The following is a 57671-nucleotide window of genomic DNA, read 5'->3' on the forward strand; positions in this document are numbered from 1 at the left end:
TATTTTAAAGTCTTGAAGAGCTTTATGAATTTTAGCGGGAGATCCAGGCGGAAAGAATTCTGGTTATTTCTTCTGATTAATTTTATCTAAAAAATGGCGAGAAAACTCCCTCTTCAAGCGTGTGAAGGGCATAGCCCAACGGTAAGGGGGAGATGAATCGCCTGCCTTTGGTCTCTACTAAAAAAACTTTGAAAGAAACATACGTTCCCAAGGTACCATCTTTCTTGGTATAATTACTACAAGGAGGTGAAACCATTTGAATGTTAAAAAAACCTTTAAATTCAGGATCTATCCAAATCACCAACAAATTGAATTAATCAATAAAACGTTCGGTTGTTGCCGGTTCATCTACAACTATTTTGTTGGGAAACAAAAGAACAAAGACGCTTATTGGTCTATCGCAAATGAAATGGTACAGAATGGACAGCTTTCACAGAACAATTGGAAAGGTGAATTTTTCAAAAAGAACCAATCCATCAAAGCTGTTCGAGAGCTCAAGAAGACCTATTCATTTTTAAAAGAAGTCGATAGTATTGCCCTTCAGAAATCAGTTGAAATCGTTCATGATTCCTACACACGATACTACAAGAAACAAAATCGTTTACCTCGCTTCAAATCGAAGAAGAATCCTGTTCAATCCTATACCACAAAGTTTGTGAACGGGAATATACAAGTGAAAGATCAACACATCAAATTGCCAAAACTCGGCCTAGTTCGCTTTGCCAAGAGTCGTGAGGTAGAAGGACGTATAATGAACGCCACCATTCGAAGAAGCTCTTCGGGTAAGTTCTTCATTTCAATTTTGGCTGAATCAGCAGTTCAACCCTATAAGAAAACTGGCACCTCTGTCGGAATCGACGTAGGTTTGAAGGATTTCGCAACTCTTTCAGATGGCACAACCTATAAAAACCCCCGCTTTTTCCGTACACTAGAAAAGAAAATAATGAATGCCCAACGCATTCTTTCTAGGAGGCAATTGGGTTCTTCGAATTGGACTAAACAAAAAAAGAAAGTTGCCTGGCTGCACGAAAAAATCGCTAATGCAAGAAAAGATATGCTGGATAAAATCTCTACCGAAATAGTCAAAAACCACGACATTATCGGCATTGAAGATTTGTCTGTCAAAATTATGTTAAAAAACAAAAACCTTTCTAAAGGGATCAGCGAAGTAAGCTGGGCCCAATTCAGGTCTATGTTGGAATACAAATCATTATGGTACGGTAAAAAGGTGATAGCCGCAGCGAAAAATTTCCCTTCCATCCAGCTATGTTCTGTATGTAATCATAAGTATAAAGCCGTTAAAGATCTTGCGTTGCGTGAATGGACGTGTCCAACTTGTAAAAGCAACCATCAAAGGGATCTTAATGCAAGTATAAATCTTCGCAATGAAGCATTGCGATTAACCGCAGGGACTGCGGAGATAGCCTAACCAAAAACGAACCAACAAGGTTTGTGTTCTTAGGAATCCCCCACTTCTAGCGACCTGTAAGGGCGGTAAGTGGTGGGTAGTTCAAACAGCAGGCTTCATTACTGGATTGTTTTGCCTCTGATTGCTTAGAATATAGGGTAGGGTAATGGTTAATCAAACGTTTGATTAATAAGTCGATTCCCTTAAAGGACCGCTCTCTTTGCAGTATTAGAGAGAGGGTGCGCATTGCAGCCACAAACTACAGGCTCTATCAAGCCCTGACTATATTTATGAATAAAGGAGTTTCAACAATCATGAAAACAGTTTTACCAAAACCATTTACGTTCCAAGCTGGAAAACGTGCGGTTCTGCTGCTGCACGGTTTTACAGGGAATTCCGCTGATGTCCGCATGCTCGGCCGCTTTCTGGAGAAAAAAGGCTACTCATCGCATGCCCCTCACTATAAAGGCCATGGAGTTCCGCCCGAAGAACTGGTCCATACAGGTCCGGAAGACTGGTGGAAGGATGTCATGGACGGCTATACCCATTTGAAGAGCCTAGGGTATGAGGAAATAGCTGTTGCGGGTCTCTCGCTCGGAGGGGTATTTTCACTAAAATTAGGTTACACTGTTCCTGTAAAGGGTATTGTACCGATGTGTGCGCCTATGTACATAAAGAGTGAAGACGTCATGTATGACGGTGTTGTTGAATACGCAAGGGAATTTAAGAAGTTTGAAGGAAAAGACCCTGCGCAAATTGAAGAAGAAATAACAGAGTTCAAGAAAACACCAATGAATACATTGAAGGCACTCCAGGAACTGATTGCAGATGTCCGGGGAAATGTAGATATGATCTACAGTCCGACTTTTGTCATCCAGGCGCGGAATGACCACATGATAAACACAGATTCGGCCAATATTATTTATGATGCGGTTGAATCTGATAATAAAAAAATTAAATGGTACGAAGAGTCCGGCCATGTCATCACGCTCGATAAAGAGAAAGAGCAGCTGCATGAAGATGTTTATGCCTTTCTCGAAGGGCTGGACTGGACTGTTTAAACGACGACTTAGGAGGTTTAAGAAATGGATGATTCTATTCGCGGAAAGATAGACAAGCTTCTTTCATACATGAAAGATGAAGCTTATAAACCATTGACGGTGCAGGAACTGGAAGAAGCTTTTGGGATTGAAGGTTCTTCCAATTTTAAAGATTTTGTAAAAGCTCTTGTCATCATGGAGGAAAAAGGACTTGTTGTCCGCACGCGCAGCAACCGCTACGGCCTGCCGGAGAAAATGAATCTTATCCGGGGGAAATTATCGGGTCATGCGAAAGGCTTCGCTTTTGTTCTTCCTGACGAACCGGGATTAGATGACATTTTTATTCCGCCAAATGAAACCAATAATGCCATGAATGGCGATATCGTGCTGGCAAGGGTCTCCTCGGAAACTTCCGGAAGCAGAAGAGAGGGTTCCATTGTCCGGATTTTGGAAAGAGGCGTGACACAGGTAGTCGGGACCTATACGGAAAGCAAGCATTTTGGATTTGTGATCCCGGATGACAAGAAATTCTCCAGTGATATTTTCATCCCGAAATCTGCCAATATGGGAGCTGTCGAAGGACACAAAGTGGTCGTCAAACTGACCTCCTATCCTGAAGGCCGTAAAAGCGCGGAAGGAGAAGTCACTGAAATCCTCGGGCATAAAAATGACCCTGGTGTGGATATCCTGTCTGTTATCCACAAACACGGAATAACCGTTGAATTTCCTGATGAAGTGATGGAGCAGGCTAACAATGTGCCGGATGAAATTGATCCTTCCGAACTGGAAAACCGCCGCGATTTGCGTGAAGAAACCATCGTGACCATTGATGGTGCAGATGCGAAGGACCTTGATGATGCGGTGACAGTAAAACAACTCAGCAACGGAAACTACAAGCTGGGCGTCTATATCGCGGATGTCAGCTACTATGTGACGGAAGGCTCCCCGATCGATCAGGAGGCATTTGAAAGGGGAACAAGTGTGTACTTGGTAGACAGGGTAATTCCAATGATCCCGCACCGCCTTTCAAACGGAATCTGTTCCTTGAACCCAAAAGTCGATCGCTTGACTCTTGGCTGTGAGATGGAAATCAACGCACAGGGCGAAGTCGTCAAACACGAAATCTTCCAAAGTGTTATCAAAACGACAGAACGGATGACTTACTCAGACGTGAACAAGATCCTTGTGGATAAGGACGAACAGACACGTGAACGGTACGAGCCGATTGTCCCGATGTTCGAGCAAATGGAAGACCTTGCGCAGATTCTGAGAGAAAAGCGTATGACCCGCGGCGCGATCGATTTTGATTTTAAAGAATCAAAGGTGCTGGTGGATGACGAAGGCAAGCCGACTGATGTGGTGTTAAGGACCCGCTCGGTGGCAGAGCGCCTTATCGAGGAATTTATGCTTGTTGCGAATGAAACCGTGGCAGAGCACTTCCATTGGATGGATGTTCCTTTCATCTACCGTATCCATGAAGATCCTAAAGAAGAAAAGCTGCAAAAATTCTTTGAGTTTATCACGAATTTTGGTTTATTCGTAAGAGGAACAGCCAATTCCGTTCATCCTCGTGCCCTTCAGGAAATCGTTGAGGCGGTAGAAGGGAAGCCGGAGGAAGTGGTTGTATCAACCATGATGCTGCGTTCCATGCAGCAGGCGAAATACTATGCTGAAAGCCTTGGGCACTTTGGGCTGTCAACACAGTACTACACCCATTTCACATCGCCGATCCGCCGTTATCCTGACTTGATTGTTCACCGCCTCATCAGGACGTACCTGATTGAAGGCAAGCTGGATGAGAGTACAAGAGCGAAATGGGCAGCACTAATGGATGAAATCGCTGATCATACTTCAAGCCGTGAACGCCGTGCGGTTGACGCAGAGCGTGAAACGGATGAGCTGAAGAAAGCAGAATACATGCTTGATAAGGTCGGAGAAGAATATGAAGGAATCATTTCTTCTGTCACTAACTTTGGTATGTTCGTCGAGCTTTCCAATACAATTGAAGGCCTTGTCCATGTGAGCTACATGACGGATGACTATTACCGCTTTGATGAAAGATCCATGGCGATGATTGGTGAGAGAACGGCCAATGTTTTCAGAATCGGAGACGAAATCACCATCCGCGTTGTGAATGTCAACAAAGATGAGCGTGCCATCGATTTTGAAATCGTCGGAATGATTAGCAACCAGAGACCGCGTGACGAACGTCCGACTGTTGTCAGAACGAGCCAAAAAGACCGAAACGGCGGCGAAAAGCCGAAGAAAGATTCAGGCGAATGGTCAACGCGCCCTCCGCAGAACAAGAAGAAAAAAGGCAGCAAGAAGTTTGAGAATGCACCAAGAAGCAAAAGAAAGCCGAAGAAACGCAAATAAGCTGTTTAAGGAGAAAAGAGTCCTTCTTTTCTCCTTAAATTATCATCAATAAGTGTCAGACTGATTGAAAATGTTTGCTTTCAAGGCGCGAGACTTTCGAGGAGCGGATTTACCTAGGGGGTAATGAGCACCGGAGAAAGTTGAGCAACGAAGAAAGCGAGCGTTTGCCAACAGTCTGGAGGAGAAAAGAGTCCTTCTTTTCTCCTTTGCTTTCAGCTAGTATAATGGTCTATACTATTATAAAATGAGGGCCGGATACTACAGAGAGAACTTCCGGCCGATATAGAAAGAGGGGGAAGCTCCAATGCCAAAGGGTGAAGGAAAGTTAATTGCACAGAATAAAAAAGCGCGCCATGATTTTGCCGTTGAAGAAACATATGAAGCAGGACTTGTTCTGCAAGGAACTGAAATCAAGGCAATCCGAGCCGGACGGGTGAACCTGAAAGATTCGTTTGCCAGAATCCAGCAGGGTGAAGTTTTTGTGCACAATATGCACATCAGTCCATACGAGCAGGGTAACCGGTATAATCACGAACCGCTCAGGACGAGAAAGCTGCTGCTTCACAAAAAGCAGATATCCCAGCTGATCGGACAAACAAAAGAAGCGGGATATTCACTGGTACCGTTGAAGCTCTATATTAAAAATGGAGTGGCCAAGCTTTTGATCGGCCTTGCTAAAGGTAAAAAGAAATTCGATAAACGTGAAGACCTGAAACGAAAAGATGCGAATCGTACTATCCAGCGTGAACTTGCTCAAAGGCAGAAAGGGAATTACTGATTAACGTAATTTACCATAAGCCTATTCATTGCAAATTAGCGCAGATTTGTTATAATAAGAATTGTCGCAAGGTAATCAAGCGGCAGCAAGGACAACTGAATAAGTAACCGAGCACAACTTATTCTGCCCGTTCTTCCCTTAAGGTTCTTTCGCTAAAGCGAAAATAACCAACTAACATGGGGACGTTACGGATTCGACAGGGATAGTTCGAGCTTGAGTTGCGAGCCGTGGGGATCGTCCACGATAAAACGTCAACGCCAATAATAACTGGCAAATCTAACAACAACTTCGCTTTAGCAGCGTAAGCTAGCTTAGCGGTTCCTCCCTCCATCGCCCATGTGGTAGGGTAAGGGACTCACTTTCAGTGGGCTACGCCGGATTCCACCGTCTGAGGATGAAGGAAGAGATTAATCAGACTAGCTGCACGGACGCCCGTCGATAGGCAGATGTTGCAGCGAACTCGCGAATGTATCGACTACGCTCGTAGACGCTTAAGTGGCGATATGTCTGGACGTGGGTTCGATTAATTATTAGTCGCCTTGTATGGCAACATACAAGTGAAAATTTGGCTTTATCGGTGAAACCTAAGTCACTTTAGTGATAAGGCAATGCCGAGCGGTATGTGGAGCAATCCAACAGCCGTGTATCGACTCATAGGCTGCCCAAGCGGTAGTACTAGGATGCGGATTCCTGCCTGATGTTCAGGTAAAATTACAATTCGCATAATACGCCAAAGGACCTTATCCTTAAGGTTCAAGATATAGTCAGTGCCATGACGAAAGCATGGAACAGCGCGTCCCACCGTCTCCACCAAATACATATTTGGTGGTTTTTATTTTGCTTAAAACCCATTTTATTTTAGATTTAGAAATGTAAATACCTATTGCGATAAAAAATCCCTCTTAGATTTTAAAGAATTCAACCTCGAATTGTATCTTTTCTTTTAAAGCTTGACTGCTGTATTTCCCGTTTCTTAGAGTCACTCTATCGTATTGTTCCAGTATCCATAACGCTCTGCTTTTCTTCTTATTAACTCTCAAGTACGGATGAATTTTATGAAGAATATAAAAAACCTCTTTTTTTGTTTTAATAATAAGAGTGTAGGAATTCTTATGGCGTTCTGGATTATAATTTTTCTTATTATTTATTGTACCGCCTGACAATTGTTTCAGATATAGGAAAAGTTCTATATCGGTAGAGGCAATGCTTATGCAAGGCCGCCGATGTTCACTTTCATGCATCCTGGTAAGTGTAATTGAACCCTCGCCATCGATTATTCCGGCGAAATAAGCTGCTTCCCATGGTTCCATTCAGATCTTCCTTTCTATAATTATCCTGTTTTTATATGGCTCTTTTCTAAAAGATTGTTGCTTTAGCTTACTATCTCACCTACCTCCCTTTACCGTAAGGGGATTGGAACGGAAGGCGTGCGATCTCCTGCGGGACTAGCGGGACAGGTGAGACCCCGCAGGCGAAGCCGAGGAGGCTCACCGCCCGCCCCGCGGAGTCGTGCGGCTGGAGTGGAAATCCATTACTTTTTGATAGCCAGAATCTTTGCGTAAACAGCCTTTTATAATAACCTATTAATCTGATTATTTAAAATTAAGATAAGACCTCACTTCACCAAAAAATTCTTCAATCAATCGCCCACCTGTATGGTATTATTTATTTAACGTTATCAGGAGGCCGATACATGTACATCAAAATTTTTAATTCCTTAATGACAACGAGAAGGACAAGGAATGAAATCCCTTCATGTAACTTAGAGGGTCATATTGCCCGGATGACTTCCCATTGGCAGGAAAAAGGGGGAAATCATCTTACGCATTTAACCTTTTTAAAAGATAAAGAAGTATTTTGGAATGAAGAACAAACTGTTTTTATACTATATAAGCGTATTGCCAATAAATTAATTGTGCTGGGTGATCCGGTGGGGGAAGAGGCTCATATTTACCAAGCCATTAAGGAGTTTTCCGACTATGGCAGGGATAAAGGGATGAAGCCGGTTTTTTATCAAATCAGTTCTAAATTTATGCAGCATTACCATGATTCAGGGTACAGGTTTGTTAAGCTGGGAGAAGAAGGGATTGTAAATCTTCAGCTCTTCAGCACAGAAGGAAAAAAGAATGGCAAGCTGCGGACAAGTTTGAATAAGTTAAGCAGAAATGGCTACTCCTTCGATGTCATGCTGCCCCCTTTTTCGGAGGAAGTGCTTTCAGAAATTACTGCGGTTTCAAGCATGTGGCTTGGTGATCAAAAGGAAAAAGGTTTTTCGGTTGCTGCATTCAGTGAGGAATACGTTTCCCGCTTTCCTGTTGCTATGATAAGAGATTCCCAAGGCAAGTTAATTGCCTTTGCGACTTTGCCGACGAATTATAAAGGGAAGATCAGCATTGATTTGATGAGAAAAGTGGCCGACAGTCCCAATGGCACAATGGATGCGTTGTTTGTCCATATCTTCAATTGGGCAAAAAACAATGGCTATAAAGCCTGCAGTTTGGGAATGTCCCCGCTTTCCAATGTGGGAAACTGCCACCATTCCTTCATGACTGAGAAACTTATACATTTAGCTTACCTGCATGGAAATTCCCTCTACAATTTCAGGGGCCTCAGGGAGTTTAAAGATAAGTTCTCCACGAATTGGGAGCCTAAGTATCTGGCTTACAAGAAGACCGCTCTTCCTATTGCATTCGTTCAATTGCTGCTGCTGATCAACCAGAATCAGAAAGCGAAGAACACCTTTTAAGAAAGGATGTTTCTGTGACACCTTTTACAGAAGACGTGATAAAAATCATTAGAAGCATCCCTGCAGGAAAAGTCATGACCTATGGACAGATTGCGGGACTGGCTGGAAGTCCGCGTGCTGCCCGCCAGGTTGTCCGGATTCTCCATTCCATGAGCCGTAAACACAAGCTTCCCTGGCACAGGGTCATCAATGCCCAGGGTAAAATTGCTCTTCGTGATGAAGAGTCTTTTGAAGAACAGCGGCTGAACCTGGAAATAGAGGGTGTAAATGTCGGCCTGCAAGGGAAAATAGATCTAGAGAGATTTCAATGGAATCCTGAAATAGCTGAAACATAATGGACACTTCCAAAAAGGAGTGTCCATTATGTTTGTTTTGCAAAATTGTGTCCGCTTTACACAAAATGGATTTCCGCTCCAGGTGGACGACTCCGCGGGACGGGCGGTGAAGTAAAAGCGGAAGCGGCCGTTCAGCGACGTACAGATTTTAGGGCTCTCGTATGAGATAAAGGAATCACGAAGAGCGTAAGCGATTCGATGATGACTTATCGCAAGGAGAGAGACCGAAATCTGCTAGTCGCTGGCCGCTGGAGCTGGATGAGCCTCCTCGGCTTTGCCTGTATAAAAAGTGGAAGCGCCTTGGTCAGCCCCGACAGGCAAATGTTCTCAAGAGAATAAAAGGCGGTCTTTCCTTTTCTTCTCTTGAGGTTATTTGATCCCGAGGGGCTAGGCGCAGGAACTAGATAGGGGGTCTCACCTGTCCCGCTAGTCCCGCAGGAGATCGTCCGCCTGCAGCGAAGATCCTCCTACGTAAATAGAAACGGGGTAAAATCACATTCTAAATCAGCAATTAAACAAAATACCTTTTAAATAGACTGTTGGCGCATTATTAATGCTTTCGGAAGTATACCCTTTCAGGTACTAAGATTTTTATCTCTAAATGGGGAGCAGTTCTTTTCTTTAGGCTTACCAGAATATAAAGCCGTTATCTTACGAAGTTCATATAAAAAAGCAACAACCTTTACCCACTCTAACGCTTTTGCTGTGGCAGAAAAATTTGCTGCATAGTCCTCGCTCTAAGAAATGATGTGTTAAAATATTCTAAAAACTATATTACCAAGAATTGGGGAGCAGGGATGGATGCGTTAGGAATTTCGGTAGCTGTGTTGATGGTTGTCATTGTGATTTTCTCGAGTAAAAAGGAATATAACAAAATGAGTCCCGCTGAAAAGGAAAAGCTGAAGGAGGAGTTGAGAAACCCGCTGATCCTCGTAGCAGGATTGATACCGGCAGGGTTCCTCTTAGTATTTATTTCGATTGCTTTGCAGTCAGCCACTCTCAGGTATATTGCTTTTGCTTTAATGGGCCTTGGCATGATCATTGAAGGCGCGATGCTGTCCAAGGAGTCATCGAGAGGTACTTTACTCGTGGTTCTTGGATCTTCTGCCATTCTTGTGCTTGGTTTACTGGCCACTCGGCCGTTCTGGTAAGGAGGCATAACATGATTGTTCATCTACTCATTATAGGTTTGTTTGTTATCCTGGGCATATTTCTGATCAATGGAAAAGGAGCCTTTTTGATTGCAGGATATAATACAATGCCTAAGGAAGAGAAAGAAAAGTATGATACGGAAGCACTGTGCAAGTTCATGGGCAAGATGATGTTTGCTCTATCGTTCAGTATCTCGCTCTGGGCATTAAGTGAGGCACTCGATATGCAGTGGCTGTTCATAGCGGGAATGGTTTTATTTATGGCTTTAATCTTTTTCATGCTTGTTTATATTAATACCGGCAGTAGATTTAAGAAAGGCGATGGCTGAAAGAGGGTTGGCGAAGTGACAAGATGTTCAAGTAGGTATCTGCCTGAATTTTCCTCAGGGCATTAGATTAACGTGAATAGTCTGGGTTAGGTGTTTGTCCATTTGGTTTCAATTCTTTTTGATTTGGACCAGGAAAAGCTATAATGAAGACAAGCACTTATGAAAGGAAGATGAGAATGTCCGAGTTCTTAAACCTGGTCTTTGGGTATGTTATATTGGCGATTCCAGCCTTGATCATTGTTCTGTTATTCATGCGAAAGTCAAAAAAGGACCTGAAGGATTTTGATGAAAGTAAATATCATATTCTTGATCATGATGGAGATAAAGATAAAGAAAGAGAAAAATAAAATACTCAAGAAAAATCCACCTGCGGCAAGTTGTCCCTGGTGGTTTTTTTTTTATAAAAACTATTGAAGTTAACGTTAACGTCAATGGTAAAATAATATTATCTAAAAATTCAGACACACAGGAGACCTCATGAATTATTCCATTTCACAACTTGCAGAAGAGTTTAGCCTCACTACCAGGACAATCAGATACTATGAAGAACTGGACCTTTTGACACCTGCCCGGGATGATGGCGGCAGGAGGGTGTATTCAAGAAAAGAATATGCCCGCCTGAAGCTGATTCTGCGCGGAAAGCGTTTCGGCTTTTCGTTAGAAGAAATTAAAGAAATGATCCATCTGTTTGACAGTGACCGCAGCGGAAGAGCTCAGCTGGAAAGGACGATTGAGTATGGCAATCAGCGAATTGAGGAGGTGAGCGGCCGGATCAGGGAACTCCAAAGTATGAAGCATGACTTAGAGATGCTGCGTGATGATTTTGTAAAAAGACTTGAACAATTGGGGAGCGATGAATGATGAATATTTCAAATTTGCTGGAAAGAAATGCCCGTAAATACCCATATCAAGAAGCCATCATCTCAGGTGAACAGCGTGTGAATTATTTCGAGCTGGATCAGCAAGTGAATAAGTTTGCCTCGGCTCTAAAACAGCAGGGAATATCGGCAGGGGACAAAGTAGTTCTGTTCATGCCGAATACACCTGAGTTCGTGATCGCCTATTTTGCTGTGCTTCGGCTCGGTGGGATCATTGTCCCGGTCAATGCCAAGCTGACAGGAAAAGAAGTTCACTATATTCTGGAGCATAGTGATGCACGTGCCTTCATTGCCCATGAACTGCTGTTTGATGCAGTTTCAGGGGTGCAAGGTGAAGACCTCCTGCTTATTAAAACCGGCAAAGGAAGAGACTCATGGAAAAGCTTTGAGCAGCTGCTGGCAAACGGAGAGTCGGAATCGATTGCCTGCACCCTCTCTGAAGATGATGAAGCCACGATTTTATACACTTCGGGAACGACCGGAAAGCCAAAGGGTGTCCTGTTTACTTACCGCAACATATTGAGTGCGGCAATCATGATGTGTGTGGAGATGGAAATGAAACCGGAGAGCCGGATCCTCCATATGATGCCTTTGAGTCATTCAGCCCCTCTTCACTTATTTCTGGTGGCCGGAACCTATGTGGGAGCTTCCCATGTTCTGTCCCCAACGTTCACCCCGGAAGCCCTGTTGAGACTAGTGGAAGGCGAAAAGGTGACTCACTTCTTCGGCGCGCCTGTTGCGTATCTTTTTACCGCTAAAATGCCAACGATCGAATCCTATGACCTTTCCTTTATGAAATTCTGGGTGTATGGCGGAGCACCGCTTTCCCAGCCAGAAGTGGCGCTTATCAAAGAGAAATTTAATACAGACAGGTTGTGCTGTGTCTATGGACTGACGGAAGCAGGGCCGACGGGAACGCTGCTGCTCGCGAATGAGCATAGTGGTCATGCGGGCAGCATCGGGAAAAGAGGCGCATTGGGGACGGAAATCATGATTGCCGATGACGAAGGAAAGGAACTCCCGCCAGGTGAAGTGGGAGAAATCCTGCTCTATGGAGAAGGAAATATGAAAGGGTACTATAAAGACTCTGAAAAAACCAACGAAGCCTATCACAATGGCTGGTTACGGACCGGTGATCTTGCCAGGAGAGATGAAGAAGGATACATCTGGATTGTCGACCGGAAAAAGGATTTAATTATCTCCGGAGGGGTCAATATTTATCCGAAAGAGGTAGAAGAAGCCTTAATAGCCCATCCTGCGATCTCAGAGGCGGCAGTCATCGGGGTCCCTCATCCAGAATGGGGAGAAACTGTGAAAGCCTATATTGTTTCAAACGAAAAATTTGAAGATGTAAAAGAAACCTGCCAGACGTTTTTATCTGGGAAACTTGCCTTCTATAAAATTCCGAAGCTGTATGAGGCGGTAACGGAGCTTCCGCGCAACGCGACAGGAAAGATTTTGAAGCAGGTATTAAGAGATGGTAATAAGAGCGGTGTTGCAAAATGAAGTACATTGAAAACTTTTACAAAGAGGATCCCCATTTTATCAGCGTCCTGAAGCGATATCTCGATGAAGAAATGGGAGAATGGGCCGATCGCGAGCTCACAGATTTCGGCGGTATGTGTGCAGGCGAAATCGATGAACGTGCGGCCCATACAGACCGGGAAGGCCAGCCGAGGCTCATTAAATATGACCGGATGGGCGAGGATATCTCTGAGGTTTGGGTCAATGAAGGCTACAAGCAAACGGTAAAGGATACGTATAACAGAGGGATTGTGGGCTATATCCATAAACAAATCCCGGAACTCGGCCGAAAAGGCAATTATATTTATTCCTACGCTCAAGGGTATCTGCTGTCACAGTCCGAACCGGGTTTCTATTGTCCTGTCACGCTGACAATGGCAACAGCCTATCTCTTGGAACACTATGCGAGTGATGAAATCAAAGAGCGCTTCCTTCCTCACGTGCTTTCTACCGGCGAAACCGAGCTATACGAAGGAGCCACTTTTCTTACTGAGCGGCAGGGCGGGTCAGATGTAGGTGCGAACGAAACCAAAGCGGTAAAAGATGGTGACAGCTACCGTCTTTACGGGGAGAAATATTTCGCCTCCAATTCAGGAATGTGCGGAGTAGCAATGGTACTGGCAAGGATAGATGGAGCACCGCCTGGCACAAAAGGACTGAGCCTGTTTGCCGTACCTTGGCGAAAGGAAAACGGCATGCTGAACGGAATCAAAATCAGAAGGTTGAAAGACAAATTGGGTGTCCGCGCCGTTCCTTCTGCTGAAGTCGAATTTGAAGAAGCCGAAGCCTATCTGGTTGGGGAAGCTTCAAAAGGCATCCATTATATGATGGAGGCACTCAACCTTTCCAGGGTCTGCAATGCGATTGCCTCCATTGGGATCATGAGGCGTGCCTATATAGAAGCAAGAAATTATGCCTTCCACAGAGAGGCCTTCGGAAAGAAACTGGCAGACTATCCGATGATTAAGGAAACCCTGACGCATTTGGCGGTGAAGCAGGAAATCGAAACAAGCGCTGTATTTTCTCTTATCGATCTCTTCGATAAAGTCATGTCACATGAGCATCCGGTTTCGGAAAAAGAAATGGTCTTGAACAGGCTGCTCATTGCTCTTTTAAAAAAAGAAACAGCCGAACAGGCCATCCACTTCTCTCACGAGGCAATTGAAATGCATGGAGGAAACGGTTTTATCGAAGACTTCGTTCTTCCCCGTCTCCTGCGAGATGCGCAAGTTTTGACCGTGTGGGAAGGAACAGCGAATATCCTCGGGCTTGAAATTCTGCGGTTAATGAATAAGCATAATGCCCATCAGCTGTTTATCGAGGAAATGAAGGGAAATCTGGAGGGCATCCCCGCTTCTTTGGAAGGATTAAAAGGGCTTGTAGAAAAAGGCTTGAAGGAGCTCTCGGAACTGACGGAGTATGTGGCCGGTGCGGAGCAAGATGTACAGACCTATCATGCCAAAAAAATTGGTAATCTCATGACAAGCATTTATGAAAGCTGGATCAGTTTAGAAGAAGCAGCGAGCGGCGGTGAACGGGAACGGGCAAAAGCGGAAATTTTCATTGAAAAAACATGGTGCAATCATCTGCTCGATAAAGAGATGAAGCCGGTAGCCCACTTTGATTTGATATGCAATCCCCAGCTTACCCCTGTAAAATGAGCAAAAACCACACTGAATTTCAGTGTGGTTTTTGCTGTCAGCCTGCCTTCTCAGCCAGAACAGTTCCTTTTAATTGACAGTACTTAGAGTAAAAGAGTGCCGTAGCCGCAAGGGAAACAATTCCGAACATGAGCGTCATATATTGCAATCCCATTATATCCAGGAACAATCCGGTCATCAGGAGGACCACCTGGAAGATCAGTCTGTCCAGCATATTCCGGAATGAAAAGAACCTTCCATGAAAGTCTTTTGGGATCCGCGTCTGGAAAATGGTTGCGGCTGTCGGAAAGAAGCAGCCGACTGCAAATCCAAAAATTGCGAAGGCAATCACGGAAATCACCGGCTGGTCAGCGAAAAACAACAGCATTTGCGCAGCACCAATCACAAATGAGAACAAGAACAAAATTGAGTAAGGAGAGCGCTTGCCGCTGATCTGCTTTACAAAAAAGGCTCCTAGCATGAAGGCAATCCCTTCCGCTGTATAAATCCAGCCTTTAATAGCCGAGCTGTCCTGCAGGTCACTGATGTTGATGACCATCAAATTGAACCCGCCGATAAATAAAAGAGGAATGAGTGTCATAACCAAGGTCATCATGACAATCGGAAGCCCTTTGATAATCGGAAAGACTTCTTTGAAACTGCCAGCTTTGGCTTTCCCTTTTTGAATGGTGCCGGCATTCGGTTCCTCCAGCTTTAAGAAGAACGTTATGAAAAATAGAAGCAAATAAGCAATCATTGATAGGAAATACAGCATGGATAGAGACATGACGACGAGGAAGATTCCTGCAAGAGCCGTTCCCAATATCCTTGAAAGTGTCGCCACATTCATATGGACTCCGTTCAGCTGAAGCAGGTCTTTCTCCTTGACCACCAGGGGGATTGCCGCCTGTAAAGCAGGAAAATAGAAAGCGGCTGAAACCTGGATGAAAATCATGAACACAACCATCCATAGAACGGATCCTGTATAGATAGCAGCAAACATGAACAGCACGCTGACTGAGCGTCCGAAACCGGAGAAAAGCATGACTTTCTTTTTATCCACCTGGTCCGTAATCCTGCCAGCAAGCGGACCAAGAAGCAGACCGGCCAGCAAACCGATGGCGAGGATGACGGCTTTCAAAAAGTCGGAGGGCACCTTGTCCTGCATAAATTCAAGATTTCCAATGATTCCGAGCCAGAGCCCCAAGCCGGCAACGAACTCGCCCATTAAGATGATCCATACATTTTTATTTTTCCACATAAGAGTACCTCGCACAGTGTGTAATATATTTCGTTTCTCTAAATATACTACAGCTCAAAGGTCTTAGGTATCTTTTTCTTTGAATCTAGGAGCTTGGGTAATCTTACCTTTTTTTATAAAAAGCACAATGAATCATGGCCCCTCACGATAGTGTATCTTCGGGAACCGATACGCTCAAAGCACTTAGAATGGCACCGACTGCCTGGATCCAGCTTCCGACTGAATCGAGGGTGCTGCGTTGCTGCCCCCGCAATGAGAGGATGCCTGATAGGGCTTGCATGCTATTGCCGATCACTTGAAGCAGGTTGCCATAAAGAGAAAGAGCGGCTTCCCGCGATGGGGAAGAATCCAAATCATCTGCAAAAGCTGAAGCTCCTCCGACTGCTTGAAATAGATCCCCTTTAATCTGCAGCTGCGTTTGAAGATTTCCTTCCGTCAGCAGGAAGGCCCCTACCTCAATTGAATTTCCGATCGCCTGTATCTCATTGCCGATTTTAGAAAGTGTCACTTTGTCCGTGCTGTCTGCTGCTAAAGCATTCCCGGTACCCTGCAGCAGATTTCCGATAATATTAAGATCTTCTGCCTGCTGTTCATTGACAAACTTCGGCGGTGTGCTGCTTATGGCAGATAGAACCGTACCTATGGCTTGAATCCATCCCCCGGTAAAACTCTTCCATTGATTTTCCACTGCACACACCTGCCCTCTGAATTACCGGTTATACATTAGTATATGAAGACAGGGATTAGCTTGGAACAAAAGTGTGAAATGGGATGGAGAATGCAGGAATCCAAAGGAAAATGTCGAATTGTCATAATATGGAGGTGGTGAGAGTGGAGCAGGTTAAGAAAAAATGGATTTGCTCTAAATGCAATAAGGATATTATGGATGAAGTAGAATTCATAGACAACGGCGGCATCTGTGACGACTGTTACAGCATCCCGGTCAAGAAGAGAATTGGAAGGATCAGAAGATAAAACCTTAGACACGGAAGGAAAATGGCAGTGGCTTTTCAAAAACATATAAAAAGAAAAATGAGTATGACAATCCCGGAAACCTGGATGTCATGCTCTTTTTTTGGCTCTTTTCTAAAGGAGTTGCTTATTAGGGTTCTCTCTCTAATCGGAGAGAGTAGCTCTTTTCTTTCTTGCTTACCAGGGGGTGAATTATGGCGTTATCTTACTAAATTCATATTTAAAAGCAACAAAGTTTCAGAAAGGCTCTTTTCTAAGAGATTGCTGCTTTTTAATACTATTTTATCCTCCTCTTCCTCTTACGTAGAAGGATCTTCGCTGCAGGCGTGCGACCTCCTGCGGGAGTAGCGGTCGTCTAGTTCCAGCGCCTAGCCCCTCGGGGTCAAATAACCTCAAGAGAATAAAAGGAAAAATCGCCTTTTTTTCTCTTGAGAACATTTGCCTGTCGGGGCTGACCAAGGCGCTTCCACTTTTGCTGACAGGTGAGACCCCGCAGGCGAAGCCGAGGAGGCTCAACGCCCGCCCCGCGGAGTCGTGCGCCTGGAGCGGAAATCCGTTCCTTTTAAACAGTCACTATTTTTGCGAAAACGGCCTTCTAAAAATAAATAGTGCATATGTCATCTTTATAGTTTTAATCCAAACCCGATAAAAAAGGTAAGCCAATGAGGAGGTCCACATGAAACTAAAAGAACTCGTCTTAAAGATTAACGAGGAAAGTGATAAACTGGACTTAGTCAGTACGAGGAAGTATATCGAGAGCAACCTCGACCTCCTATATGAGAATAAGCAGCTTTTGAATAGAAACGCACGGGAACTGCTGAATTTTTTGATAGATAGAAAGAACAATGGAGAAAAGCCTCTCAACAGAACGGAAATGGCAGCCATTCATGCTATGAATACCTACGCTCTCAGGTTTGATGTTCAAGGATTAAAGATGACGGTGAAGAATAAAAAAGAATTGCTGCTCAAGAAAGAGACCCTGGAATTTTTAAATAGTGATGCCAAAATCCTTCTTGAAGGAATGGGAGCGATTGAGAAGCAGCAAAAGAAAAGAGCGGAGAATCCTTGAAATAAGGAATCTCCGCTCTTTTACATTAACGTAAAGGCAAGAGTCGGAATTGCGACCTGCAGCTTAGGAGTCGGGCCTGCTGGGTTTGGATCATTCTGAATAAGAGGGATAACCCTTGTTAAATAAGCATGAACGGATTGCTATTTTGAATATTTTCGATTTTAATTGAGCGTAGAGGATGAGTTTTTCCACCCGAGGAAAGGATTGTTATTAAGTTAAAACAAACAATAGTAATTTCTTATCTGTAATTAAATCGACAAACACTAGGTTTTAGCAGAAAATTCTATTTGAGGCACTGCCATAGATTACCTTAATGGATGTTAAGTAATAAGGATATTTGTAATGGAGGGCAGAATTAGATGAAAATTTGGTCAGAAGAAACAGAAGATATTTATCGATTACCTGAAATTAGTCAGGAGGATATCAATCATATTGAAAAGGAAATAAAGAAGGATCTCCCTGAGAGTTATAAAGAATTAGTTTTACAAAAGAATGGCGGCTATTTAAACGTTAATTCAGTTTTAATTGAAAAAGGAAATCTGGATTATATAGGTATAGATCATATTTATGGTGCAGGAAGTCCAGGGATATTAGACAGCCCTAGTGTGATTAAAGAGTGGGGTTTACCCGATCATCTTCTTATCTTTAGTGGTGAAGGGAATTATTGGTTTGCCTTAGATTACACAGCAAATACTCCGAGTGTAATCTATATTGAGCAAGAATCAAATAAATTAGTTAAAGTTGCAAACAGTTTTGATAGCTTCCTAAAGAATCTTTCTACCACTACCACTACCTTTACTGATGATGAACTTGACATGAAATGGTCCAAAAAAGAATCTGACAAGATATTTTCAGGAAATGATTATACACTTATAGAAGAGGTATTATTAAGTTTTCAGTATGATGAAAACTTGGATATGAATTGGTATATGACTAAAGCGCTTGAACTGTCAACTCATCCTAACTTAATGGTTAGGGAAGTTGTGGTAAGTATTTTGAGAAATAATGCAGAGGAGGTATTAGCTGAGGCAGATCTTACAAACCAAGAGTTACTACTTAAAGCATTAAGGAATTTACTTGAAGATCCTAATCATGATATAAAAAACGAGGCTGAAGACATAATAGAGAGTAATATTAAAAAGTTGAAAAGGTAGCCGTTGTAAAACTATGCATTTTTTAGTTTTACAACTGATCTCTCTTTTTTTTTGATTAAAATTTAAATATTCTAAAAATAAAAACGAATTATTTCATTGTGTATTTTTTACAATAAAATACAATATTTTGTAGAAAGAGGTATAAAACCAAAAGGATAATTTAGAAGACGGGAGCGGTCTATCGAGGGCAAGGTCGATGTGGAGCCAGTTTTGGATTGTTGAAAGCTAATTGCGTTTCACTCGATTTTTCGTACGAGGAAAATCGATGGTCGAAAATGAAGCAGATGAATTTACACGAGAAGATAAAAAAAGGTCCATTTGAGCAAACAAATGGACCTTTTTTCAGTTAGAAGCTAGTTTTGTCCCATCCTCTTTGCGAAGTTAACATGTGACACATCTTATATTATTCTCATCATCAAGCTTCCAACCATCTTCCTTGGCATTTAGCTTTTTAGAACATTTAATGCAGCTATTTGGCCACCCGGAATAACGAAAATTAGCCAAGGCTTCAATATCAACAGACCAAGCAACGATAGCTGTATACTCCTCTTGACTTAATCTTAGTTCTCTAGCTATATCATTCTTAAGCAAGCCTTCATGAAACGCCTCTACCGTTTTATCAAACAGTTCCATAGCTTTTTCATCGCTTAAATTTTTATAGAAAACTTGGTATAAAAGGTCATTTTTCATAGTTACCATCCTAGAATTTAAGAGTACGCCCTTTTACTGGGCTTTTATACATCTCGCCGGTTGAGGGGTTCATTGACCCCTAGTGTTTGTAGGTACTTTATAAACCTCAATATCATAATGGGTATCGTCCCATTGGTAATATCTTCGCTTAGATCCAGACTTACCGTTATATCTCACAGAGCCTTTATAATATATTGAAAGGGCTTCCACATGGTACTATTTGCCTTAGTCACATTAAATTTTCTGGATGTGAATACAAACCAGGGCCGCTACCGGAACCATCTATCAGAATTCATCTATAAAGAAGCAAAATAAAAAAGAGCGAGAAATCCCTTTCTTATAAGGGTTTTCTCGCTCTTTTACATTAACGTCCCAGGCAAGAGTCGAACTTGCGACCTACAGCTTAGGAGGCTGTTGCTCTATCCTGCTGAGCTACTGGGACACAGGAATTCATTATAAGGGATTTTATGAAAAAGGTCAAACAGTATGCTTTAGTTTGAATGTAAACTCTTAGTGAAAATTGAAATAATCATAGATTTAAAGGACAAGCATAGTATATAATATAAAGCGAAATGATTACGATTGTTAGGAGACTTTACATGAATACTATGCGGACATGGAGTCAGGAACTCCTTGGTATCTTGCTTTTTATTCTTTTTATTGGACTGTTTTTGGCTGGAGACAGACTCACACCATTTTTGCCGGACGTGATGGAGAACTCCAGTTTTACCAATATGGTGACCATATTCTTAAGTATATTGCTTGAGGCTGTACCTTTCATCTTAATTGGGGTGTTTGCTTCTGCAATCATCCAGGTATTTGTTTCAGAAAATATGCTGCAAAAACTTGTCCCAAAGAGATTTCCGTATCTTGCCCTCTTTCCCGCGGTTTTTGTAGGGGCTTTGCTGCCAATCTGTGAATGTGCAATCGTTCCGGTAGCCAGGCGGCTGATCAAAAAAGGTGTTCCTGCCCACTTGGCGATGGTCATCATGGTGACGGCACCCATTCTTAATCCGATCGTACTTGCTTCTACATACTATGCGTTTCAAAATAACCTGACGATTGTGTTCGGGCGTATGGGGATTGCTGCTGTCGCGGCCCTGCTGATAGGAGCTCTGCTCTATAAGCTTTATGGAAAAAAAGATTCTCTTCGTATCGAAAAAGAGAAAGGACATGATCACCATCACCACGAACATAATCAGGGATCTAATAAAATTCTGGAGACCATTGTCCATGCGAGTGATGAATTTTTCGATATGGGAAAATATTTGATTATCGGTGCCCTTATTGCGGCAGGATTTCAAACCTTCTTGGACAGGGAAATATTGAATGCGGTTGGTTCTAATGAAATCTTTGGACCGGCAGTCATGATGGTCTTTGCTTATGTGGTCTCGCTTTGCTCAGAAGCGGATGCGTTCGTTGCGTCTTCATTCGGAAGCATCTTTACATCAGGCTCTCTCCTCGCATTCCTGGTATACGGCCCGATGATCGACTTCAAAAATACCTTGTTAATGCTGGCATACTTTAAGAAACGTTTTGTACTCTTGTTTATCGGAGTCGTAACGGTTGTCGTTTATGTCTGCACATTGCTGTTTCAAATTCTGTTCTAGAAGGAGGCGTTATCATGAGAACGGTCCAATTTCACACCTACTTGCGGGGCATCATCTTAATCGGATACGCCCTGCTGATCCTGAAGCTGTTTCTAACATTTGATATGGTGAATTTTGTAGCGGAGAAGATGCATGGATATATGTATTTCGCTTTAGGTGTATTCATTTTTCTTGGGGCAATCCAAATAATCAGGGGAACGTCTTCTAAAAGTGAGACCAGCAGCTGCGGCTGTGAAGCACATGAGCTGCCAAGGGGTTTCTTCAAAACAACCTTGATCTACAGTCTGTTTGTCGTTCCTATAATATTGGGGTTCTTGCTTCCGGATAATCTGCTGGACAGCACGATCGCCTCCAAAAGGGGGGTAAACATCGGAAGCGGCATATATACGGCTCCTCCTTCTACAGGAGAAAAAGCTGTAACGGAAGAAGAAGAGGACTCATCTGGCACTGAATCCCAGGAGGATGTATCTCAACTAGGAAGCTATGAAGAATTTCCAGTCGAAAAGGATTTCGATAAACTTAAGGAAATCGTTCAAGGGAAAGATAAGATTTTCGTAAGAGATGAACAATTCATTCAAACACTGAGCATCATTGATGAAAACCTTGATGCTTATGTCGGGAAGGAAATCCAGCTGACAGGATTCATTTATAAAGATGAAAGCTTTGTAGAGAATCAGGCAGTCATTTCCCGCTTTACTGTCACTTGCTGTGTGGCTGATGCAGGTGTATATGGGCTGCTGACAGATGATGAGGAGCTGGGTTCCCTGGAGCCGGATACTTGGGTGAACGTCAGCGGGATTGTGGATAAAGTCGACTTTAACGGTTACATGATGCCCGTACTGACCAGTCCTGTTTACGAAGTGGTGGAGGCTCCTGAGAATCCTTATGTTGAAGAGTTTTTTATAAAAGTTGAATGAAGATAAATAAAGGCTGTTTTCACAAAGATTGTGGCTAAGTAAAAGTATTGGCTTTCCAATCCAGCTGCAAGACTGAGCGGGGCTGAGTGCTGGAACTAGACGCCCGCTAGTCCCGCAGGAGATCGCACGTTTTCCGTTCGAACCCCCTTAAGTTAAAGCCAGGAAGGTATAGTAATTAAAAGCAGCAATTTTTTTAAGAAAAGAGCCTAAACAAAAAACACCGGCGGACAACAGGTCTGCCGGTGTTTTTGTTTAAGGGTTTCATATATCTAATTTCAGTGCTCTATTAAAATTCTTCTGCATCTTCATCTGTATCAAGATCAGGCTCATCGGTACCTTCACCATAAGGGTCTTCAGGTACTTCGTTCAACATGCCTTCATTATCTTCATCAGAACCTTCATCGTCTATACTTGATTCTTCTTCTGTATTATCATTGTTTTCTGTATCATTCATATTCTCATCTGTTTGTTCTGTGTTATCTTCTTCCATAATTGTATCCTCTTGGCCTTCCTCATCACTGCAGCCTGCCAGAGCAATTCCTGCTGCTAGAGGGACTGATAGAAATAAATTTTTCTTATTCATAACTAACACTCTCCTTTTGAAAATTGAATTCTAGCTGCATATAAAATGTTTACCACATTCATTTTTTCATAAACAAATCGCTGAATTTCCATGTCTTGGTTTTTGGCATGGAGCGTAAAAGAAAAATCAGTATATTTTAATTGTTGCTGGTTGATAAGACTTGTGTGAACTTAAATGAAGGAATCTTTTTACAATAAAATAGACATACTCTCCATGATATAAGAAGAATATGTCTTGATATTAATTTTCTCTGACAAGCTTCTTGCGGTCTGGAGACTGAGGCGGCTCCTCCAGCCAGCCATGTTTCACCATGATGTCGGCTCCGCTTTTACCGAGTCTGCCGGCTTCAACAGCCATCCGAAGATAGTTGGAGGAAACATCTAATCTCATGCTTGCTGAAGCTGAAGTGCCATAATTTCCGATTCCTGCATTCATCACAAGTGCAACTGTAAACATCATCAGTTTTTCGGAAAAGACCGGTGTGGTGGAGTCCTGTACATTGGTATCCCAAGACATAGGTGCCTGCATGTCATTGTCTACCAGGGTTTTGCCGAAAATTTTAATGTGCTTCTGGGCAATTTGCTGGGCACGCACCATAAAATCCTTCACATCAGGTGTTTCAGCCATTTGGGCAAAGCTGGTAGTGAGCATGTTTCCGAGCAGGTTTGTTTCAGTATTCATAAATAAATGTGAAATTTCAATAGCATTCAAAGGCCGCTTTTCAGTGAACGGATTCAAACTGCCGCTGAAATAATCTTTTTCTTCCACAAAACCAATTCCTTTGGGATAAGGCATATAGGGAGGCCTGACCAGGATGCCCATATCCAATGTGGTTTCAGTTGTTTTTTGATACAAGTCGCTGGTAAAATTTAAACACCCTTGATAGAAGTTGATGATATCTTCACGGACTGCCAGAGACAGGGCTCCGCTATAGGTTATCATTCCAACCTTCGACATTTGCCTCATGAACATTAAAAAGAAAATATCCTCATACATTCTTGGTGTGTCAGGATCTACGTCCTTTTCAAGATCAAAACCAGCAGGCTGGGGAATCTGCTCCTTCTCATAAAGCTTCTTCAGAAAGGTAACATGATCTAATGAAGCTTGCTGGGTTAAAAGAAGAAGGTCTTTGATTTTAGGATCCTCACACTTCGCTAAAAAATATTCAATCATACATAGTGAAGAAGTATCGTTTTGATAGGTAGTCCATAAAGTCGCTAACTCACCGGATGTTAGTTTTGTTGAATGATCAGACATAGATCGCCCTCCTGAACGCTTTGGCATTTAGGGATATTATCTGCCAGGCGCATAAATACATGTACACATTTATGATTTTTAAAAAATTGGGTAAAACATTGATAAGTATCACAATTCATTCTCTTTACATACTATAGGGGGGTATAGTAATATGACCATAAGGAGGTGACGCAATGGTATCGAACCCTGAAGAAATGATTGAAATCGATTCATGTTGCTCATCAGATGAAGAAAGAAAAAGTCACCATTCAGATAAAGTGAAAAGCAATCTGGTCACCAGGTTGAACCGCATTGAAGGACAGATCCGCGGGATAAAAAGATTGATTGAAAATGATACGTACTGTGATGATGTCATTACGCAGATTTCAGCCACACAATCGGCGATGAACAGCGTCGCAAAACTCCTTCTTGAAGGGCATATGAAAACATGTGTGCTCGAGAGGATTCAGGATGGCGATACAGAAGTCCTTGATGAAGTGCTTGTGACGATACAAAAACTAATGAAGAAATAAAGGAGATGTGTATAGATGGAAAAGATCACTCTAAATGTGAGCGGAATGTCATGCGGACATTGTGTCAAAGCGGTTGAAGGCAGTGTTGGAGAACTGAAAGGGGTCCAGTCGGTTGGAGTAAACTTGGATTCAGGGAAAGTAGACGTCACGTATAATTCTGAAGAAGTAACAGTGGAAACAATCAAAGAAACCATCGACGATCAAGGATATGATGTTCAATAACGTGCCCTCATGGCGCGTTTCTTTTGGTGAGAAATATACCCCATACAGGTATGAGAGGAGGTCTTGAAATGAGCGGAAATGCCAAAGAGGTCACTTATAAGGTGACTGGAATGACCTGTGCTGCCTGTGCTTCGAGAATTGAAAAAGGATTGAATAAGATGGAAGGCGTCGAGGATGCAACGGTTAATTTTGCTTTAGAACGTGCTTCTGTAAAATTTGATCCCTCTTCAGCTGCTCCAGAGGTCCTTCAGAAGAAGATAGAGGACCTGGGTTATGGTGTCGTTACCGAGAAAGCTGAATTTGACATTACCGGAATGACCTGTGCAGCCTGCTCTGCCCGAATTGAAAAGGGGCTTAACAAAACAGAGGGCGTCACTAAAGCAAACGTGAATCTTGCGTTGGAAAAAGCAACGGTTGAATTTAATCCAACTCATATTTCAGCTGCCGAGCTGGTAAAAAGAGTTGAAAAGCTGGGATATGGCGCACGGGAAGCTGCTGATAAAAACTCTGAAGAAACAGCGGATTATAGGGAGAAGGAAATCCATAAGCAGCAGCGGAAATTTATACTTTCACTGATTCTGTCCCTGCCGCTTCTCTGGGCAATGGTCAGCCATTTTGAATTCACCTCATTCATTTATCTTCCAGAGTTCCTGATGAATCCATGGGTTCAATTTGCGTTGGCAACACCAGTGCAATTTTATGTTGGAAAGCAATTTTATGTAGGTGCATATAAAGCATTGAAAAATAAAAGTGCGAATATGGACGTCCTGGTTGCATTGGGAACATCAGCCGCTTATTTTTACAGCGTGTATTTGTCCCTTGAATCGCTGGGGACGAACGAAGGAATGACAGAACTTTACTTTGAAACAAGTGCGATTTTAATCACGCTGATCATTCTTGGTAAATTGTTTGAAGCACGGGCGAAAGGGAGATCCTCGGAAGCAATCAAAAAACTGATGGGGCTCCAGGCAAAAACGGCCACTGTCCTTCGAGATGGAGAAGAGACTGAAATTCCACTAGAGGAAGTGGCTGCCGGGGATATCGTCTTTGTGAAACCCGGTGAAAAGGTGCCTGTGGATGGAGAAGTATTGGAGGGCCGTTCCGCTCTCGATGAATCCATGCTTACAGGAGAAAGCGTGCCGGTCGACAAGGCAGCCGGAGATGAGGTCATTGGTTCTACCATTAATAAAAATGGATTTTTAAAAATCAAAGCTGTAAAGGTGGGAAGAGAGACCGCGCTCTCCCAGATCATCAAGGTTGTAGAAGAAGCACAGGGGTCAAAAGCGCCGATTCAAAGGATGGCGGACCGGATATCAGGTATATTTGTGCCAATTGTTGTGGGGCTTGCTGTGATTACTTTCTTAGTATGGTTCCTGGGGATCACTCCGGGCGATTTTGCCGAAAGTCTGGAGAAGTTAATTGCTGTACTTGTCATTGCCTGTCCATGTGCACTGGGGCTTGCGACGCCGACCTCCATCATGGCTGGGTCCGGCCGTTCCGCAGAATTCGGGATTCTTTTTAAAGGTGGAGAGCATCTTGAAACGGCACACACCGTCACAACGGTTGTCCTTGACAAAACAGGGACCGTCACGAACGGCAAGCCTGTTTTGACGGATGTGATGGCCCGTGAGGATATGAATGAAACGGAGTTCATGGAACTGGTCGCAGCAGCCGAGCGTCCGTCTGAGCATCCTTTGGCCGTCTCCATTGTGGAGGGCATCAAAGAAAAAGGAATTGACACAAGTACTAACGCAGACTTTGAAGCCATTCCGGGATATGGTGTGTCAGCCCTTGTGAATGAGCGTCGAGTACTGATCGGGACCAAAAAGCTGATGGACCGTGAATCCATTTCTGTGAGTGATGCCATTCTGCAGACCAAAACCAATTTGGAAAGTAACGGAAAAACAGCCATGCTTGTAAGCATCGATGATCAGTATGCCGGTTTGATTGCCGTTGCGGATACAATAAAAGAAACTTCCAAAGAAGCCGTCAACCGATTGAATGACATGGGACTCGAGGTCATCATGATGACAGGAGACAACCGGCGCACCGCAGAAGCCATAGCAAAAGAAGCGGGTATCGGGAATGCCATTGCAGAAGTCCTGCCTGAAGGTAAAGCGGAGGAAGTGAAAAAGCTTCAGGAGCAGGGCAAGAAAGTCGCAATGGTCGGAGATGGAATCAACGATGCTCCCGCATTGGCAGTTGCTGATATCGGGATGGCCATCGGGACCGGGACAGACGTCGCTATGGAAGCTGCCGATATCACCCTGATACGAGGAGACCTGAACAGCATAGCGGATGCCATCTTCATGAGTAAGAAAACCATCCGGAACATCAAGCAAAATCTGTTCTGGGCATTTGCCTATAACACCTTGGGCATTCCAATTGCGGCAGCTGGACTTCTTGCGCCTTGGCTGGCTGGAGCGGCGATGGCCTTCAGTTCAGTGTCTGTTGTGTTGAATGCATTGAGGCTGCAGAGGGTGAAGTTGTAGAGATCTGCTCCACATTTAAAAAAATGTGTGAAAGGCACATAGGCTGAGCCTGTGTGTCTTTTTTCTTATGAACCTTTTGAAGGGAAATGTGGCTTTGGGTCGAATGTATTGTTCAAAAGGAGTGATGCAATGATTATTAAAGAACGGACTGTGCCTATTGAGCTTAAGCAGTTAGAAGCTCTTAATGAAAGATTGGCAGATACCCACATCGCGAAAGAGCTTGTGAATGACGACCTTGGCCGGCAAATGGCTGGCTATAAAGGAGAAATTAATCTGGATTATCCTCTCAGTTTCTTATAATCAGAAGAATTTTTTATTCTTCATCATGTCCGCATCTTCGACGGCACCCACTATTTCCAGATAGACACCCTCATTATTACCGGAAAATTCATCTTAATAGTAGAGACTAAAAACATGTCCGGAACCTTGTACTTTGATACAGAATTCAATCAGCTGATTAGAAAAAATAATGGTGAAGTTGCCTTTTCTGACCCATTACTGCAAGTCAAGCGTCACAGAGCTCAATTAAGAAAGTGGATGCTTACTTTAACATCAAAACATCTTCCAATTGAATCTCTTGTTGTCATTAGCAATCCCCGTACCATTATCCAATCCTCTTCGACTACAGTTCACCAAAAAGTTATCCACATGGGGCAACTACCATTCCAGATTGCTGCATTACAAGAAAAATATAAACATGAGTTTCTCGAGCGGGAACAAGCTTTGAAGCTAGCTAAAGAAATAGCTCGAAAACATTGTCCGCTAGAACTTGATATTCTAAAGAAATATGGAATACAACCAAAAGAATTGATCCGGGGAGTAAAGTGTCCAACGTGTCGTTGTTTCCCTTGTACAAGGGCTTATGGTAAGTGGATTTGCAGAAATTGCGGTGCCGAATCAAAGGAAGCACATATCGCGGCTTTAAGGGAATACGCTCTTTTATTTAGGACTGAATTTACGAATGGAGACGTTCGTAAATTCTTAGGAATTGATTCAACTTCAACGGTGAATAAAATGCTAACCAAAATGAATCTGCCTTTCAAAGGTGAAAAGAGGTGGAGAGTGTACTCATTGGAGTGTCTTAAGAAATCCAAATTATAGGAATGGCTGATAGAACCACAAAACCGGTTGATAGAGCCTGGTTACTCCATTTGGTGTCCTGTTTCGCGCTCAAAAGTTAAAACCCCCGGCCCAGCCCGGGGGAAACAAAATAGGGGGGTTGAAAAAGGGGAATGGCTGATAGAAAGGACAAAGTGGTTGATAGAGCGTCAAAAGTGGCTGATAGAACCATCAAACTGGTTGATAGAAAAGACAAAGTGGCTGATAGAACCACAAAACCGGTTGATAGAGCCTGATTACTCCATTTTGGTGTCCTGTTTCGCGCTCAAAAGTTAAAACTCCCGGCCCAGCCGGGGGGAAACAAAATAGGGGGTTGAAAAAGGGGAATGGCTGATAGAAAGGACAAAGTGGTTGATAGAGCGTCAAAAGTGGCTGATAGAACCGTCAAACTGGTTGATAGAGCGTCAAAAGTGGCTGATAGAACCACAAAACCGGTTGATAGCCCCTGGTTACTCCAATTCAAAACCCCCAGGCCAAGGCCTGGGGGCAGACAAACTAATTTATTCGTAACTCTCTTCCAGTTCATCAATGAGTGAACCAACATAGGCAACGGCTTCGCGAATGTTGTCTGGATTTGTCATGTCAATGCCTGCCTTTTTGATGAGCTCAAGCGGCTCTAATGTTCCGCCTGATTTCAAGACATCCAGCCAGCGGTCGACGGCAGTCTGCCCTTCGTTGATGATCTTTTTGGAAACCAGAGTAGAGACAGTCAGACCTGCTGAGTAGGTGTATGGATAGAGCCCCATATAGTAGTGAGGCTGGCGCATCCATGTCAGACTGGCACCCTCGTCTATTTCAACGGTGTCTCCCCAGAACTTTTTGAGGATATCCGCTTTCTGTTCAGACAGGACGCTGGCTGTCAAGGGTTCGCTATCTTCGGCCAAATTATAGACTCTTCGCTGTAATTCTCCTTCCAGCAGGTGAGTCACGAAGTTATGGAAGTAGGTGCCGAGCAGCTGCAGGACAACCCAGCGCTTGGTGCGCTTGTCGTTGTCTTGAGACAGCAAGTGATGGCCAAGCAGCATTTCGTTCATAGTCGAGGGTGCCTCGATAAAGTAACGGGAAGGGCGGGTGTTGGTCATCCGCTGATTTTTTCCGGATAGGTAAAAGTGTCCGGCGTGTCCCAGTTCATGGGCAAGCGTGAATGTTCCCCTCATAGTATCCGGCCAAGTCATAAGTATATATGGGTGTGCTCCATATGGGCTTGAACAAAAGGCGCCTGTTGATTTTCCGACATTGTCGGCATAATCGATCCATCTTTCGGACAGTGCCTTGTCGACCATTTCATTGTACTCGTCTCCCATTACTTGGAGTGCTTCTTTTACCGTTTGGGCACCCTTATCATAACTGGTTTCGATTTGGAAATCAGGGTCAAGAGGTGCATGCAGGTCTGCAAATGTAAGTTTATCCAAGCCGAGTTCCTTCTTTTTCAGCTTTGCATATCGTCTCATATGCGGGGCGAGCTCCTCCTGGATGATATCCAGCTGGTTATTGTACATTTCTTTTGTAACTTGCTGCGGCGCCAGGAGCATATCGGTTACTGAATCATATTTTCTGAGACGTGCCGTAATGGTCTCCTGGTTGACTTGCGTTGCATAGGCGGCAGCAAATGCATTTTTGTATTGCTGAAGTGTTTTAACGAATGATTCATAAGCGTTTCTCCGCACAGTGGCTGAAGGGGAAGAACTGTATTTCCCTTCATAGAGAGCAAAGGAGAGCGGCAATTCGTTTCCTTCATCATCGGTAAAAGAATCGAACTGCATGTCGGAAAGCTTCCCGCGGTTATAGATATTGTAAGGAGCCGAGAATACGGAGCCCAGGGCCGCGAGAGTTTCTTCAGTCTCCTCACCTAGTGTATGAGGCTTTTTGTCCTGCAGGTCTTTTAGATACTTCTCGAAAGACTGCAGACCTTCTTCTTCTTCAATAAATGATCGCAGCGTTTCTTTTGGCAGTGAGATGATTTCCGTTTCCACAAAAGCAGTTGAAGCATTAATGCGCGAACCTGCTTCTTCTACTCGGGCAGCATCTTTTTGGCTGGTTGTGTCGGTGTGGTCTACTGTCTGTTTCAGTGAAGCATAAGCAGCAACCAGATTGAATCGCTTCAGTAGTTCTTCTTTAGCTTCCAGGCAGCGAAGGAGCAAGGTGCTGCTTTCCTGAAGGCGGCCTTTGTAATCTGTTACTTCACCTACATCATTTTGGACTGCCTTCAATTCTTTTTCCCAGTCTTCCCTTGTTTGAAAGATATCACCTAAATCCCATGTTTGTTCCTCTGGTACCTCTTTTCGATTGATGCGGTTGCTTTGTGTCCCCATAACAATAGCCTCCCAGCATAGTATTTTTGCCTAAGCTTGCGGTCATTTTGGTTTATACCACATTTGGAAATGGGTAATCATAATGAGAGAGCAAGGCAGTTGGTTAGAAATGAAAGTCGCTTTATGTTTATAATTATATAGAAGTGAGAATAATGCAACAATTTCATCAAGATCAGCGTTACATAGAAAGGAATTAAAACTATGAATTTCAGTCCAATTAAGAACCCCGTTTTTATCGTTTCTGCAGTAGCGGTTTTTGCCCTGGTCCTTTTGGGAGCAATTCTCCCTCTTAGGTTTGGGGAAGTAGCAGAAACTCTCTTTTTATTCACTACCACGAACTTTGGATGGTTCTACCTCCTCGCCGTCTTCATTTTTTCGGTCTTCCTCATTATCATTGCTATCAGCAAATATGGAAAAATCCGTCTCGGGCCTCAGGATTCAAGGCCGGAATACCCATTTTTCACGTGGGTAGGAATGCTGTTTTCTGCTGGTTTCGGAGCCGGCCTGGTTTTCTGGGGAGTGGCAGAACCAATGAGCCATTTCTTTACTCCCCCATTTCAATCGATGGAGCCTATGACAGAAGGTACAGCGAGAGTGGCAACAGGATATGCTTTCTTTCACTGGGGAATAAGCCAGTGGTCTGTATTCACAATTGTCGGGCTTATGATCGGCTTCCTGCAATTTAGAAAAGGGAAGGACGGCCTGATTTCCACGGCGGTTGAATCCGTGACCTCCAAGAGAAAAGGGGTCAAGAATACAATTGATTCGTTTGCTGTCATCGCGACGGTCATGGGGATCGCGACGTCCCTTGGTCTGGGTGTGCTCCAGATGAATGGAGGCTTGAAGAGTGTTTTCGGGATACCGAGCTCTGGCGGTGTTCAGCTATTGATCATGGGTATTCTCCTTGTGCTGTACTTGTTGTCTTCAAGTACGGGACTTAATAAAGGAATCAAGTGGCTGAGTAATTTGAACCTCGGTCTCTGCCTTGTGCTTTTGGTCTTTGTCTTCTTTGCAGGGCCCACAGTATTCATCTTGAATACTTTCACCCTTGGTTTAGGTGATTATCTGAACCATTTCGTTGAATACAGTTTGAGGCTGACACCTTATAAAGGAGGAACCTGGGTCAGGGATTGGACAATCTTTTACTGGGCATGGGCAATTGCTTGGTCACCTTTTGTTGGTGCGTTCGTAGCACGTGTATCAAAAGGAAGGACGATCCGCGAGTTTATTCTGGGTGTCTTGATCATCCCGCCATTGATTGCCTGTCTATGGATTGCAGCGTTCGGCGGTACAGCACTTTACAGTGATTTGAACAATGGGACAGCTATTGCTGAGGCAGTAAATAATGATGTTACTGTAGCATTGTTTGAAACATATGCTCATTTGCCGTTCACGGAAATCCTGTCGGTTCTGTCAATCCTGCTCATCTTTACGTTCCTTGTCACTTCGGCGGATTCTGCCACTTATATACTGGCGAGTATGACAACCGGAGGAAGTCTTACTCCTTCTACACTGGTGAAAATTATTTGGGGTGTACTGATGGCTGCCATTGCCGCTGTCTTGCTGCTCGCAGGCGGACTGGGTGCTTTGCAGACCGCATCACTGATATCGGCTCTGCCATTCACCGTTATCATCTTCGTAATCATGTATGCTTTCCTCAAGATGATACGGAAGGAACCACTGCCCGAACGTGATCCAAATCGATATAAAACTAGAAGGAAGCAAAGTGAGTAAGCCTTTATTTCGAAACTGAACCATTCCGGGAATGGTTCAGTTTTTTTATGTCCAACGCTATTTTGGCAAAGATTGTGGAAGTTTTAATAGTAGTGGATTTCCGTTCGGGACGGATCCGATTCTTCTTCGCATTGCCTGCAGGTGTTCACCTCAAGCGTCTTGTCAGTCCTGGTGGGTAAATATTCCATGGGTAAATAAGGAGGTCTTTCCTTTTATTCTTCAAAGTTATTTGATCCCGAGGAGCTAAAAGGGGAGGTGTGCGCTTTATATTTTGGCTATATTCAATAAGTGTTGCTTTTAAATGATTCTTCCTCTTTCCCTTTTACGTAGAATGATTGGAGCGGAAGGTGTGCGACCTCCTGCGGGACTAGCGGTCGTCTAGTTCCAGCGCCTAGCCCCTCGGGGTCAAATAACCCCAAGAGAATAAAAGGAGAACCGCCTTTTTTCTCTTGGGAACATTTTCCTGTCGGGCCTAACCAAGGCGCTTCCACTTTTGCAGACAGGTGAGACCCCCAATCTAGTTCCAGCGCCCAGCCCCCTCGGGGTCAAATAACCCCAAGAGAATAAAAGGAGAACCGCCTTTTTTCTCTTGGGAACACTTTCCTGTCGGGGCTGATCAGGGCGCTTCCACTTTTTATACAGGCAAATCTAGCTCCAGCGGCCAGCGACTAGCAGATTTCGGTCTCTCTCCTTGCTAATCTAGCTGCAAGGCCTAAGGCGGCTAGCGTACTTCCCTGCCTCCTCCTTGCGAGTCCAGTTCCGAGGTCCCAACGGCTAGCAGATTTCGGACTCTCTCCTTGCGATAAGTCATCATCGAATCGCTGTCGCTCTCCGTGATTCCTTTATCTCATGCGAGTGTCCTAAAATCTGTACGCCGCTGAGCGGAACCTCTCCCCTTTTGGTGATAAGTCAACATCAACTCACTATGTTCGTTGTGTTTCCTTTATCTCATGCGGAGTCAGTCCAGTCCGTACGCCGCTGAGCGGGGCCTTTCCACTTTATAAAGATAAGTCATCATCGAATCGCTGTCGCTCTTCGTGATTCCTTTATCTCATACGAGAGCCCTAAAATCTGTACGTCGCTGAACGGCCGCTTCCGCTTTTTATGAAGCCGAGGATGCTCAACGCCCGCCCCGCGGAGTCGTGCGCCTGGAGCGGAAATCTCCTCGATTAGAAAAGCCACAATCTTTGAGAAAAGAGCCTTTATTTAAAAAAAGCGTGTAACAAACATCACACGAGATTTATATAATGTTGGCACAGGGAAACTTTAGGTTTAAAGGATACGTGCTCAAATATTAGAAAAAGTTTGACTAAGAAGTTGTATGTGGAGTAAAATGTTTGCCAAAGGAAACTTTTGTTGTTTAAACCATATCATCGAAGGTTATACAGATGAACATGGTATTCCTTCTCTTATAACCAATCTAATAGAAACTTTTTAAGAACATCACCTAACAATAAATATAGAATGGGGAAGCTAACAACGTTGAAATTCACAGAGAAAAGAGGAGAATGAAAATGGATGGAAATCTGCTGCTTGCTTTTGGGCTAACGTTGATGGCAGGACTTGCAACCGGAATCGGTAGTCTTCTGGCTTTCTTTACTTCATCAACTAACACCCGGTTTTTGTCAGTGTCTTTAGGATTCTCGGCAGGTGTCATGATCTATGTATCAATGGTTGAAATTTTTGTAAAAGCCAAGGATGCATTGACAGGTTCCCTGGGCTGGGAACTTGGAAACTGGATTACCGTCATCAGTTTCTTTGCCGGTATGCTGTTGATTGCTATGATTGATAAGCTGATTCCGAAACAAGGTAATCCTCATGAATTGAAGAAAGTGGAAGAGATGAGTGGTCCAAAGCAAGCGATTGGCGACCCGGCTCTATTGAAGATGGGGACCTTCACAGCCTTAGCGATTGCAATTCATAACTTTCCGGAAGGCATTGCCACATTTACATCCGCCCTGCAGGATCCGGCTCTGGGAATTCCCATTGCAGTTGCGATTGCCATCCATAACATTCCGGAGGGAATTGCTGTTGCGGTGCCGATTTATTTTGCGACTGGAGACCGAAAGAAAGCATTCAAACTGTCTTTCTTGTCAGGCTTGTCAGAACCGGTCGGGGCAGTAGTTGCTTTCTTGATTTTGATGCCATTCCTGAATGATGTCATGTTTGGGGTCATTTTTGCAGCTGTAGCGGGAATCATGGTATTCATCTCCTTGGATGAACTTCTTCCAGCGGCAAAGAAATATGATGAAACACATTTACCAATATACGGCTTGATCGCAGGTATGGCCGTGATGGCCTTGAGTTTGCTGCTGTTTATATAGAAAGACAAAACCTTGGGTTAAATAAGAGAGCCTGAAAATCTAACGAATTTTAGAATCTACTTTTTATAAGGCTCTTTTCGTACCTTTGTTGCTATTGATACTAAATCCGAAAAATAAACCTATTAAGAGGGGTCAAAACTGGTAACACCGAAAAGAAAAGAGCTGCTCTCCCTTGATAAAAGTTAAAACTCTTAGTATCCGGGGAAAAATCCGGCTCTTGGGATTTTTTCGAAAGCAACAATATATGCGAAAACAGCCTTTTATAAAAAGAAAAAGTCAACTATCCTTCCTAAATTAGGAGGAAAAGTTGACTTTTTTCTTTGAAAGCAATCTATTTGCTGCTCTCTTTACTTTATTAGATTTAGAATCCTTTGATCTTTTCTTGGAGATTTGCCTGTCGGGATTGGAAGGGTGCTTCTTCAACTAGTCGATGGAATGATGATGATTCAAGGAAGTGACTAATGGTACTTATCAATGGGTTTCAGTATGTTGGGTAGTAATTAGAGGAAAAAAGTTCCCTTATTTACTAAAAAACATTGAAAAAAGCAAAAATAAGGGAATGAATTTCCTTTATTTAAACTAAACCCACTAGAAAAATATGCTTTTTCTTCAAATAAAGGAAAAATATTCCCCTATTTATCCCGAAATGAGCTTGAATTTGCAATTAAGGGAAAAAAGTTCCCTTATTTCTACCGATGGGTACTTAACTAAGGAACTAAGAGGCCGCTCTCGCTATAAGGCCTACTCTATCTGGTGCCCGCCAAGTGGAGCCGGGTACATTGAACGAAAAACAACCCTTTTCATAATGTCTGAAGCGGAAAATGTACGATTCTATAATTTAGATGGGCTTTTTCAGTGACCTCGTTACATAATCGAGTTTTTTAATGCGCTATAAAAGGGGGGAAATGAAGCATCCCCGTTAAACGTTGAGAGAGGCTGATTACTTCAACTTGCAGCATCAATATGACAGGAAAAGCAGCTTGAAAAAAGCTCTTTACTTTTTGAAAAGGGAGGAGTAAGATATTTTTCGTAATAGAATAATCGCTGAATCATTTTGAGCGGGGGAACCATTCTTTTGGGGTGAGTCCTTTAAAGTTTTAAAGGAAGGGTTAACTTTCATGACCCGAATCCGTCAGCTAACCTCGTAAGCGTTGTGAAGGAGATATAACTTGTGTATATGACCACAGGCTTATTTCCTGGTGGTCTTTTTGTTGTGGTTTTTAACAGAAGCCTATAAGGAAACAACTTAATGAAAACGAACAGCAGAGGTTATTCTAATTAACATCAGGTCATTGGGGGAATCATTCATGAAAAAACAATTTGCGGTAATCGGTCTAGGGCGTTTCGGTGGAAATCTTGTCCGGGAACTGGGCGAGATGGGTGCGGATGTACTGGCGATAGATATTAATGAAGAAGTAGTGGAAAAATATCGTGATGTAGCAGAACATGCTGTCCGGGCAAATGCGATGGATGAAAATGTTATCAGGGAGCTTGGCCTGAGAAACTTCGATCATGTCATCGTTTCTTTTGGAGAAAATATCGAAGCCAGCATACTGACGACGCTCCTCCTAAAAGATCTTGGAGTAAAAGAAGTGTGGGTAAAGGCGTCCAGCACTTACCATCAAAAGGTCCTCGATAAGATCGGGGCAGATAAAGTTATTCATCCGGAAAGGGATATGGCAAGAAGGATCGCCCACCATATTACCTCTGAAAAAGTCATTGATTATATCGAGTTATCAAAAGAGCATAGTATTGTGGAACTTGTCGCATCGAATAAAGTTGCTAATAAAACCCTGATCGATCTGGATGTTCGTGCCCGTTTCGGCTGTAACATCATTGCCATTCAAAGAGGGGAAGATGTTATCGTATCGCCAGCTGCTGACGAGGTGATTCAGAAAGACGATTTGTTAATTGTAATAGGGGATAATCGCGACCTTAACAGGTTTGAAAAAGAGGGGATCTAACCGTGGAAAGAAGGGCCTCAAAACTAAGGAGGACATCCATTCAGCTAAGTCCGCCACAGCTTCTTTTATTAGTGTTTATTTTCTTTATCATGCTTGGTGCGGCATTGCTGAAGCTGCCTTTTGCAACAAAGGGAAGTGTCTCTTGGCTTGACGCTTTATTCACTTCCACTTCAGCCATGACCGTTACAGGATTGGCGGTTGTTGATACAGGTACAGCCTATACCACATTCGGTCAAGTGGTCGTCCTGGGTCTTATTCAAGTCGGCGGGCTTGGGATTATGTCCTTCGCCATGCTGATTTATCTCATGCTTGGTAAAAAAATAGGATTCAAGGAGCGGCTGATTGTTCAGCAGGCGCTTAACCAAACCTCGGTGGGCGGCGTTGTCCGGCTTGTAAAGCATTTATTCGTGTTTTCTTTTATAGTAGAAGGTTTTGCAATGATTCTTCTTGCAGCTGAATGGATTCCGCAATACGGCTGGAAAGATGGTCTTTATTACAGCTTATTTCATTCGATTTCAGCTTTTAACAATGCAGGGTTTTCCATATGGTCAGACAGTCTAATGGGGTATGTAGGGAACCCTTTAGTGAATTTTGTCATTTCCGGCCTGTTCATTCTTGGGGGAATCGGCTTTACGGTTTTAACGGACCTGTGGTATTCGAAGAAGCTGCAGAAACTGTCTCTCCATACAAAGCTCATGCTGTTAGGTACTCTGGTCATCAACGTAGCAGCCATACTTGTCATCTTTGCTCTGGAATTCAATAATCCTAAGACTCTCGCAAACCTGCCGGCAATGGATAAAATTCTGGGAGCCTATTTTCAGGCTGTAACTCCTCGGACCGCTGGATTTAATTCATTGGACATCGGCAGCATGGAAGATTCAACGATCATTTTCACGATTCTCCTTATGTTTATTGGGGCAGGCAGTGCTTCGACAGGAGGAGGCATTAAGCTGACAACATTCCTGGTCATTACTTTAGCTGTTATTGCTTTTTTAAAACAAAGGAAAGAGATTTTTATTTTTCGCCGCAGAATTGCAGAGACATTTATTTATAAGTCTCTGGCGATATCAATGATCAGTGTCGTACTCGTTTTCACGGCGATGTTTCTCCTTTCCATGTCGGAAAAAGGGGTGCCTTTTATCCAGATCCTTTTTGAAGTGGTATCAGCCTTTGGTACAGTGGGACTGTCTATGGGCCTTACAGGAAGCTTGACCGAGTTTGGAAAAGGAATTATTATCTTTGTTATGTTCGTAGGTAAACTTGGTCCGCTCACACTTGCATTTTCACTGGCGAAACCAGGAACAGATAAAATCAGTTATCCTAAGGAAGATATTCTAACAGGATAATAGAAATCTAAGTTTGGGCTAGGTCCGCCTAAACATTTTTCCGAAATCCTCATAGGATGTTATTGAGTGATGAAAGCTCAATAATCATTCTGGAGGTGTCTGATTATGTATGGATACGGATGCGGCGGCTACGGCTATGGCGGAGGCTATGGCGGCGGTGGCGGCTACGGTTACGGCGGCGGTTTCGCGCTAATCGTAGTATTGTTCATTTTGCTGATTATTGTTGGAGCTGCTTTTGTTTACTAAGAGCTCTCAAGGGACACTTTAATAAAATGTTTAAGGAGTTTCTCCCCGAGGGGCGAAACTCCTTTTGCATTCAATTATCCTTGTGTGCTTTAAGGGATGTCTATTCATCATCCCCGCTGATCCGAATGGCCGGAGCGTTATTGTAAGCGTAGGAAGGAACGACTTCTTCCTGGATGCTGTCTTTATCTTTGTAGAAATCCTCATGAATCTTCATGTTGGCTCTGGTTGCTTCTTCGTCAATATGAATGTTATCCTTCATGTCAATCTCTATCCGTTTTATCATTTTGGTCTTTGTTATGTTTGTTTCCTTTGCTATTATCTCCTGCAGCAATTTCCCGTGAGAATTCTGCCTGGTTGTGTCCGGCACGCGGTGAGTTTTGGTTCATGCTTCCTTTGTTGTATTTCTTCGTCACGCTGAGCACCTCTTTGAAGTTTATTTTCCTACAGCAATAGTTTGCTCTTTAAAGCTTAGTTTATTCTTTGGCAGAGGCTGAGGACAGCCATCGTTGGAAGTGACGCTGCATGTGATGTATTCTGCAGGCAGTGGAAAGTAATTGATAACCGGGGCGGTGCTTTATAAATGGCTGTTTCCATATAAATTGCTGCTTGGGGGAAAATCCTTAGAGCCGGATTTTTCCCCTGGTACTATACTAAGGGTGCTCTCTCTAATCGGGGATAGCAGCTCTTTTCTTTTCATGTTAACCAGGTTATCCCGGTGAATTAAGGTCTTTTTTCGGAATTAGTAACATATAGCAGAAAAGTTTACGAAAAGAGCTTTATAAATTGAAGAGCAGCCTCTCTAAGAAGCTGCTCAGTCTGTTTATTTATTATTTTGCAGAAACTCTCTTACTTGATCAGGTGTTTTGGCGTTGGCACTGTGCAGATGTGCTGTTTTCTCGCCATCTTTAAAGATCAGCAGACTGGGGATGCCCATTACATCATAGCGGTCTGCGATTTCAGGCAGTTCATCCTTGTTCAGCTCATACCACTTATACTGGCTGTTTTCTTCAATAATTTCATCAATGAACATATTCATCCTTGTGCAGTCTGGACACCAGTCTGCGAAAAACTTGATTATAATCGGCTGAGATCCGGAGATGAGCTCCTGAAAGGTTTCTTTATTTTGAATGGATTGCATGTAAGTGACCTCCTCTATTTAGTATTATTGTATTGTAGCGGGGCTCTTTTCGTAAAATTTTGTGCTTATAGAGCTTCCTGATATTAGGGAGATAGACCGCTGTGCCAAGCCTTAAGATTCATTTTTAAGATGATAGGGAAGAGACCAATCCCCGCACACTAAATTTCTGTGTGGCTGCAAATGAAGTGAGAGAAAGGTCCGTTTTGAAAAAAGCTTTCGCAGGTCTTTTCCTCTTGGAGCTCTTTAAGATTTCTAGGCGATTTTGTCTAGTTTTTATTAGGCTGAAAGAGTCTCAAGGTGCTTTTTAGACGCCCATAAAGAGCGGAATTCCCGTGTAAAGGGTTTCAAGGATCTGTCGAGACGCCCATAATGAGCCGATCTCCAAGCGAATGGGCCTCAAGGATCTTCCTAAACGCCATTTCTAAGTACATATCTTACCCAAAGGGTTCTTAACGTTATTATTAATCTAACACCTGCTCCCTGCACATTCACATTTGACTTTTACATTATGCTAAAATAAGGAAAACAAGCAGTGCAAGGAGGGATTCGATGTACCAAGCCCGTATTCTTGATCAGCATGAACTCATCGATGAGCTGGTGTCTGAAATTGCACAGAACGTTTTTGTGAAGCATCCCGAGATTCTAGAGACGTTTGGAGAGAAGGGACGCAGCCAAACCTTCTCTGATCTGCAGAAACACTTTCTTCATTTGCAGACTGCCTATAAGCTCCAAGCGCCAGAGCTGTTCATGGATCATGTTAAATGGCTTCACAATGTATTGGTATCCAGGGAAATCGATACCCGTGTGGTTCTGACCGGCTTGTCTATCATGAAGGAATGTGTGAAAAAGCTTTCTCCTGAAAAGGCAGCATTTTACCGTGAATGCATTAGTGAAGCGGTTCAGTGGATAGATGAACACCTTCCCTCCTGAGAAAGGGAACGGTGTCCTTATTCCACAGTACCTGATTCCAGGATAAGGACATTAGCTTTAACATCTATCTCAGCCTGAGGATATTCCTCTTCTTCCCACTTTTTGAAGTCCATTTTTCGCACACCATGCTTTTGACGCTGTCCAAACCCCACTGGGTCTATGCCTTTCTCTTGAAAGTTTTTCAGCATCTTCAGGCAGCGGGTTTCAATATCCTTCTCCATTTTTTCCTGAATTTCCTTAGTTCTATCAGGGGAAAGTCTTTTTCCTGTATATTCTTTTATAATTCCCTCAATCTCGATGATGACGTTGATCTTTACGGGGCTGGCGTTATGTTCTATTTGGATTTTGTGTTTAGATTTCAGGCTGGTCACAGAAGCCTCTATGCTGGCTTTTAGGCTGACGCCTTCATCCGAAAGTTTGACGACTTGGTTCCCTTCGCTGTATTTGTCAGCAAGGAGTTTGAAATAAAACATATCCTCTTTGTTTATCCTGTCGATCATTTTATCATTTTTAAAGAGTGCTACTCCCGTAAGGTCCAATGTTTTATCTTCGTCCTGCTGGATTATAGGTAAGTAGGAGGTGTGGCCTTCTTGAAAAAAGGTGAACAAAAATAAGTGTAAGTTGGACTTTGCCAAATCGCCTCGGCGGATATTGTGATCCACAAGAGTGGTGATGTAATCTGAAGTCCCTTTATTGCCGTAATTTCCTTTTAAAATCTCTTCTGCGGACCCATCACTGACCAGGAGCATGACTCTTGCTCCGACGCTCGCATCACGCTGAAGGGAGTCCGCTATGTGAAGCATCCCTCTTTTGGCCATCTTTTCAGAAATCACGACGTTTTCCAAGCTTCCCCTTACAAGAGGCTGCTCAGATTTCTTTTCCAATAAGTTCAGCACTTCCCTAGTTGATTTAGCTTCTGCCGTCAGGGTGACATTTTCAATTTGTTTATCAGCAGAATATCTGGGATACAAAGCGGTGCCTCTGATTAAATCCTCGCCCGCCATATCGTACCCCTTCGCTGTTTCAATGTTAAGGTCATCCAGGATTTCCTGCTCCACACATCCAGATAAAAGGATGAGCGAGCCCACCAACAGTAATGTGAATTTTTTCATTGTTTTTTTCTCACCTTCTTCATTAAATAGATCATGAAGAGAAGAAACGGAAGGTAAACAAAGTTCAAATAAAAACCAACTTTACTGGTAATATCATTTAATAAATTGATTTGGGCGCGGTCTTTTATGAAACCAACAGCTATGACGCAAATCACGGAAAGGATAATTAATGTTTTTCTTTGATTTAACTTAAATGACCTCTTAGCTATTCGGCTTCCGCACCATAACGAAATACATACATTTGGAAGGATGATCAAGCACCAGTTGGCGATGCCGATATACTCAAAGCGTTCGACGAAGGGCATTTGAACAATTTTCCACATCGAAAGCGTCGCCCAGACCGTTTTTTCAAGCTGTCCTTCGCTGAAGAAAGCAAAGCTAATCAGAGTTAAAAGAGTAAAAAAACCGGTAGTGAGAAGGAGTCCGCCATGGGCCCACTTTTTTGATTTGCTCCCATCCTTAAGATATGGATAAAAAATGAGGAGAGTTTCATATCCCAGGAAGCTCAGTGTCATGTCCCGTGTTGCCTTCACCATATCTAAAAGAGTATGGTCCCAGATGGGAAGCAGATTTCTAAAATCGGAAAATGGGAAAGTGAATCCGAATGTCAACACAAGGTAGGCCGGCAGTACAGTTCCAAAAAAAGCAACCCCCGCTGCGGCCCTAAATCCTCCCGTAACAACATAGATGACGAGCAGGAAGAAGGGGATGGCGAAAGCCCAGGATGCCAGTCGGGGGTACATCCATACTTGTACGACTTCCACATATGTGCGGCAGACCGTCACAGCAATCAAGCAGAAATAGATGAGATACACTCCGTCGACTGCTTTACCCATCCACTTTCCAAAGGCAGTTCGATTGGCTTCAATAAGATCACCGCCGCCGGTCTGTACAATTTTAAATATCAGGAATACGATGACATTTGTCAGCAGGCCAGCAATGATAACAGAAACCCAGGCATCATATCCCGCACTTTTTGCAATAATTCTCTGATAACCTAATACACCGACGCCGACTTGGACAGAGTGAATGAGGAAGAATACGATAAATGGCGATATTTTTCTATTTTCAGGAACATGAACAGACTGCATAGCAAAACCTCCGCCAATTATTCATCAATATCGAGTTTCTTCCGTCCCTCTTCAGGTTTGAATCTGTTTGGATTCTTAGTCCGCATGAAAGCTGGCCGCTTACTTTGAGTATGAAAAGGAAAGCGGATAATCGCATCCTTAAGGTCATACAGCCTCGGAGGATACAAGGGTTCAAGGAACGGGCGGCCAAGGGAAGTCAGTTTTATGAGATGAGTCATCAAAATGCAAAAACAAAAGACGATACCGAGCATGCCCCAAATTTGGGCAAATAACAAAAATGGAAAACGCAGGATCCTGATAGTGTTGCCCATCTTATAAACAGGGGTTGTAAATGATGCTAGTGCTGCCAGGGCAACCAGGATCAGCAAAACATTGCTGGTCAGACCAGCTTCTACCGATGCCGTTCCAATAACGATTCCTCCTACGATACCAATTGTCTGGCCGACCTTGGTCGGGAGGCGGGCCCCTGCTTCCCTGAGCAGTTCTATCGTCAACTCAAGAAACAATGCTTCCAGTATGGGAGGAAGCGGGATTTCCTGGCGTGAAGTGATCAGGGTGGCCATCAGGTCTTTAGGGATCAATTCATAGTGATAAGTCAGCGCAGCTACATAAATAGGTGTAATTAAGATGGAAAAGGCAACCGCAAATACCCGGACCAGCCGGAAAAAGGAAGCGACGATATAGTTTAAAAAGTAATCTTCATACGCACTGAAAAATTCAACGAGAGTGGTAGGCCCGATCAATGCATGCGGCGAGCCGTCTGAAAGAACGACCACTTTTCCTTCCACCAGTACGGAAGCAGCACGGTCAGGCCGTTCCGTATCCAGAAGTTGAGGAAACGGAGAATTGGCATTATCCGCAATCATCTGTTCAATGAAGGAGCTGTCATTGATTTGATCAAAATCAATCGCTTTCAAACGCTGCCGCATCGTTTGGACATTATCCTGGTCTGCCAATCCGTCAATATACAATAAGGAAGTCTTAGTATGAGTCATCCGCCCGATATTAAAATCTTCAATAATTAATTCTTTGATAGGGACTCGCTTTCGAAGCATGTTCAAGTTTTGGTCAATTGACTCGACGAATGCCTCTTTTGGTCCCACCACACTGAACTCTACCTCAGGCTGAGATACCTGGCGGACAACTTCTTTCTGTGCTGCAATGAATGCAAACCGGTTTTTCTCATTTTCTGTTTTGAGGAGAACATATCCGTTCATCAGCTTTTGCTCTATCTTGCTTTCATCATCAGACAATTGAATGTCAATGATGGGAGCAAGCTTCTTCACATCTTCTAAAGTTGTAAAGTTCTTTCCAAGGAGAGATGGAAGCAGGTCTTTCTGCAAAATGTCCTCATCAACCAAAGTCGATAAGAAATTCAACCCAAAACGCAATCCTGTATGCTGGTTGTAATAGAAAATCTCCTTATAATCAGTTGATTTCCGTGCAAGTTTCTCAAATGATTCCTGTGTGCGTTTCTTTTTTGTTTGATCGGTTCCTTTTTTTCGTTTAAATAAAGAAAACATCAGATTCACCACTTTTATTATTACTCTGATGGTAGTGTTTCCGGTTTGCGGAGAATTATGAAAAAAATGGTGTAGTAAAATGAAAGGGAGGAGACTTATCCAGAGTGCAGTTAATGCAGCATCTGGTTTGACAACTCTCTGATAGTTACTAGGCTTAAGGATCAGCAGTGAGGGGAAGTTTGCAGCATAGAAAAAAGCCCGCGTGATGACGGGCTTTTCCTTTCATTACTGTGCTAAAAAGTATTTCTCAATATCATCAAGCATCAGATTGGCAGCCATAACTCCGCCGGCAGTGTTCCAAATTGGATCACTTACTTCGTGGACTTTCCCTTCTTGGGCAACCTCAAGTTTTTGGAACAACGGGTCGTTAATCCACTCTTCAGCCACTTTATTTCCTTCACCATCACCAGTTTCGTAAGCGAAATAGAACAGGATATCTCCATCCATAGCTGGGATGCGCTCTTTGGTGACACCAGTTTCTGCAAAGTCTTCCACATCCTGGCCTTCAGGACGGGCAAAACCTAATTGATCCAGAATGACTCCTGAGAAAGAATCTTTATGGTAGATACGAACGTCTGTAGGCATGAAGCGGACCATTGAGACTTCCATGTCCAATTTATCGCCAAGTTCGGCTTTCAGGTCTTCAATACGCTGTTCGTATTCTGCGATGACTTCCTGGCCTTTTTCTTCTTTATTAAGAGCTTTCGAGTATAGCTCAAAGTTTTCTTTCCAGTTGCCGCGAAGTGTTTCCGCGAAAACAGTCGGAGCGATTGCTTTAAGCTTGTCGTACTGTTCTTCCTGGCGCATTTTGTTACCGATGATTAAATCGGGTTTCAATTTTGCGATGGCTTCCATATTTAACTCACTTTCAGTTCCAACAACTTCAACATCCGCCATTTTATCAGCGATATGCTCATACCAAGGGTCACCGATCCATGATTGAACAGCTCCTACAGGTGTCACATCCATTGCAAGAAGAGCCTCAGTGCCTTCATTTGTCAAGATGACCACACGTTCAGGTTCTCCTTCGATTTCAGTTGTACCCATTGCATGCTCCACTGTATAGCTTGTAGTTTCTTCACCTGTGTCGCTGCCATTGCCAGCTGCTTCTTCCTCTTGGTTTTCATTATTTGTTCCGCAAGCTGCAAGAACAAGGATTGCAACAAGAATGAATAAAGACATTAAATAACGTAATGGACGCATATGTATTTCCTCCTGATTTGGTGATAATGATTTTCATTTGCATTACTTCCAAAAACTATACTAGAAGATAACGATTACAAAGTCAACCACCAATTGATAATGATTTTCAACATCATTGACTAGCATTCTTTTATTCTCTAAAATGGAAAGTGGAGTAAACGTTTTTCTAATCTAAATGAATGTTTTAACAGAAGGGTTATATATATGAGAAGATCAGGAATGCAGGCGTTGCTGTTATTAACAGCACTATTCATCTTTGCATTGTTCATCGGAATGAGCATTGTATATGGCTACACAGAAACTACATGGAAGATGGCGTACCAGGCACTGACAAACGGGGATGGCTCTACGGAACATCTTGTCATCCAGACGGTCAGGCTGCCGAGGGCTCTCATTGCGGCTTCCGTAGGGGCATCGCTGGCCATCTCAGGAGTACTAATGCAGACATTGACAAAGAATCCGCTCGCATCTCCCGGTATTTTCGGGATTAATGCCGGAGCGGGCTTCATGGTCGTCATTGCTGTAACACTCTTTAATATCTCAAATTTACAAAGCTTTACATGGCTTTCCTTCCTTGGTGCGGGTATAGCTGCGGTAGCGGTGTATGTCATTGGCTCTGCGGGAAGAGAAGGGTTGACCCCTATGAAGCTCACACTTGCCGGAGCCGCTATCACAGCGTTATTTTCCTCGTTTACACAAGGATTTCTTGTACTGAATGAAGCGGCTTTGGAGCAGGTCCTTTTCTGGCTTGCCGGATCAGTCCAAGGCAGGAGCCTTGATATCCTTTATGGTGTCTTTCCTTATCTTCTCATCGGCTGGGTCCTAGCTATTATAATAGGAAACAAATTGAATGTCCTGGCAATGGGAGAAGATGTAGCGAGAGGGCTGGGACTTAAGACAGGATGGATCAAACTGATTTCATTAATTGTCGTAGTCCTGCTTGCGGGCGGATCGGTAGCTATAGCCGGTCCGATCGGCTTTGTCGGCATCGTGGTGCCGCATATTGCCAGAAGAATCATTGGTGTAGACCATAGGTGGCTTCTGCCTTTTGCAGGCTTGACAGGCGGGATTCTCCTGCTGGCTGCCGATATTGGTGCAAGGTATATTATCATGCCGCAGGAAGTTCCTGTCGGTGTCATGACAGCCGCTATAGGCGCCCCGTTTTTCATTTACATCGCAAGGAAGGGGTTTTAGCGGATGAAGCGATATATTGCCAAACGATTTTTTAAAGATAAGCTTTCATTCTTAATAGATTTGTCAGCAGTAAAAAAGATTTTCTTATTAATGGCTGTGACTGCCTTAATATTTATATTGAGTACAGGACTTGGTGACATGAACATACAGCCCTGGACAGTTCTGATGGTGTTTTTCGGAGGAGGGACCGAGCTTGAGCAGCTGGTCGTTCAATCCTTCAGGCTTCCAAGGATCATTATTGCGCTGCTGGCCGGCATGTCTTTGGCGATTGCCGGAGCTTTGCTTCAAGGAATGGTAAGGAACCCTCTTGCCTCCCCGGATATCATTGGGATCACCGGTGGAGCAGGCGCTGCAGTAGTAGGATTTTTGGCCTTTTTCAGTGATGAAAACAATGCCCTGACTGTAAGCATCCAGTGGCTTCCGCTTGCCGCATTTGCCGGAGCAGCGGCAGTCGCATTCCTGGTTTATTTTCTCGCTTGGAAAAATGGGGTATCCCCAGTCCGCCTGGTCCTGATAGGAATTGGGATATCAGCTCTCATGCAGGCGATCATCACCATGCTGATGATTTTAGGTCCTATCTTCCGGGCCAGCCAGGCGAATATCTGGATTACAGGTACAGTGAATGCTTCCAATTGGAAAGATGTTCAGATTCTGTTACCGTGGACACTGATCCTGATTTTGATTGCGTTTGTTTTGGCAAGGAACGTTAACATTCAAGAGCTCGGGGAAGAAATTGCCACTGGCGTGGGAAGCAGCATCCAGAGACAGCGGATCATTCTGCTAACCTTGGCTACGGGTTTAGTCGGCGGAGCGGTTGCATTTGCAGGAGGCATAGGGTTTGTAGGACTGATGGCACCACATATGGCCCGCCGTCTGGTTGGTTCATCTTTTGGCGCCCTGCTGCCAGTAGCGGCTTTGCTTGGAGGCACTCTGGTGATGATAGCCGACCTTGTGGGCCGGACTTTATTTTTACCCTTGGAAGTGCCTGCCGGTGTGTTCACTGCCGCTATCGGCGCTCCGTACTTCATCTATTTACTATTTAAGACAAAAAATGCATAACTTTTTTATATAAAAATACTTTAGAATCATAATAGAATGATTTTAGGAACGGCAGCAGTTCAAACCAAAGGAGATGACCCGAGGATGACACAATCTCTTCAGACAGAATCGCTTACTTTAAGTTATGGAGACAGAATAATTATAGATGAACTGGACCTTGAGATTCCTAAAGGTGAAATCACGGTATTCATAGGAGGGAATGGCTGCGGAAAGTCCACACTCCTTCGCTCAATGGCGAGGCTTCTGAAGCCTCAAACGGGTTCTGTGCTCATCGATGGTGATGCGATTGCAAAATTGTCTACAAAGGATGTAGCCAGAAAGCTGGCCATTCTTCCACAATCACCCACTGCACCCGAGGGGTTAACGGTGCTGCAACTGGTCAAACAGGGAAGATACCCTCACCAATCGTGGCTGAAACAGTGGTCTCAAAAGGATGAAGAAATCGTCTTAAAGGCTCTCAAGGCCACCAAGATGGAGGAGCTTCAGCATAGAAGAGTCGACGAACTTTCCGGCGGGCAGCGGCAAAGAGCGTGGATTGCCCTGACTCTTGCTCAGGATACGGATATCATTCTACTGGATGAGCCCACAACGTACCTTGACATGACTCATCAAATTGAAATCCTGGATTTATTATTTGAATTGAATGAAACAGAAGAGCGTACAATCATCATGGTCTTGCATGATCTGAACCTTGCCTGCCGCTATGCCCATAATATCGTTGCGATCCGAGACCAGAAAATATTTGCCCAAGGAAAGCCTGAGGAAGTCATCAGCTGCAACCTTGTGAAAAATGTATTTGACATGGACTGCCAGGTGACGAGTGATCCATTGTTCGGTACACCGCTTTGCATTCCTTATGGGAAGGGCAGATGTATCATCAAAGAAGTAGCTGAGATGGCATGAGCAGAGTGTCCCTGACTGCAGAGGAACAAGAAATGCTGAGGTCTTTCCGGTTTTTTACAGAAAGACCCGCGGAGAGCGAATTAACTTCCGCCGCTCAACTGATCAATCCGGAGGGGATGGAAGCCTTTTTTCAAAAGTACTCCGGCAAGATAGGCAGCGAAGATAAAAAAGTGCTGTCATCGCTGCTGCTTAAGAGGTACGCTTTTGCAGCGGTCATTTCGCTTTTTTCTTTCTCGGTTTTTAATAAAAGGCTGAATGTATCACCTGATAATGTGTTTCTTGCAGATGGAGAAAAAATGGCCTATGGATTCCTGGATTTTATTTTCAAGATCAAGATGCCAGTGAGGTTATAGACAGGGAATCTGAAAGGGAAGAAGTGGCAAAGGAAGTGTTTCGGGACCACCTTTTTCCTCTTATTGAAACGGCGAAGACGGCTGGGAAGGTCACGGACCTGATTACATGGGAAAATGTTGCTATTTATCTGTTCTGGGTTTACGAAGTACTTACTCATCAAGAAGAGCTTGGGCATGCCCGGGAGAGGATGGAAGAGGACTTTCGCTGGCTGCTGAAGGAAAGGAATGCAGCTCTGTTTGGACCTTATCAGAAAAACCCGCTTGCCAGATATCACTCAGAAAAACAATTTGTAGCAGCACAGGACAGTATGCTGCGTGTCAGGAAGACTTGCTGCTACTCCTATAAGCTGAGAGACGGGGAAGCTCTCAGGTGCAGCACATGCCCGCAAACCTGCAATGTGAAACAGCGGAAAGGAGTGAGGTAATGGAGAACTTTGACGAACAATTCGACGCATTGATCGATAAATATACTGAACTGCTTCTGGGTGAAGCCACTCCAGAGCTCAAAAGTAAGGTAACGAAATGGGTCATTTATACTTACATCGCCAAGTCCATGCCGCCTTTGGCCAAGCATTGGAACTCCGAGTTCCCCGAAGGCAAAGAAGAGATTAAGAGAATCATTGCGGAAATCAAAGAGTTGAATGAAGATCATCGAGCGAAGAAGGATCAATAGAAGCAGCCGCCCGTTATCAGCCGGCTGTTTTTTATTTTGTGCATTTTGTACTCGTTGGTGGAGGACGCCAGCCGGTTTAGTCCGGGGGCATTTTTGGTGCGAAAAATAAACCTGCCAAAATGGAGTAACAGATTTCTCTATCAACGAGTTTTATGCGTCTATCGACGAATCTGCTGGCCTTATCAACGAAAATCCCAGGTCTATCGACGAATTTGCTCATCCTATCAGCCGCTTATAGCGAAAGCTGCTTGTCATTTCATTAATTAGGTCCCCAGCGGTGAAAATAAGGGAACTTTTTTCCCTTAATCGGGAATTCCAGCTTATTTCGAGGTAAATAGAGGAACTTTTTTCCCTTATATGATAAAAAAGCGAAATTTTTTTAGTGTATAGATCTTATAAGGGAACTTTATTCCCCTATTTTAGCTTTTTTTAGTGTTTTTTAGTAAATAAGGGAACATTTTTCCTCTAATTACTATCTGAAATACTGAACCACTCTGAAAAGTTTGAAGCAGCGTCTTTCTATCAATTTTTATGAAAAAGGACCCTTACAGCCCCGCCAGGCAAATGTTCCAAAAATCATCAAAAATTCACTCAAAAAAGTCAACTATCTTTTCTTCCTATTTAGGGAAGGATAGTTGACTTTATCTTTGTTTATATCAAGTAGATTCTAAAGATTTTCATTGTGCTTTAAAACAAGGCGCCACTCCATCAATGCACGTTATTATAAGGAAATTGGGAAGCGTATTGCTGGTGCTGCTGGTAAGACTGCTGAAGCTTTTGGGTATCTGCCTGCTCAAGTTTGTACCAGCCTTTTTTGAACATGCTGTTATACAGGCTGCGCTGGGTGTTCTGCGTTTCATTGAAGATGGTAAGCAGGTCATTATAGAGAGCATCATGGCTTGCTTCATTCAATGCCGTACAGTAAGAGTCGGTCATATATTTTTCCATGCTCAGCATATCATTTACCAGGTCGCGGTCGTTCATTTGCGGTGTTTCAGATACTTGTGTCTGCGGGTTTTGGATTTTTTGCTGTGATTGATTTTGATTCATCCTATACACTTCCTTTCTACATAGTTGTGGAGGATTGGGTCGCATTTCCTGGATTCAAGTGGGCAAGGATCTGTTCATAATGGCGCTGGTGCATCTGGCCGCACTTATCGATTTCCGCTTTGAGTTCAGGATCCTGGCAGTGACTTGCTGCAAAATGGGCTTTTTTCATGGCCAGTAAGTTCCATGAAAGCATATCATTTAAGTACATAGAATCTTTGGTGGTTAACACTTGCGGGGGCTGCTGCATGATGCCCTGCTGTTGGCTGCTTTGCTGCTGTTGCATAAGGTTTCCCTCCTTTGAGTTTAGCAAAGTTATTGTTCCTCTAATACCGCAGCATATACAAGAAATGACAATAAACGATAAAATTTTTCAAATAGATGTTTGAACTATATTCAAAAACGGTTAAAGGTGATAATATAAATTTATAAATTTGGAACCGATTTAAGGGGCGATTAGTCCTGGCAGACCACCTCAGCCACTTGATTGCGGCCATCCAGACTATCTAAATAGAAACCGCTTTCATAGTGAAGCAAATGTTACAGGGGGTAATTGACATGGAACAAGTAATGCGTAACTTCTTTTTATTCTTATCCAAGAATAAACCATTAACGAAAGTAGCGAAAAAATATGGTTTGCGCTTTGGCGCAGCTCGATTTGTTGCTGGTGAATCCATCGACCTCGCTGTTGAAGCTATCAAAGGGCTGAATAATCAAGGGTTATCCGTAACAATCGATTATCTTGGAGAGTTCATTGATAATGAAGCAGAAGCAAATGAGATGGCTGATCAATGCATTGAGGCTGTAAAGGCAATCGGCAGGGAGCGGATTGATTCACAGCTTTCATTGAAAATGACATCGATGGGTCTCGATCTTTCTGAAGAAATTGTTATGAAAAACATGAGAAGAATCCTTGAAGCAGCCCAGGAGTTTGGAGTGTTCGTTACGATCGATATGGAAGATTACTCCCGATGCGGCAAGACCATCGATATTTTCAAAAGGCTGAAATCTGAATATGATAATGTCGGTACGGTTATCCAGGCTTATCTGTTCAGAACAGAAAAGGATATGGAAGTTCTGAATGAATATTCTCCAAATCTTCGACTCGTTAAAGGGGCATACAAGGAATCGCCTCTTGTAGCTTTCCCGGATAAAAAAGACGTCGACGACAACTTTAAAAAAATTATTAAGATGCATCTGCTCAATGGCAACTACACCGCTGTGGCAACACATGACGATGCGATGATTGAATATACGAAGCAGATTGTAGAGGAGTACAATATCCCTCACGACCAATTTGAATTCCAGATGCTCTATGGAATCAGAGTGGAGCGGCAGCTGGAGCTGGCTAAAGAAGGATATAAAATGCGCGTCTATGTTCCATACGGCACAGATTGGTACGGCTACTTCATGCGCCGCCTTGCAGAAAGACCTGCAAACGTCGCTTTTGTACTGAAAGGTGTAATCAACAAGTAAATTGAGAGTTTAGCATAATCATATATGAACGGGACCGCTGCAGGATTTCTATCTTGCAGCGGTCTTTTTGATCATTCATTTGTATTTTTGATCTGACTAATAATTTGGCAGGATCCAGAGAAAAAACAGCCAGAACCTCAACTTGACTGTATCAAATGAAAGATTAGTGAAATCAATGCTGCCAAATGACTGATCAGACAGCACTGAAGTTGGTTTAACTAATCGACGTCATCAAAAACCCAACGGGACAGAAGTGCATCACGATTCTGCCAAATTCTTGACCTGACTTCAAGCAATCTTGGTTTTACCCATTCACTGTGAGCTTTAGTTTAGAGAAATATGCAGACAGCCCGCCAAGAACTCGGAAAACCAACAGATAAAACAGAGATTATTTTTTGTATTGATTGTTTTGGCTGTTCACCTTGCCGCCGCCGTCATGTTCCACTGTCGGACCTGCATCACCTTTTACACTGGCCGCGCTGACGCCTGCCTTGGATGGGTTTTTCTTTCTTTTTGCCATATTAATCACCTCCACTATTAGAATTACCAAAAGGTGCAAAAAGATTATTTTTTGAAAATTTTTCATTTTTTAAACTTTAAGATATTGCAGTCTGCTGTAAAATCTTATATATTAGAGGTAACAGATCTCATTCGTGATTTTTTTTGAGAAGAAAATGAATGAGTGTTCATTCAAGGAGTAAAAGGGGGAAAAATAGTGGCTCGTAAAATTCAAAGAGCAGCAGTATTAGGATCTGGAGTAATGGGATCGGGTATAGCAGCCCACCTGGCGAATATCGGGATACCTGCCTTGCTGCTGGATATAGTACCGCGTGAGTTAACTGAAGCAGAAAAAGCGAAGGGACTGACTTTGGAAGATAAAGCCGTCCGCAACCGTATGAGTGAAGGGGCGCTTAAGAAGCTTCTTAAGCAAAAACCTGCACCTCTTACTTCAAAGAAGAATCTTTCATTGATTGAAGCAGGTAACTTTGAAGATGATATGGAGAAATTAAGTGATTGTGACTGGATCATTGAAGTGGTCGTTGAAAACCTGGATATCAAGAAGAAGGTTTTTGAAAGTGTTGAAAAGCATAGAAAGAAAGGCAGCATCATCAGCTCCAACACGTCCGGGATTTCAATTGAAGCGATGTCAGAAGGAAGATCGGAGGATTTCCAGAAGAACTTCCTGGGAACTCACTTCTTTAACCCTCCGCGTTACCTGAAATTACTTGAAGTCATCCCTACTGAAAAAACAGATCCGGAAGTACTTTCTTTCATTAAAACATTTGGTGAAGATGTACTTGGCAAAGGGGTCGTCCTTGCGAAGGATACACCAAATTTCATCGCCAACCGGATTGGAACTTACGGCCTGCTGATCACACTGCAGGAAATGTTGAAAAGCGGTATAAGTGTTGGGGAAGTGGATTCCATTACCGGACCAGCAATCGGCCGTCCGAAAAGTGCAACCTTCCGTACCCTCGATGTTGTAGGGCTGGATACATTCGCACATGTGGCGAAAAATGTTTATGACCAGGTTGACGGAGAAGAAAAGAAAGTATTTGAGATTCCCGGATTCATGCAGAAGATGCTGGATAATGGATGGCTTGGTTCCAAAAGCGGCCAAGGCTTCTACATGAAACAAGGGAAAGAAATCCTTGAGCTCGATACCGAAACATTGGAATACGGACCACGGAAAAAGTTAAAAACAACTTCGACTGAATTAAGCAAGCAGGAAAAAGGACTTTCGAACAAAATGAAAGCGCTTGTTTATGTAGAGGACAAAGCCGGCACATTCCTTTGGAACATCCTTTCACCGGTGCTTCTGTATTCAGGAGACCTGCTTGAGACCATTGCCGATGATATCGTTGCGATCGATCAGGCAATGAAATGGGGCTTCGGCTGGCAGCAAGGGCCATTTGAAACGTGGGACAGCATCGGCCTTGAGAAATCAGTAAGCAAAATGAGAGAAGAAGGCAGAGAGCTTCCGGCATGGATTACAGAGATGCTTGAAGCAGGCCATAGTTCTTTCTATAAAGAAGAAGATGGAGAAAAGTACTTCTACCATAACGGTGAATATAAAAAGATTGAGAGAAACCCAAAAGTAATAGATTTAAAGCTTTTGAAGCAGCAAGGAAAACTGATTAAGAAAAACTCCGGTGCGAGCCTGATTGATATCGGTGATGGAGTAGCTCTGCTTGAATTCCATTCACCAAACAACTCCATCGGACTGGATATCGTTCAAATGATCAACTTCTCTATTGAAGAAGTAGAAAAGAATTTCAAAGGGCTCGTCATCGGAAACCAAGGCAAAAATTTCTGTGTAGGAGCTAACATCGCAATGATCCTAATGGAAGCACAGGATGACAACATCTTTGAAATTGATATGGTTGTCCGCAACTTCCAGCAGGCCATGATGAATATTAAATACAGCAAAAAACCTGTGGTAGCAGCACCTTTTGGCATGACACTTGGAGGAGGCTCGGAGGTTTGCCTTCCAGCAGCTCATATCCAAGCATCCATGGAGACCTATATGGGGCTGGTGGAAGCCGGTGTCGGCCTGATCCCTGGCGGAGGCGGAAACAAAGAATTATATATCAAGCATCTTAATATGATGCCTGAAGGAATTGACTTCGATCTGCAGAAGGTTGCTAGTAAGGTGTTTGAAACAATAGCAATGGCAAAAGTCTCTACCTCTGGTGACGAGGCAAGGGATAATAATTTCTTGAACAATGCTGACGGTGTAAGTGCCAATGGAGATCACCTTTTATATGACGCGAAGCAGGCAGCTCTTGCTTTAAGTGAAAGCGGCTACACTCCTCCAGTCCGCAGAAAGATCCCGGTTGTAGGTGAATCTGGATATGCGGCACTGATCCTTGGAGCTCAAGCAATGCTTCACTCAGGCTATATATCTGAACATGACTTGGCAATCGCGAAAAAATTGGCGTTTGTACTGGCAGGAGGCAAGCTGCCATTCGGTACCGAAGTAGATGAGCAATATCTATTGGACTTGGAGAGAGAAGCATTCCTGAGTCTTGTCGCACAACCGAAATCACAGCAGCGCATGCAGCACATGCTGGTAAAAGGAAAGCCGCTGCGTAACTAACATATATTGATTTTTACTAGAAATGGGGGAAGAACATGCGAGAAGCGGTATTAGTAGCCGGCGCCCGAACACCGGTGGGAAAAGCAAACAAGGGGACTCTGGCAACAGTCAGACCTGATGACCTGGGTGCGCTGGTTGTAAAAGAAACACTGAAACGAGCGGGAAACTATGATGGAAATATAGATGACTTAATTATCGGATGTGCCATGCCGGAAGCGGAACAAGGCTTGAACATGGCAAGGAATATCGGCGGACTGGCGGGACTTCCGCATAACGTCCCTGCCATAACCATTAACCGTTACTGCTCCTCAGGCTTGCAGTCCATTGCATATGCAGCGGAGAAGATCATGCTGGGCCACTCTGACACAGCAATTGCAGGGGGCGCTGAATCAATGAGCCTTGTGCCTTTAATGGGGCATGTAGTCCGCCCTAATGCAAAGCTTGCTGAAACAGCTCCTCAATATTATATGGGCATGGGACACACAGCAGAGGAAGTCGCAAAAAAATTCGGTATCTCACGTGAAGATCAAGATGCTTTCGCAGTAAGAAGCCATGAGAAAGCTGCGAGTGCGATTGCTGAAGGCAGATTCCAGGATGAAATCGTTCCTGTGGACGTAGTCCTGCGTTCAGTCAACAGCCAAAACAAGGTGGTTGAAAAGAATATTACGTTCTCAAAAGATGAAGGCGTAAGACCTGGCACAAATCAAGAAGTCCTTTCTAAGCTGCGCCCGGTGTTCAATGTTAAGGGATCAGTGACAGCTGGAAACTCTTCGCAGACAAGTGACGGAGCAGCAGCAGTCATGGTTATGGATCGTGAAAAAGCGGATTCACTTGGCCTTGCACCGATGGCGAGATTCAGATCATTTGCTGTTGCGGGTGTGCCGCCGGAAATCATGGGTGTCGGACCTGTCGAAGCGATTCCGAAAGCACTAAAAATGGCGGGTCTTCAATTAGAAGACATCGGTTTGTTTGAACTGAATGAAGCCTTTGCTTCTCAATCCATCCAGGTTATCCGCCAGCTTGGCCTTAATGAAGACATTATCAATGTCAACGGCGGCGCCATTGCCCTGGGACATCCACTTGGTTGTTCCGGAACGAAACTGACTCTTTCTCTCGTGCATGAAATGAAGAGACGTAATGTGCAATTTGGTGTCGTAACAATGTGTATCGGCGGAGGAATGGGTGCTGCCGGAGTATTTGAACTGATAGGTTAATTTTTAGGAGGCTCACAACCGAGCCTTCGGTTTTCAATAACTGTTTTTTAAAACAAGGAGGAAAAACAGATGACAAATCAAACTGATAAGTTGGTAAAAGGCGGCAGCTTTATTATCGAAGATGTTTCTTATGAAAATGTGTTCACACCTGAAGATTTTTCAGATGAACAGATAATGATTGCTAAAACAACAGAAGATTATGTTGTAAAAGAAGTTGTTCCACAAGTGGAACACTTGGAAAATCATGAATTTGACCGTTCTGTAAAACTATTGAAAAGTGCTGGAGACCTTGGCCTTCTAGGTGCAGATGTGCCTGAGGAATACGGCGGACTCGGCCTTGATAAAGTAAGCTCTGCACTTATTGCGGAGAAGATGTCCACTGCAGGCGGATTCTCCATTTCACATGGAGCGCATGTTGGAATTGGATCTCTTCCAATTGTATTGTTCGGTAACGAAGACCAAAAACAAAAGTACCTTCCAGCATTGGCGACAGGTGAGAAAATTGCTGCCTATGCCCTGACTGAGCCGGGTTCCGGTTCAGATGCCCTTGGTGCCAGAACGACAGCCAAGCTGAACGAAGCAGGCACTCACTATGTTTTAAACGGTGAAAAACAGTGGATCACCAATGCAGGTTTTGCTGATGTATTTGTTGTCTATGCAAAAATTGACGGTGAGCAGTTCTCTGCTTTTATCGTTGAGCGTGAGTATCCTGGTGTATCTACAGGTGCTGAGGAAAAGAAAATGGGGATCAAGAGTTCTTCCACTCGTACATTGATTCTTGAAGACGCAGAAATTCCGGTCGAAAACCTTCTTGGTGAAGCAGGAAAAGGGCATATCATTGCGTTCAATATCCTGAATATCGGCCGTTACAAGCTTGGTGTAGGTGCTGTTGGCGGAAGCAAGCGTGCGATGGACGTAACAATCAAATACGCAAACCAGCGCCAGCAGTTCAAGACGCCAATCTCAGCTTTTAACTTAACAAAAGAAAAATTCTCTACAATGGCATCCAAGCTGTATGCAACAGAAAGTTCAGTATACCGTACAGTCGGTTTGTTTGAAGACCGTATGAGCCAATTGACAGACGAAGAAGTCAAAAACGGAACGGAAGTTGCTAAATCCATTGCTGAATATGCAATCGAGTGTTCACTGAATAAAGTATTTGCAACGGAAACCCTTGATTATATCGTGGATGAAGGTGTTCAAATTCATGGGGGATACGGGTTCATGCAGGAGTATGAAATTGAAAGAATGTACCGCGATTCCCGTATCAACCGTATTTTCGAAGGAACAAATGAAATCAACCGCCTGTTAGTGCCTGGCACATATGTCCGTAAAGCACTTAAAGGTGAACTGCCATTATTCCAGAAAGCACAGGCTCTTCAAGAAGAGTTGATGATGCTTATGCCGGAAGAAGTGGGCGATGCACCGCTGGAACAGGAAAAATACCTTGTGAAAAATGCGAAGAAGATCGGCTTGCTGATCGCGGGTCTGGCTGCACAGAAATACGGAAAAGCTCTGGAAAAAGAGCAGGAGATCCTTGTAAACATTGCGGATATCATTTCCAATGCTTATGCGATGGAATCAGCCGTTCTTCGTACGGAAAAAGCCATTAACAAAGATGGCGTTGAAAAAGCAAAGCAAAAGTTATTGTACACACAAATCTTCT

General features: G+C 43.6%; 56 protein-coding genes, 1 tRNA gene, 1 other RNA gene, 1 pseudogene and 1 riboswitch (1 of these 60 running past the window's edge). Of the genes and pseudogenes, 41 read left to right on the plus strand and 18 right to left on the minus strand.

Annotation, left to right across the window (positions count from 1 at the left end):
- Window positions 1-24: 24 nt before the first annotated feature.
- From FZC78_RS24900 to ssrA, 6 genes are all read left to right on the plus strand, one after another.
- A complete protein-coding gene (locus tag FZC78_RS24900; RefSeq protein ID WP_435874169.1) occupies window positions 25-90 on the plus strand; it encodes a DUF805 domain-containing protein in 66 nt (21 codons plus the stop codon).
- Window positions 91-256: 166 nt separating this feature from the next.
- Window positions 257-1429, plus strand: coding sequence for an IS200/IS605 family element RNA-guided endonuclease TnpB (gene tnpB / locus FZC78_RS17790; RefSeq protein WP_148941440.1), 1173 nt, complete (start codon window positions 257-259; stop codon window positions 1427-1429).
- A gap of 293 nt (window positions 1430-1722) precedes the next feature.
- Complete coding sequence (locus tag FZC78_RS17795) at window positions 1723-2469, plus strand: alpha/beta hydrolase (RefSeq protein WP_148941441.1); 747 nt, start codon at window positions 1723-1725, stop codon at window positions 2467-2469.
- A 24-nt stretch (window positions 2470-2493) separates the two neighbouring features.
- Window positions 2494-4824: a ribonuclease R gene (gene rnr, locus FZC78_RS17800; protein ID WP_148941442.1), complete on the plus strand. Its 2331-nt coding sequence runs from the start codon at window positions 2494-2496 to the stop codon at window positions 4822-4824.
- A gap of 304 nt (window positions 4825-5128) precedes the next feature.
- Window positions 5129-5602, plus strand: coding sequence for an SsrA-binding protein SmpB (gene smpB, locus FZC78_RS17805; RefSeq protein WP_113926842.1), 474 nt, complete (start codon window positions 5129-5131; stop codon window positions 5600-5602).
- A 186-nt stretch (window positions 5603-5788) separates the two neighbouring features.
- Window positions 5789-6128: a transfer-messenger RNA gene (ssrA, locus tag FZC78_RS17810) on the plus strand.
- A gap of 376 nt (window positions 6129-6504) precedes the next feature.
- Here the strand turns inward: ssrA and FZC78_RS17815 are convergent.
- Entirely contained in the window at window positions 6505-6912 is a 408-nt protein-coding gene (locus FZC78_RS17815; protein WP_148941443.1) for an LAGLIDADG family homing endonuclease, read from the minus strand.
- 383 nt (window positions 6913-7295) lie between these two features.
- Between FZC78_RS17815 and FZC78_RS17820 the strand changes: the two genes are divergently transcribed.
- The 8 genes from FZC78_RS17820 to FZC78_RS17855 all read left to right on the plus strand — a co-directional run bounded on the left by FZC78_RS17820 (window position 7296) and on the right by FZC78_RS17855 (window position 14226).
- Complete coding sequence (locus FZC78_RS17820) at window positions 7296-8348, plus strand: phosphatidylglycerol lysyltransferase domain-containing protein (RefSeq protein ID WP_148941444.1); 1053 nt, start codon at window positions 7296-7298, stop codon at window positions 8346-8348.
- A 14-nt stretch (window positions 8349-8362) separates the two neighbouring features.
- Window positions 8363-8683: an MGMT family protein gene (locus FZC78_RS17825; RefSeq protein ID WP_148941445.1), complete on the plus strand. Its 321-nt coding sequence runs from the start codon at window positions 8363-8365 to the stop codon at window positions 8681-8683.
- A gap of 797 nt (window positions 8684-9480) precedes the next feature.
- Window positions 9481-9834 carry a hypothetical protein gene (locus tag FZC78_RS17830; RefSeq protein WP_148941446.1) on the plus strand — a complete coding sequence of 118 codons (354 nt, stop codon included), beginning with the start codon at window positions 9481-9483 and terminating at the stop codon, window positions 9832-9834.
- Between the two features lie 11 nt (window positions 9835-9845).
- The gene (locus FZC78_RS17835; RefSeq protein ID WP_148941447.1) at window positions 9846-10163 is read left to right on the plus strand and encodes a DUF3784 domain-containing protein; all 318 of its coding nucleotides are present in this window, start codon (window positions 9846-9848) and stop codon (window positions 10161-10163) included.
- A 143-nt stretch (window positions 10164-10306) separates the two neighbouring features.
- Window positions 10307-10510 (plus strand): hypothetical protein, encoded by a 204-nt coding sequence (locus FZC78_RS17840; protein ID WP_148941448.1) that lies wholly within the window; start codon window positions 10307-10309, stop codon window positions 10508-10510.
- Between the two features lie 130 nt (window positions 10511-10640).
- The gene (locus FZC78_RS17845; protein ID WP_148941449.1) at window positions 10641-11024 is read left to right on the plus strand and encodes a MerR family transcriptional regulator; all 384 of its coding nucleotides are present in this window, start codon (window positions 10641-10643) and stop codon (window positions 11022-11024) included.
- Window positions 11024-12547, plus strand: a complete 1524-nt coding sequence (locus FZC78_RS17850; protein ID WP_148941512.1) for a class I adenylate-forming enzyme family protein — start codon at window positions 11024-11026, stop codon at window positions 12545-12547. Before FZC78_RS17845 ends, FZC78_RS17850 begins: the two co-directional genes overlap by 1 nt.
- Window positions 12544-14226: an acyl-CoA dehydrogenase family protein gene (locus FZC78_RS17855; protein WP_252183670.1), complete on the plus strand. Its 1683-nt coding sequence runs from the start codon at window positions 12544-12546 to the stop codon at window positions 14224-14226. The genes FZC78_RS17850 and FZC78_RS17855 overlap by 4 nt, the downstream gene beginning before the upstream one ends.
- Window positions 14227-14263: 37 nt before the next feature.
- Here the strand turns inward: FZC78_RS17855 and FZC78_RS17860 are convergent, their stop codons facing one another.
- Together FZC78_RS17860 and FZC78_RS17865 are read right to left on the minus strand one after the other, a co-directional pair.
- The gene (locus tag FZC78_RS17860) at window positions 14264-15466 is read right to left on the minus strand and encodes an MFS transporter (RefSeq protein WP_148941450.1); all 1203 of its coding nucleotides are present in this window, start codon (window positions 15464-15466) and stop codon (window positions 14264-14266) included.
- A 142-nt stretch (window positions 15467-15608) separates the two neighbouring features.
- Window positions 15609-16154, minus strand: coding sequence for a DUF6944 family repetitive protein (locus FZC78_RS17865; RefSeq protein WP_148941451.1), 546 nt, complete (start codon window positions 16152-16154; stop codon window positions 15609-15611).
- Between the two features lie 143 nt (window positions 16155-16297).
- Here FZC78_RS17865 and FZC78_RS23805 point away from each other — a divergent pair, with 143 nt between their 5' ends.
- The 3 genes from FZC78_RS23805 (at window position 16298) to FZC78_RS17880 (ending at window position 18661) form a co-directional block, all read left to right on the plus strand.
- A complete protein-coding gene (locus tag FZC78_RS23805) occupies window positions 16298-16441 on the plus strand; it encodes a hypothetical protein (protein WP_187444995.1) in 144 nt (47 codons plus the stop codon).
- A 673-nt stretch (window positions 16442-17114) separates the two neighbouring features.
- Window positions 17115-17507, plus strand: a complete 393-nt coding sequence (locus FZC78_RS17875) for a hypothetical protein (protein ID WP_148941452.1) — start codon at window positions 17115-17117, stop codon at window positions 17505-17507.
- Window positions 17508-17866: 359 nt separating this feature from the next.
- Complete coding sequence (locus FZC78_RS17880; RefSeq protein ID WP_148941453.1) at window positions 17867-18661, plus strand: SMI1/KNR4 family protein; 795 nt, start codon at window positions 17867-17869, stop codon at window positions 18659-18661.
- Window positions 18662-19042: 381 nt separating this feature from the next.
- On the opposite strand, the gene FZC78_RS17885 is transcribed toward FZC78_RS17880, so the two are convergent.
- Complete coding sequence (locus FZC78_RS17885) at window positions 19043-19351, minus strand: hypothetical protein (RefSeq protein WP_148941454.1); 309 nt, start codon at window positions 19349-19351, stop codon at window positions 19043-19045.
- Window positions 19352-19719: 368 nt separating this feature from the next.
- Window positions 19720-19793 (minus strand) — tRNA-Arg (locus tag FZC78_RS17890).
- 157 nt (window positions 19794-19950) lie between these two features.
- Here FZC78_RS17890 and FZC78_RS17895 point away from each other — a divergent pair.
- Both FZC78_RS17895 and FZC78_RS17900 read left to right on the plus strand, forming a co-directional pair.
- The gene (locus FZC78_RS17895) at window positions 19951-20961 is read left to right on the plus strand and encodes a permease (RefSeq protein ID WP_148941455.1); all 1011 of its coding nucleotides are present in this window, start codon (window positions 19951-19953) and stop codon (window positions 20959-20961) included.
- A gap of 14 nt (window positions 20962-20975) precedes the next feature.
- On the plus strand, window positions 20976-21878 hold the full coding sequence (locus FZC78_RS17900; protein WP_148941456.1) for a TIGR03943 family putative permease subunit: 903 nt from the start codon (window positions 20976-20978) through the stop codon (window positions 21876-21878).
- A gap of 286 nt (window positions 21879-22164) precedes the next feature.
- On the opposite strand, the gene FZC78_RS17905 is transcribed toward FZC78_RS17900, so the two are convergent.
- Window positions 22165-22461, minus strand: a complete 297-nt coding sequence (locus FZC78_RS17905) for a hypothetical protein (RefSeq protein ID WP_148941457.1) — start codon at window positions 22459-22461, stop codon at window positions 22165-22167.
- A gap of 240 nt (window positions 22462-22701) precedes the next feature.
- Entirely contained in the window at window positions 22702-23718 is a 1017-nt protein-coding gene (locus tag FZC78_RS17910; RefSeq protein WP_252183671.1) for a DUF3231 family protein, read from the minus strand.
- Between the two features lie 173 nt (window positions 23719-23891).
- On the opposite strand from FZC78_RS17910, the gene FZC78_RS17915 reads away from it, so the two are divergent.
- The 6 genes from FZC78_RS17915 (at window position 23892) to FZC78_RS24610 (ending at window position 28299) form a co-directional block, all read left to right on the plus strand.
- Window positions 23892-24230, plus strand: coding sequence for a metal-sensitive transcriptional regulator (locus FZC78_RS17915; RefSeq protein WP_148941459.1), 339 nt, complete (start codon window positions 23892-23894; stop codon window positions 24228-24230).
- Between the two features lie 15 nt (window positions 24231-24245).
- Window positions 24246-24452 carry a copper chaperone CopZ gene (gene copZ / locus FZC78_RS17920; protein ID WP_148941460.1) on the plus strand — a complete coding sequence of 69 codons (207 nt, stop codon included), beginning with the start codon at window positions 24246-24248 and terminating at the stop codon, window positions 24450-24452.
- Window positions 24453-24520: 68 nt separating this feature from the next.
- Window positions 24521-26944, plus strand: a complete 2424-nt coding sequence (locus tag FZC78_RS17925) for a heavy metal translocating P-type ATPase (protein WP_148941461.1) — start codon at window positions 24521-24523, stop codon at window positions 26942-26944.
- 129 nt (window positions 26945-27073) lie between these two features.
- Window positions 27074-27244, plus strand: a complete 171-nt coding sequence (locus tag FZC78_RS23810; protein ID WP_187444996.1) for a hypothetical protein — start codon at window positions 27074-27076, stop codon at window positions 27242-27244.
- Window positions 27245-27259: 15 nt separating this feature from the next.
- A complete protein-coding gene (locus tag FZC78_RS17930) occupies window positions 27260-28045 on the plus strand; it encodes a nuclease-related domain-containing protein (protein ID WP_148941462.1) in 786 nt (261 codons plus the stop codon).
- A gap of 131 nt (window positions 28046-28176) precedes the next feature.
- Window positions 28177-28299 carry a hypothetical protein gene (locus tag FZC78_RS24610; RefSeq protein WP_286365504.1) on the plus strand — a complete coding sequence of 41 codons (123 nt, stop codon included), beginning with the start codon at window positions 28177-28179 and terminating at the stop codon, window positions 28297-28299.
- Between the two features lie 264 nt (window positions 28300-28563).
- Here FZC78_RS24610 and pepF read toward each other — a convergent pair whose 3' ends face one another.
- Window positions 28564-30375: an oligoendopeptidase F gene (pepF, locus tag FZC78_RS17940; RefSeq protein ID WP_148941464.1), complete on the minus strand. Its 1812-nt coding sequence runs from the start codon at window positions 30373-30375 to the stop codon at window positions 28564-28566.
- 201 nt (window positions 30376-30576) lie between these two features.
- On the opposite strand from pepF, the gene FZC78_RS17945 reads away from it, so the two are divergent.
- The 5 genes and pseudogenes from FZC78_RS17945 to FZC78_RS24385 form a co-directional block, all read left to right on the plus strand.
- Window positions 30577-32109, plus strand: coding sequence for a BCCT family transporter (locus FZC78_RS17945; RefSeq protein WP_148941465.1), 1533 nt, complete (start codon window positions 30577-30579; stop codon window positions 32107-32109).
- A gap of 1514 nt (window positions 32110-33623) precedes the next feature.
- Window positions 33624-34433 (plus strand): zinc transporter ZupT, encoded by an 810-nt coding sequence (gene zupT / locus FZC78_RS17950; RefSeq protein WP_148941466.1) that lies wholly within the window; start codon window positions 33624-33626, stop codon window positions 34431-34433.
- A gap of 1032 nt (window positions 34434-35465) precedes the next feature.
- A riboswitch (cyclic di-AMP (ydaO/yuaA leader) is annotated at window positions 35466-35599 on the plus strand.
- Window positions 35600-35740: 141 nt separating this feature from the next.
- Window positions 35741-36397 (plus strand): potassium channel family protein, encoded by a 657-nt coding sequence (locus tag FZC78_RS17955; RefSeq protein ID WP_148941467.1) that lies wholly within the window; start codon window positions 35741-35743, stop codon window positions 36395-36397.
- Between the two features lie 2 nt (window positions 36398-36399).
- Window positions 36400-37743 (plus strand): TrkH family potassium uptake protein, encoded by a 1344-nt coding sequence (locus FZC78_RS17960; protein WP_187444997.1) that lies wholly within the window; start codon window positions 36400-36402, stop codon window positions 37741-37743.
- A gap of 168 nt (window positions 37744-37911) precedes the next feature.
- Window positions 37912-37989: pseudogene (locus FZC78_RS24385) on the plus strand (YjcZ family sporulation protein); the annotation flags it as partial.
- 100 nt (window positions 37990-38089) lie between these two features.
- Here the strand turns inward: FZC78_RS24385 and FZC78_RS23815 are convergent.
- From FZC78_RS23815 to FZC78_RS17970, 3 genes are all read right to left on the minus strand, one after another.
- On the minus strand, window positions 38090-38248 hold the full coding sequence (locus tag FZC78_RS23815) for a hypothetical protein (RefSeq protein WP_187444998.1): 159 nt from the start codon (window positions 38246-38248) through the stop codon (window positions 38090-38092).
- Between the two features lies 1 nt (window position 38249).
- Window positions 38250-38402, minus strand: a complete 153-nt coding sequence (locus FZC78_RS23820) for a hypothetical protein (RefSeq protein WP_187442698.1) — start codon at window positions 38400-38402, stop codon at window positions 38250-38252.
- Between the two features lie 407 nt (window positions 38403-38809).
- On the minus strand, window positions 38810-39127 hold the full coding sequence (locus FZC78_RS17970) for a thioredoxin family protein (protein ID WP_148941469.1): 318 nt from the start codon (window positions 39125-39127) through the stop codon (window positions 38810-38812).
- A 549-nt stretch (window positions 39128-39676) separates the two neighbouring features.
- Here FZC78_RS17970 and FZC78_RS17975 point away from each other — a divergent pair.
- Complete coding sequence (locus FZC78_RS17975) at window positions 39677-40057, plus strand: hypothetical protein (protein WP_148941470.1); 381 nt, start codon at window positions 39677-39679, stop codon at window positions 40055-40057.
- Between the two features lie 17 nt (window positions 40058-40074).
- Here FZC78_RS17975 and FZC78_RS17980 read toward each other — a convergent pair whose 3' ends face one another.
- The 4 genes from FZC78_RS17980 to FZC78_RS17995 form a co-directional block, all read right to left on the minus strand.
- Entirely contained in the window at window positions 40075-41169 is a 1095-nt protein-coding gene (locus FZC78_RS17980) for a Ger(x)C family spore germination protein (RefSeq protein ID WP_148941471.1), read from the minus strand.
- Window positions 41166-42260: a GerAB/ArcD/ProY family transporter gene (locus FZC78_RS17985; protein WP_148941472.1), complete on the minus strand. Its 1095-nt coding sequence runs from the start codon at window positions 42258-42260 to the stop codon at window positions 41166-41168. The genes FZC78_RS17980 and FZC78_RS17985 overlap by 4 nt, the downstream gene beginning before the upstream one ends.
- 17 nt (window positions 42261-42277) lie before the next feature.
- Window positions 42278-43783, minus strand: coding sequence for a spore germination protein (locus FZC78_RS17990; protein WP_148941473.1), 1506 nt, complete (start codon window positions 43781-43783; stop codon window positions 42278-42280).
- A gap of 225 nt (window positions 43784-44008) precedes the next feature.
- Window positions 44009-44986, minus strand: a complete 978-nt coding sequence (locus FZC78_RS17995; RefSeq protein WP_148941474.1) for an ABC transporter substrate-binding protein — start codon at window positions 44984-44986, stop codon at window positions 44009-44011.
- Between the two features lie 219 nt (window positions 44987-45205).
- Here FZC78_RS17995 and FZC78_RS18000 point away from each other — a divergent pair, with 219 nt between their 5' ends.
- From FZC78_RS18000 to FZC78_RS18025, 6 genes are all read left to right on the plus strand, one after another.
- Entirely contained in the window at window positions 45206-46180 is a 975-nt protein-coding gene (locus FZC78_RS18000; RefSeq protein ID WP_252183674.1) for a FecCD family ABC transporter permease, read from the plus strand.
- Between the two features lie 3 nt (window positions 46181-46183).
- Window positions 46184-47239, plus strand: coding sequence for a FecCD family ABC transporter permease (locus FZC78_RS18005; protein ID WP_148941476.1), 1056 nt, complete (start codon window positions 46184-46186; stop codon window positions 47237-47239).
- An 84-nt stretch (window positions 47240-47323) separates the two neighbouring features.
- A complete protein-coding gene (locus FZC78_RS18010) occupies window positions 47324-48142 on the plus strand; it encodes an ABC transporter ATP-binding protein (RefSeq protein ID WP_148941477.1) in 819 nt (272 codons plus the stop codon).
- Window positions 48139-48495: a hypothetical protein gene (locus FZC78_RS18015; RefSeq protein ID WP_148941478.1), complete on the plus strand. Its 357-nt coding sequence runs from the start codon at window positions 48139-48141 to the stop codon at window positions 48493-48495. Before FZC78_RS18010 ends, FZC78_RS18015 begins: the two co-directional genes overlap by 4 nt.
- A 35-nt stretch (window positions 48496-48530) precedes the next feature.
- Window positions 48531-48920, plus strand: coding sequence for a (2Fe-2S)-binding protein (locus FZC78_RS18020; protein ID WP_252183672.1), 390 nt, complete (start codon window positions 48531-48533; stop codon window positions 48918-48920).
- Window positions 48920-49168, plus strand: a complete 249-nt coding sequence (locus FZC78_RS18025) for a YusU family protein (protein WP_148941480.1) — start codon at window positions 48920-48922, stop codon at window positions 49166-49168. Before FZC78_RS18020 ends, FZC78_RS18025 begins: the two co-directional genes overlap by 1 nt.
- A 708-nt stretch (window positions 49169-49876) precedes the next feature.
- Here the strand turns inward: FZC78_RS18025 and FZC78_RS18030 are convergent.
- Window positions 49877-50218: a spore coat protein gene (locus FZC78_RS18030; protein WP_148941481.1), complete on the minus strand. Its 342-nt coding sequence runs from the start codon at window positions 50216-50218 to the stop codon at window positions 49877-49879.
- Window positions 50219-50234: 16 nt separating this feature from the next.
- On the minus strand, window positions 50235-50501 hold the full coding sequence (locus FZC78_RS18035) for a hypothetical protein (protein ID WP_148941482.1): 267 nt from the start codon (window positions 50499-50501) through the stop codon (window positions 50235-50237).
- 272 nt (window positions 50502-50773) lie between these two features.
- On the opposite strand from FZC78_RS18035, the gene FZC78_RS18040 reads away from it, so the two are divergent.
- A complete protein-coding gene (locus FZC78_RS18040; protein ID WP_148941483.1) occupies window positions 50774-51691 on the plus strand; it encodes a proline dehydrogenase family protein in 918 nt (305 codons plus the stop codon).
- Between the two features lie 388 nt (window positions 51692-52079).
- On the opposite strand, the gene FZC78_RS18045 is transcribed toward FZC78_RS18040, so the two are convergent.
- Complete coding sequence (locus FZC78_RS18045) at window positions 52080-52211, minus strand: YuzL family protein (protein WP_148941484.1); 132 nt, start codon at window positions 52209-52211, stop codon at window positions 52080-52082.
- Window positions 52212-52406: 195 nt separating this feature from the next.
- Here FZC78_RS18045 and FZC78_RS18050 point away from each other — a divergent pair, with 195 nt between their 5' ends.
- The 3 genes from FZC78_RS18050 to FZC78_RS18060 all read left to right on the plus strand — a co-directional run.
- Window positions 52407-54791: a 3-hydroxyacyl-CoA dehydrogenase/enoyl-CoA hydratase family protein gene (locus FZC78_RS18050; protein ID WP_148941485.1), complete on the plus strand. Its 2385-nt coding sequence runs from the start codon at window positions 52407-52409 to the stop codon at window positions 54789-54791.
- A gap of 35 nt (window positions 54792-54826) precedes the next feature.
- The gene (locus FZC78_RS18055) at window positions 54827-56005 is read left to right on the plus strand and encodes an acetyl-CoA C-acetyltransferase (protein ID WP_148941486.1); all 1179 of its coding nucleotides are present in this window, start codon (window positions 54827-54829) and stop codon (window positions 56003-56005) included.
- Window positions 56006-56074: 69 nt separating this feature from the next.
- On the plus strand, window positions 56075-57671 hold the 5' portion of the coding sequence (locus FZC78_RS18060; protein WP_148941487.1) for an acyl-CoA dehydrogenase family protein. Its footprint extends 188 nt past the window's final position; the window shows 1597 of its 1785 coding nt (coding positions 1-1597); its start codon is at window positions 56075-56077; the stop codon falls past the right edge of the window.

This window comes from Rossellomorea vietnamensis (genome assembly GCF_008180415.1).
Classification (GTDB): Bacteria; Bacillota; Bacilli; order Bacillales; family Bacillaceae_B; genus Rossellomorea; species Rossellomorea vietnamensis_C.

What these genes read in the sequence shown, in the direction of transcription:
- FZC78_RS17885 (WP_148941454.1), bottom strand. Translation starts at nt 19,351, where the DNA reads ATGAAAAATGACCTTTTATACCAAGTTTTCTATAAAAATTTAAGCGAT.
- FZC78_RS17845 (WP_148941449.1), top strand. Translation starts at nt 10,641, where the DNA reads ATGAATTATTCCATTTCACAACTTGCAGAAGAGTTTAGCCTCACTACC.
- FZC78_RS17970 (WP_148941469.1), bottom strand. Translation starts at nt 39,127, where the DNA reads ATGCAATCCATTCAAAATAAAGAAACCTTTCAGGAGCTCATCTCCGGA.
- FZC78_RS17905 (WP_148941457.1), bottom strand. Translation starts at nt 22,461, where the DNA reads ATGAATAAGAAAAATTTATTTCTATCAGTCCCTCTAGCAGCAGGAATT.
- FZC78_RS17840 (WP_148941448.1), top strand. Translation starts at nt 10,307, where the DNA reads ATGAAGACAAGCACTTATGAAAGGAAGATGAGAATGTCCGAGTTCTTA.
- rnr (WP_148941442.1), top strand. Translation starts at nt 2,494, where the DNA reads ATGGATGATTCTATTCGCGGAAAGATAGACAAGCTTCTTTCATACATG.
- smpB (WP_113926842.1), top strand. Translation starts at nt 5,129, where the DNA reads ATGCCAAAGGGTGAAGGAAAGTTAATTGCACAGAATAAAAAAGCGCGC.
- FZC78_RS17895 (WP_148941455.1), top strand. Translation starts at nt 19,951, where the DNA reads ATGAATACTATGCGGACATGGAGTCAGGAACTCCTTGGTATCTTGCTT.
- FZC78_RS23810 (WP_187444996.1), top strand. Translation starts at nt 27,074, where the DNA reads ATGATTATTAAAGAACGGACTGTGCCTATTGAGCTTAAGCAGTTAGAA.
- copZ (WP_148941460.1), top strand. Translation starts at nt 24,246, where the DNA reads ATGGAAAAGATCACTCTAAATGTGAGCGGAATGTCATGCGGACATTGT.
- FZC78_RS17875 (WP_148941452.1), top strand. Translation starts at nt 17,115, where the DNA reads ATGAAACTAAAAGAACTCGTCTTAAAGATTAACGAGGAAAGTGATAAA.
- FZC78_RS17820 (WP_148941444.1), top strand. Translation starts at nt 7,296, where the DNA reads ATGTACATCAAAATTTTTAATTCCTTAATGACAACGAGAAGGACAAGG.
- FZC78_RS18010 (WP_148941477.1), top strand. Translation starts at nt 47,324, where the DNA reads ATGACACAATCTCTTCAGACAGAATCGCTTACTTTAAGTTATGGAGAC.
- FZC78_RS17975 (WP_148941470.1), top strand. Translation starts at nt 39,677, where the DNA reads ATGTACCAAGCCCGTATTCTTGATCAGCATGAACTCATCGATGAGCTG.
- FZC78_RS18015 (WP_148941478.1), top strand. Translation starts at nt 48,139, where the DNA reads ATGAGCAGAGTGTCCCTGACTGCAGAGGAACAAGAAATGCTGAGGTCT.
- FZC78_RS17985 (WP_148941472.1), bottom strand. Translation starts at nt 42,260, where the DNA reads ATGCAGTCTGTTCATGTTCCTGAAAATAGAAAAATATCGCCATTTATC.
- FZC78_RS17795 (WP_148941441.1), top strand. Translation starts at nt 1,723, where the DNA reads ATGAAAACAGTTTTACCAAAACCATTTACGTTCCAAGCTGGAAAACGT.
- FZC78_RS17915 (WP_148941459.1), top strand. Translation starts at nt 23,892, where the DNA reads ATGGTATCGAACCCTGAAGAAATGATTGAAATCGATTCATGTTGCTCA.
- FZC78_RS17850 (WP_148941512.1), top strand. Translation starts at nt 11,024, where the DNA reads ATGAATATTTCAAATTTGCTGGAAAGAAATGCCCGTAAATACCCATAT.
- FZC78_RS17955 (WP_148941467.1), top strand. Translation starts at nt 35,741, where the DNA reads ATGAAAAAACAATTTGCGGTAATCGGTCTAGGGCGTTTCGGTGGAAAT.
- FZC78_RS17925 (WP_148941461.1), top strand. Translation starts at nt 24,521, where the DNA reads ATGAGCGGAAATGCCAAAGAGGTCACTTATAAGGTGACTGGAATGACC.
- FZC78_RS17835 (WP_148941447.1), top strand. Translation starts at nt 9,846, where the DNA reads ATGATTGTTCATCTACTCATTATAGGTTTGTTTGTTATCCTGGGCATA.
- FZC78_RS18025 (WP_148941480.1), top strand. Translation starts at nt 48,920, where the DNA reads ATGGAGAACTTTGACGAACAATTCGACGCATTGATCGATAAATATACT.
- FZC78_RS17830 (WP_148941446.1), top strand. Translation starts at nt 9,481, where the DNA reads ATGGATGCGTTAGGAATTTCGGTAGCTGTGTTGATGGTTGTCATTGTG.
- FZC78_RS18045 (WP_148941484.1), bottom strand. Translation starts at nt 52,211, where the DNA reads ATGGCAAAAAGAAAGAAAAACCCATCCAAGGCAGGCGTCAGCGCGGCC.
- FZC78_RS23815 (WP_187444998.1), bottom strand. Translation starts at nt 38,248, where the DNA reads ATGAAGGATAACATTCATATTGACGAAGAAGCAACCAGAGCCAACATG.
- FZC78_RS17855 (WP_252183670.1), top strand. Translation starts at nt 12,544, where the DNA reads ATGAAGTACATTGAAAACTTTTACAAAGAGGATCCCCATTTTATCAGC.
- zupT (WP_148941466.1), top strand. Translation starts at nt 33,624, where the DNA reads ATGGATGGAAATCTGCTGCTTGCTTTTGGGCTAACGTTGATGGCAGGA.
- FZC78_RS18005 (WP_148941476.1), top strand. Translation starts at nt 46,184, where the DNA reads ATGAAGCGATATATTGCCAAACGATTTTTTAAAGATAAGCTTTCATTC.
- FZC78_RS17910 (WP_252183671.1), bottom strand. Translation starts at nt 23,718, where the DNA reads ATGTCTGATCATTCAACAAAACTAACATCCGGTGAGTTAGCGACTTTA.
- FZC78_RS17880 (WP_148941453.1), top strand. Translation starts at nt 17,867, where the DNA reads ATGAAAATTTGGTCAGAAGAAACAGAAGATATTTATCGATTACCTGAA.
- FZC78_RS18035 (WP_148941482.1), bottom strand. Translation starts at nt 50,501, where the DNA reads ATGCAACAGCAGCAAAGCAGCCAACAGCAGGGCATCATGCAGCAGCCC.
- FZC78_RS24610 (WP_286365504.1), top strand. Translation starts at nt 28,177, where the DNA reads ATGGCTGATAGAAAGGACAAAGTGGTTGATAGAGCGTCAAAAGTGGCT.
- FZC78_RS18000 (WP_252183674.1), top strand. Translation starts at nt 45,206, where the DNA reads ATGCAGGCGTTGCTGTTATTAACAGCACTATTCATCTTTGCATTGTTC.
- FZC78_RS17900 (WP_148941456.1), top strand. Translation starts at nt 20,976, where the DNA reads ATGAGAACGGTCCAATTTCACACCTACTTGCGGGGCATCATCTTAATC.
- FZC78_RS17995 (WP_148941474.1), bottom strand. Translation starts at nt 44,986, where the DNA reads ATGCGTCCATTACGTTATTTAATGTCTTTATTCATTCTTGTTGCAATC.
- FZC78_RS18055 (WP_148941486.1), top strand. Translation starts at nt 54,827, where the DNA reads ATGCGAGAAGCGGTATTAGTAGCCGGCGCCCGAACACCGGTGGGAAAA.
- FZC78_RS17945 (WP_148941465.1), top strand. Translation starts at nt 30,577, where the DNA reads ATGAATTTCAGTCCAATTAAGAACCCCGTTTTTATCGTTTCTGCAGTA.
- FZC78_RS17980 (WP_148941471.1), bottom strand. Translation starts at nt 41,169, where the DNA reads ATGAAAAAATTCACATTACTGTTGGTGGGCTCGCTCATCCTTTTATCT.
- FZC78_RS17815 (WP_148941443.1), bottom strand. Translation starts at nt 6,912, where the DNA reads ATGGAACCATGGGAAGCAGCTTATTTCGCCGGAATAATCGATGGCGAG.
- FZC78_RS18040 (WP_148941483.1), top strand. Translation starts at nt 50,774, where the DNA reads ATGGAACAAGTAATGCGTAACTTCTTTTTATTCTTATCCAAGAATAAA.
- pepF (WP_148941464.1), bottom strand. Translation starts at nt 30,375, where the DNA reads ATGGGGACACAAAGCAACCGCATCAATCGAAAAGAGGTACCAGAGGAA.
- FZC78_RS17990 (WP_148941473.1), bottom strand. Translation starts at nt 43,783, where the DNA reads ATGTTTTCTTTATTTAAACGAAAAAAAGGAACCGATCAAACAAAAAAG.
- FZC78_RS18030 (WP_148941481.1), bottom strand. Translation starts at nt 50,218, where the DNA reads ATGAATCAAAATCAATCACAGCAAAAAATCCAAAACCCGCAGACACAA.
- FZC78_RS17860 (WP_148941450.1), bottom strand. Translation starts at nt 15,466, where the DNA reads ATGTGGAAAAATAAAAATGTATGGATCATCTTAATGGGCGAGTTCGTT.